The sequence below is a fragment of the Rhizobium sp. RHZ02 genome, from assembly GCF_014851575.1.
Classification (GTDB): Bacteria; Pseudomonadota; Alphaproteobacteria; order Rhizobiales; family Rhizobiaceae; genus Rhizobium; species Rhizobium altiplani.
Window position 1 is genome coordinate 114052 of record NZ_JACUZX010000004.1, and the last position, 56606, is coordinate 170657.

General features: G+C 61.4%; 54 protein-coding genes (2 of these 54 only partly in view). 42 read left to right on the plus strand and 12 right to left on the minus strand.

What is annotated here, in order from left to right; genetic code table 11:
• From IB244_RS08265 to IB244_RS08285, 5 genes are all read left to right on the plus strand, one after another.
• Positions 1–189 carry the end of a class I SAM-dependent methyltransferase gene (locus IB244_RS08265; protein WP_192303889.1) on the plus strand. 918 nt of this gene lie to the left of the window's left edge, so 189 of the gene's 1107 nt are visible here — the last part of the coding sequence; the start codon falls outside the window, past its left edge; it ends in the stop codon at positions 187–189.
• Positions 179–1039 carry a TrmH family RNA methyltransferase gene (locus IB244_RS08270; protein WP_026371839.1) on the plus strand — a complete coding sequence of 287 codons (861 nt, stop codon included), beginning with the start codon at positions 179–181 and terminating at the stop codon, positions 1037–1039. The genes IB244_RS08265 and IB244_RS08270 overlap by 11 nt, the downstream gene beginning before the upstream one ends.
• Positions 1036–1539 (plus strand): signal peptidase II, encoded by a 504-nt coding sequence (lspA, locus tag IB244_RS08275; protein ID WP_029867569.1) that lies wholly within the window; start codon positions 1036–1038, stop codon positions 1537–1539. The genes IB244_RS08270 and lspA overlap by 4 nt, the downstream gene beginning before the upstream one ends.
• A gap of 56 nt (positions 1540–1595) precedes the next feature.
• Positions 1596–3866, plus strand: a complete 2271-nt coding sequence (locus IB244_RS08280) for a hybrid sensor histidine kinase/response regulator (RefSeq protein ID WP_192303891.1) — start codon at positions 1596–1598, stop codon at positions 3864–3866.
• Between the two features lie 109 nt (positions 3867–3975).
• The gene (locus tag IB244_RS08285; protein WP_018857739.1) at positions 3976–4851 is read left to right on the plus strand and encodes a GNAT family N-acetyltransferase; all 876 of its coding nucleotides are present in this window, start codon (positions 3976–3978) and stop codon (positions 4849–4851) included.
• 54 nt (positions 4852–4905) lie between these two features.
• Here the strand turns inward: IB244_RS08285 and IB244_RS08290 are convergent, their stop codons facing one another.
• The gene (locus IB244_RS08290; RefSeq protein ID WP_169679223.1) at positions 4906–7191 is read right to left on the minus strand and encodes an NADP-dependent malic enzyme; all 2286 of its coding nucleotides are present in this window, start codon (positions 7189–7191) and stop codon (positions 4906–4908) included.
• 111 nt (positions 7192–7302) lie between these two features.
• On the opposite strand from IB244_RS08290, the gene mutS reads away from it, so the two are divergent.
• The 4 genes from mutS (at position 7303) to murJ (ending at position 14920) form a co-directional block, all read left to right on the plus strand.
• Positions 7303–10035 carry a DNA mismatch repair protein MutS gene (mutS, locus tag IB244_RS08295; protein ID WP_192303893.1) on the plus strand — a complete coding sequence of 911 codons (2733 nt, stop codon included), beginning with the start codon at positions 7303–7305 and terminating at the stop codon, positions 10033–10035.
• A gap of 3 nt (positions 10036–10038) precedes the next feature.
• A complete protein-coding gene (locus tag IB244_RS08300) occupies positions 10039–10314 on the plus strand; it encodes a hypothetical protein (protein WP_113470564.1) in 276 nt (91 codons plus the stop codon).
• Positions 10315–10419: 105 nt separating this feature from the next.
• On the plus strand, positions 10420–13329 hold the full coding sequence (locus IB244_RS08305; RefSeq protein WP_192303895.1) for a [protein-PII] uridylyltransferase: 2910 nt from the start codon (positions 10420–10422) through the stop codon (positions 13327–13329).
• A gap of 10 nt (positions 13330–13339) precedes the next feature.
• A complete protein-coding gene (gene murJ / locus IB244_RS08310) occupies positions 13340–14920 on the plus strand; it encodes a murein biosynthesis integral membrane protein MurJ (RefSeq protein ID WP_169679236.1) in 1581 nt (526 codons plus the stop codon).
• A gap of 3 nt (positions 14921–14923) precedes the next feature.
• Here the strand turns inward: murJ and IB244_RS08315 are convergent, their stop codons facing one another.
• Positions 14924–15349, minus strand: a complete 426-nt coding sequence (locus IB244_RS08315; protein WP_018855102.1) for a YcbK family protein — start codon at positions 15347–15349, stop codon at positions 14924–14926.
• Positions 15350–15750: 401 nt separating this feature from the next.
• On the opposite strand from IB244_RS08315, the gene IB244_RS08320 reads away from it, so the two are divergent.
• The 17 genes from IB244_RS08320 to trmB all read left to right on the plus strand — a co-directional run bounded on the left by IB244_RS08320 (position 15751) and on the right by trmB (position 30209).
• A complete protein-coding gene (locus tag IB244_RS08320) occupies positions 15751–16146 on the plus strand; it encodes a VOC family protein (RefSeq protein ID WP_018855103.1) in 396 nt (131 codons plus the stop codon).
• Between the two features lie 97 nt (positions 16147–16243).
• Positions 16244–17308 (plus strand): tryptophan--tRNA ligase, encoded by a 1065-nt coding sequence (gene trpS / locus IB244_RS08325; protein WP_018855104.1) that lies wholly within the window; start codon positions 16244–16246, stop codon positions 17306–17308.
• A 101-nt stretch (positions 17309–17409) separates the two neighbouring features.
• A complete protein-coding gene (locus IB244_RS08330; protein ID WP_192303897.1) occupies positions 17410–17835 on the plus strand; it encodes a cupin domain-containing protein in 426 nt (141 codons plus the stop codon).
• 80 nt (positions 17836–17915) lie between these two features.
• Positions 17916–18407, plus strand: coding sequence for a universal stress protein (locus IB244_RS08335; RefSeq protein ID WP_007789346.1), 492 nt, complete (start codon positions 17916–17918; stop codon positions 18405–18407).
• Positions 18408–18517: 110 nt separating this feature from the next.
• Positions 18518–19084, plus strand: coding sequence for a NifU family protein (locus IB244_RS08340; protein WP_018855107.1), 567 nt, complete (start codon positions 18518–18520; stop codon positions 19082–19084).
• 102 nt (positions 19085–19186) lie between these two features.
• A complete protein-coding gene (gene tsaB, locus IB244_RS08345) occupies positions 19187–19846 on the plus strand; it encodes a tRNA (adenosine(37)-N6)-threonylcarbamoyltransferase complex dimerization subunit type 1 TsaB (RefSeq protein WP_018855108.1) in 660 nt (219 codons plus the stop codon).
• Positions 19843–20343: a GNAT family N-acetyltransferase gene (locus tag IB244_RS08350; protein WP_018855109.1), complete on the plus strand. Its 501-nt coding sequence runs from the start codon at positions 19843–19845 to the stop codon at positions 20341–20343. Before tsaB ends, IB244_RS08350 begins: the two co-directional genes overlap by 4 nt.
• A gap of 37 nt (positions 20344–20380) precedes the next feature.
• Entirely contained in the window at positions 20381–20809 is a 429-nt protein-coding gene (locus IB244_RS08355) for a Fur family transcriptional regulator (protein ID WP_007789354.1), read from the plus strand.
• A 29-nt stretch (positions 20810–20838) separates the two neighbouring features.
• On the plus strand, positions 20839–21636 hold the full coding sequence (locus tag IB244_RS08360; protein ID WP_025658710.1) for a lysophospholipid acyltransferase family protein: 798 nt from the start codon (positions 20839–20841) through the stop codon (positions 21634–21636).
• Between the two features lie 48 nt (positions 21637–21684).
• Positions 21685–23094 carry a tRNA (N6-isopentenyl adenosine(37)-C2)-methylthiotransferase MiaB gene (miaB, locus tag IB244_RS08365; protein WP_192303899.1) on the plus strand — a complete coding sequence of 470 codons (1410 nt, stop codon included), beginning with the start codon at positions 21685–21687 and terminating at the stop codon, positions 23092–23094.
• 19 nt (positions 23095–23113) lie between these two features.
• Entirely contained in the window at positions 23114–24163 is a 1050-nt protein-coding gene (locus IB244_RS08370; protein WP_025658708.1) for a PhoH family protein, read from the plus strand.
• Positions 24163–24678, plus strand: a complete 516-nt coding sequence (gene ybeY, locus IB244_RS08375; protein WP_192303901.1) for an rRNA maturation RNase YbeY — start codon at positions 24163–24165, stop codon at positions 24676–24678. Before IB244_RS08370 ends, ybeY begins: the two co-directional genes overlap by 1 nt.
• Positions 24675–25826, plus strand: a complete 1152-nt coding sequence (locus IB244_RS08380; protein WP_026371511.1) for a hemolysin family protein — start codon at positions 24675–24677, stop codon at positions 25824–25826. The genes ybeY and IB244_RS08380 overlap by 4 nt, the downstream gene beginning before the upstream one ends.
• A 76-nt stretch (positions 25827–25902) precedes the next feature.
• Complete coding sequence (gene lnt, locus IB244_RS08385) at positions 25903–27504, plus strand: apolipoprotein N-acyltransferase (RefSeq protein WP_169679241.1); 1602 nt, start codon at positions 25903–25905, stop codon at positions 27502–27504.
• Positions 27505–27655: 151 nt separating this feature from the next.
• Positions 27656–28075, plus strand: a complete 420-nt coding sequence (locus IB244_RS08390; RefSeq protein ID WP_018855116.1) for a helix-turn-helix domain-containing protein — start codon at positions 27656–27658, stop codon at positions 28073–28075.
• A 182-nt stretch (positions 28076–28257) separates the two neighbouring features.
• Positions 28258–29511: a methionine adenosyltransferase gene (gene metK, locus IB244_RS08395; protein WP_018855117.1), complete on the plus strand. Its 1254-nt coding sequence runs from the start codon at positions 28258–28260 to the stop codon at positions 29509–29511.
• Positions 29508–30209 carry a tRNA (guanosine(46)-N7)-methyltransferase TrmB gene (trmB, locus tag IB244_RS08400; protein WP_192303903.1) on the plus strand — a complete coding sequence of 234 codons (702 nt, stop codon included), beginning with the start codon at positions 29508–29510 and terminating at the stop codon, positions 30207–30209. Before metK ends, trmB begins: the two co-directional genes overlap by 4 nt.
• Before the next feature lie 6 nt (positions 30210–30215).
• On the opposite strand, the gene IB244_RS08405 is transcribed toward trmB, so the two are convergent.
• Both IB244_RS08405 and IB244_RS08410 read right to left on the minus strand, forming a co-directional pair.
• Positions 30216–30473, minus strand: a complete 258-nt coding sequence (locus IB244_RS08405) for a DUF1150 family protein (RefSeq protein WP_007799651.1) — start codon at positions 30471–30473, stop codon at positions 30216–30218.
• Between the two features lie 49 nt (positions 30474–30522).
• The gene (locus IB244_RS08410) at positions 30523–30954 is read right to left on the minus strand and encodes an Hsp20 family protein (protein WP_192303905.1); all 432 of its coding nucleotides are present in this window, start codon (positions 30952–30954) and stop codon (positions 30523–30525) included.
• Between the two features lie 260 nt (positions 30955–31214).
• Between IB244_RS08410 and IB244_RS08415 the strand changes: the two genes are divergently transcribed.
• Positions 31215–32159: a nucleoside hydrolase gene (locus IB244_RS08415; RefSeq protein ID WP_169679244.1), complete on the plus strand. Its 945-nt coding sequence runs from the start codon at positions 31215–31217 to the stop codon at positions 32157–32159.
• A gap of 30 nt (positions 32160–32189) precedes the next feature.
• Here IB244_RS08415 and grpE read toward each other — a convergent pair whose 3' ends face one another.
• Positions 32190–32810: a nucleotide exchange factor GrpE gene (grpE, locus tag IB244_RS08420; protein ID WP_018855122.1), complete on the minus strand. Its 621-nt coding sequence runs from the start codon at positions 32808–32810 to the stop codon at positions 32190–32192.
• Positions 32811–33029: 219 nt separating this feature from the next.
• Between grpE and IB244_RS08425 the strand changes: the two genes are divergently transcribed.
• On the plus strand, positions 33030–33464 hold the full coding sequence (locus IB244_RS08425; protein WP_018855123.1) for a GFA family protein: 435 nt from the start codon (positions 33030–33032) through the stop codon (positions 33462–33464).
• A 5-nt stretch (positions 33465–33469) separates the two neighbouring features.
• Here the strand turns inward: IB244_RS08425 and hrcA are convergent, their stop codons facing one another.
• Positions 33470–34558, minus strand: a complete 1089-nt coding sequence (gene hrcA / locus IB244_RS08430; protein WP_018855124.1) for a heat-inducible transcriptional repressor HrcA — start codon at positions 34556–34558, stop codon at positions 33470–33472.
• 175 nt (positions 34559–34733) lie between these two features.
• Here hrcA and rph point away from each other — a divergent pair, with 175 nt between their 5' ends.
• Genes rph through hemW form a run of 4 tightly spaced genes read left to right on the plus strand, consistent with a single transcriptional unit; the run spans position 34734 to position 37728 of the window.
• Complete coding sequence (gene rph / locus IB244_RS08435) at positions 34734–35453, plus strand: ribonuclease PH (protein ID WP_062371335.1); 720 nt, start codon at positions 34734–34736, stop codon at positions 35451–35453.
• A complete protein-coding gene (locus IB244_RS08440; RefSeq protein WP_192303907.1) occupies positions 35450–35866 on the plus strand; it encodes a VOC family protein in 417 nt (138 codons plus the stop codon). The genes rph and IB244_RS08440 overlap by 4 nt, the downstream gene beginning before the upstream one ends.
• A 7-nt stretch (positions 35867–35873) precedes the next feature.
• On the plus strand, positions 35874–36518 hold the full coding sequence (gene rdgB / locus IB244_RS08445) for an RdgB/HAM1 family non-canonical purine NTP pyrophosphatase (RefSeq protein WP_025658695.1): 645 nt from the start codon (positions 35874–35876) through the stop codon (positions 36516–36518).
• A 34-nt stretch (positions 36519–36552) separates the two neighbouring features.
• Positions 36553–37728 (plus strand): radical SAM family heme chaperone HemW, encoded by a 1176-nt coding sequence (gene hemW, locus IB244_RS08450; protein ID WP_192304087.1) that lies wholly within the window; start codon positions 36553–36555, stop codon positions 37726–37728.
• Here hemW and IB244_RS08455 read toward each other — a convergent pair.
• Entirely contained in the window at positions 37725–38642 is a 918-nt protein-coding gene (locus IB244_RS08455; protein ID WP_192240310.1) for a DMT family transporter, read from the minus strand. The genes hemW and IB244_RS08455 overlap by 4 nt on opposite strands.
• Positions 38643–38856: 214 nt before the next feature.
• On the opposite strand from IB244_RS08455, the gene gcvA reads away from it, so the two are divergent.
• From gcvA to IB244_RS08475, 4 genes are all read left to right on the plus strand, one after another.
• A complete protein-coding gene (gcvA, locus tag IB244_RS08460) occupies positions 38857–39741 on the plus strand; it encodes a transcriptional regulator GcvA (protein ID WP_169679247.1) in 885 nt (294 codons plus the stop codon).
• Between the two features lie 136 nt (positions 39742–39877).
• On the plus strand, positions 39878–42055 hold the full coding sequence (locus IB244_RS08465; protein WP_192303909.1) for a TonB-dependent siderophore receptor: 2178 nt from the start codon (positions 39878–39880) through the stop codon (positions 42053–42055).
• Between the two features lie 4 nt (positions 42056–42059).
• On the plus strand, positions 42060–42809 hold the full coding sequence (gene fhuF / locus IB244_RS08470) for a siderophore-iron reductase FhuF (protein WP_113470555.1): 750 nt from the start codon (positions 42060–42062) through the stop codon (positions 42807–42809).
• On the plus strand, positions 42806–43933 hold the full coding sequence (locus IB244_RS08475; RefSeq protein ID WP_169679252.1) for an ABC transporter substrate-binding protein: 1128 nt from the start codon (positions 42806–42808) through the stop codon (positions 43931–43933). The genes fhuF and IB244_RS08475 overlap by 4 nt, the downstream gene beginning before the upstream one ends.
• Here the strand turns inward: IB244_RS08475 and IB244_RS08480 are convergent.
• From IB244_RS08480 to mutM, 5 genes are all read right to left on the minus strand, one after another.
• On the minus strand, positions 43930–45009 hold the full coding sequence (locus IB244_RS08480; RefSeq protein WP_192303911.1) for a saccharopine dehydrogenase family protein: 1080 nt from the start codon (positions 45007–45009) through the stop codon (positions 43930–43932). The two genes, IB244_RS08475 and IB244_RS08480, sit on opposite strands and share 4 nt — an antisense overlap.
• A gap of 121 nt (positions 45010–45130) precedes the next feature.
• On the minus strand, positions 45131–46678 hold the full coding sequence (dnaA, locus tag IB244_RS08485; RefSeq protein WP_026371516.1) for a chromosomal replication initiator protein DnaA: 1548 nt from the start codon (positions 46676–46678) through the stop codon (positions 45131–45133).
• An 836-nt stretch (positions 46679–47514) separates the two neighbouring features.
• On the minus strand, positions 47515–47793 hold the full coding sequence (rpsT, locus tag IB244_RS08490) for a 30S ribosomal protein S20 (RefSeq protein ID WP_016552476.1): 279 nt from the start codon (positions 47791–47793) through the stop codon (positions 47515–47517).
• 184 nt (positions 47794–47977) lie between these two features.
• Positions 47978–48751, minus strand: coding sequence for an enoyl-CoA hydratase (locus tag IB244_RS08495; protein WP_018855136.1), 774 nt, complete (start codon positions 48749–48751; stop codon positions 47978–47980).
• Between the two features lie 14 nt (positions 48752–48765).
• Positions 48766–49656, minus strand: coding sequence for a bifunctional DNA-formamidopyrimidine glycosylase/DNA-(apurinic or apyrimidinic site) lyase (gene mutM, locus IB244_RS08500; protein WP_169679258.1), 891 nt, complete (start codon positions 49654–49656; stop codon positions 48766–48768).
• A 151-nt stretch (positions 49657–49807) separates the two neighbouring features.
• On the opposite strand from mutM, the gene ubiE reads away from it, so the two are divergent.
• The 6 genes from ubiE to IB244_RS08530 all read left to right on the plus strand — a co-directional run.
• Positions 49808–50584: a bifunctional demethylmenaquinone methyltransferase/2-methoxy-6-polyprenyl-1,4-benzoquinol methylase UbiE gene (ubiE, locus tag IB244_RS08505; RefSeq protein WP_025658684.1), complete on the plus strand. Its 777-nt coding sequence runs from the start codon at positions 49808–49810 to the stop codon at positions 50582–50584.
• A gap of 56 nt (positions 50585–50640) precedes the next feature.
• Positions 50641–52215 carry a 2-polyprenylphenol 6-hydroxylase gene (gene ubiB, locus IB244_RS08510; RefSeq protein ID WP_018855139.1) on the plus strand — a complete coding sequence of 525 codons (1575 nt, stop codon included), beginning with the start codon at positions 50641–50643 and terminating at the stop codon, positions 52213–52215.
• 89 nt (positions 52216–52304) lie between these two features.
• The gene (locus tag IB244_RS08515) at positions 52305–53888 is read left to right on the plus strand and encodes an aromatic amino acid lyase (RefSeq protein ID WP_018855140.1); all 1584 of its coding nucleotides are present in this window, start codon (positions 52305–52307) and stop codon (positions 53886–53888) included.
• 30 nt (positions 53889–53918) lie between these two features.
• Positions 53919–55301 carry a dihydroorotase gene (locus tag IB244_RS08520; RefSeq protein WP_192303913.1) on the plus strand — a complete coding sequence of 461 codons (1383 nt, stop codon included), beginning with the start codon at positions 53919–53921 and terminating at the stop codon, positions 55299–55301.
• A complete protein-coding gene (locus tag IB244_RS08525) occupies positions 55298–56563 on the plus strand; it encodes a Zn-dependent hydrolase (protein ID WP_169679261.1) in 1266 nt (421 codons plus the stop codon). The genes IB244_RS08520 and IB244_RS08525 overlap by 4 nt, the downstream gene beginning before the upstream one ends.
• Positions 56563–56606 carry the start of a DUF917 domain-containing protein gene (locus tag IB244_RS08530; protein ID WP_113470552.1) on the plus strand. 1054 nt of this gene lie beyond the right edge of the window, so only the first 44 of its 1098 coding nucleotides appear in the window; its start codon is at positions 56563–56565; its stop codon lies off the right edge, out of view. Before IB244_RS08525 ends, IB244_RS08530 begins: the two co-directional genes overlap by 1 nt.

The window sequence follows — 56606 nt, forward strand, 5'->3', positions numbered from 1 at the left end:
TTGACGGCCTATTCGATCCGGGCCAGCTTCTATTCGATCCATGAACTGATGCGCGAGACCATGCGCGGGGCCGGCGGTGTCGTCGAATCCGGCGAGCTCGTCCTTCGCGAGGCCGGGCTGGACGGCAAGGCGCCGGGCCGCGCACTCTCCACCTCACTCTTCTCCCGTTGGTACCCAAATGAGCCATGAACACAGGGGCCACGGCCCGCATAAGGTCGGGCACGTGAAAGAGGTTACCTCGCTCGCCAATCCGATCATCAAGGACATTAAGGCGCTCAGCGACAAGAAGACCCGCGAGCAGAGCGGCACCTTCATGGCCGAAGGCTTGAAGCTGGTCATCGACGCGATCGAACTCGGCTGGACGATCCGCACGCTTGTCTATGCCAAAGCGGCCAAGGGCAAGCCGCTGGTCGAGCAGATGGCTGCAAAGACGGTCGCCTCCGGTGGGCTGGTGCTCGAGGTCAGCGAGAAGGTGATTTCCTCGATCACCCGTCGCGACAATCCGCAGATGGTGGTCGGCATCTTCGAAAGCCGCTGGAAGCCATTGCGCGAGATCCACCCAAGGCCGGGTGAAACCTGGATCGCCCTCGATCGCGTGCGCGATCCCGGCAACCTCGGCACGATCATCCGCACAGCCGACGCTGCCGGCGCCTCTGGCGTCATCCTTGTCGGCGAGACGACCGATCCCTTCTCGCTCGAAACGGTGCGCGCCACCATGGGCTCGGTGTTTGCCGTTCCCGTTGCACGCGCCACGGCGGAAGAATTCATTGCCTGGAAGAAGCACGCTGGAGCTTCCGTCGTTGCTACGCATCTGGCAGGGTCAGTTGACTACCGTACCATCGACTACAAGAAGAAGCCGGTGGTGATCCTGATGGGCAACGAGCAGTCCGGGCTGCCCGAGCATCTTGCCAAGGAAGCCGATGCGCTTGCCCGCATTCCGCAGCAGGGCCGTGCCGACTCGCTCAATCTTGCCGTCGCCAGCGCCGTCATGCTGTTCGAGGCGCGCCGCCACCTCCTCTCACTCGACGAGGCCAAATGACCGAACAGACGCTAGAACGACCGACGCTGCTTGCCCGGCCGCTGCCAATCCTGATCTTCATCGTCATCGCCGTTGCACTCGACCAGATCGTCAAGATCGTTGTCGACCACACCCTACCACTGCAGGAGCCGGTGCATCTTTTCCCGATGCTGGCGCTTTACCGAACCTACAATCTCGGCGTCGCCTTCTCGATGCTCTCGGGCATGGACGGCTGGTTCATCGTCGGCATGCGCCTCATCATCGTCGCTTTCGTCATCTGGCTCTGGCACCGCACCAACAAGCAGCGCACCTTCGCTCACCTCGGCTACGCGCTGATCATCGCCGGCGCGCTCGGGAACCTGATCGATCGCTTCCTCTACGGGCATGTGATCGACTACATCCTGTTTCACACCGAGACATGGTCGTTCGCCGTCTTCAACTTGGCCGACAGTTTTATCACGATCGGCGCGGGATGCGTGATTCTGGACGAGCTGATACAACCTAAAAACGCAGACCGTTAAAATCTTAGCGGTTTGCTGAAGGCATTTGGAACCGCCGCCATGCTATTCCGGCGGGCATGCAAGGTCTCGGTCAATTGCACGACAGACTTGCCGCCGCGTTCGGGCGGCATACCGCTCATCGCCACGGTGAGCGGGACTCGGATATTGTTGCCTATCAAGCCGAGTTCGTTTCACCGCAATTCCAACGCAGCCGCGTCGGCCGCAAGCTTCTATCCTGGTGGTTGGGCGGTCTCGGCCTTGTTGGCGGCTTTCTCCTTGTTGTCGTGGCGCAGGCGGGCGGCCCTCTGCTGCCATCGGTGGGGCTCGGCGTTGCCGCGCTGTCCTTCGTTGTCCTGCTCGCGATGCTCGCAACCACCAGACAACGCCCGTTGCGGAAACACCTCACCGGCGTTTCATCCGCATGGAGCCAGAGGGCGGCTCTCTTTGCGGAGATCCACGACGCGCTTGGCGACATTACCGTCACACGGAACATGGATCGGCGCATCGTTGGCGCCAACGAGGCATTTCGTCGGCTGACCGGCAGGCTCAATCCAGAGGGACTGACGTGTGAGGAGATTGGCATCGCCTTTCGACCGGGCTCGGTACCGCATCGCTTCGAGGTGGAGATCTCGACGCCGGAAGGCCAACGCATCTTTTTCTGGCGTGACGTCGTTACCCGCGACCCCGCCGACGGACGGCTCCTGCTGCAGAGCATCGCTCGCGATATCACCGACGAACGGCTGACCGCACAAGCCCGCGAGGAGGCCCGGCAGAAGGCCGAGTACAACAGCGCAGCCAAATCACGCCTGCTTGCCACGGTCAGCCATGAAATCCGCACTCCGCTGTCCGGCATCCTCGGCATGACGCATCTGCTGACCGAGACACGGCTGACGCAGGAACAGCAGAACTATCTGACGGGCATCCGCCAATCCGGCTATGCGCTGACGCAGCTGGTCGAGGACCTCCTAGACTTCTCGACCATCGAGGTCGGTCGTTTCCAATTGCGCCCCCGCGCAGAATCGCTGCGCAAACTCCTTGAAAGCGTCGTCGAAATGCTGGCCCACCGCGCCCATGAAAAGGGCATCGAGATTGGGACAACGGTATCCTCCGACCTTCCAGACATGATGAGCTTCGATCCGGCGCGCCTGCGTCAGGTCCTGTTCAACGTGATCGGCAACGCCGTGAAATTCACGCAGGCGGGCGGCGTTTTCGTCCAGGCATCGCTGCAGGCGAACAACGTGCTGATCAGTGTCACCGACACCGGCCCCGGCATGACCGAGGAAGAACAAAACCGCATCTTCGGCGAATTCGAGCAGGGCGGAACGCTGGTCGAGAAGAGCGCCGGGACAGGGCTTGGTCTCTCCATCTCCGCCCGCATCATGCGCGAATTTGGCGGCACACTTACGGTGACAAGCGAAAAGGGAGCCGGTAGCGAGTTCAGCATCCGCTTTCCGATCGCCATTCCGGAGGAACGCCGCAGTCGCCACAAGGCCGTGCTTGCAGGCAGCGTCGTGCTGCTGCTGGCACCGGCCGGTTCGGCGCGCAAAGCGATATCGGAGACGATCGCAACGCTTGGCGGCGATTGCCACCTGGTCACCGACGGTGCGAGCGCCCATGACATGTTGCTCGCCATGGCTGCGGGCGACCGCAGGCCAACCGACATCATCGTCGACCACCGGATGTCGACGGAGTTCGCCGAGCACCTTGCCGACCGTGCTGAAATCGCGGCACTGGGACTGCGCAAAATCTTCCTGGTCAACCCCGAGGAGCGCAACGCCCATCCGCTCGACCTATTCGACGCGTGGCTGATACGGCCGCTGCGCGAGCAATCGCTGATCGACGTGCTGCGTGGACGGATGCGCGGCATGGAGAAGCGCGATGCGTTGAACGATAACCAGCCCGGTTTCAGCGTTGCCATTCCGGAAGCGGGAATCCAGAGTGGGCTGCGTATCCTGCTGGCGGAAGACGACCCGATCAACGCGATGCTCATTCGCGCCATGCTCGAAAAAGCCGGTCATACCGTCGAGCACGTCGAGCACTTCGAGACGCTGCTCGACGCCGCGCTGTCGGAGGGAAGCGTGCGCCCTGACATTGTCATCAGCGACCTTTCCATGCCAGGAGGCGACGGCATCGACATGCTTGGCCGGCTACGCGGGCACGAACGCCGGCTCGATCTTCCGCCTGTTCCGATCCTCGTGCTCACCGCCGACAAGCGCGATGAATCCCGTAGACAAGTCTTGCTGAATGGTGCAAACCGCGTCATGGTAAAGCCGGTTGACCCGATAAGGTTGCTGACGGAAGTCCAAGCTGTTGCTGCGCTTTCGGCCCGCCGCGTGGAAGCGCGGTAGCCATCAAATAACCGGCACGCTTCTTGCGTATGGCGGCTATATGATGTCACTTTCCTGTCGCATATAAGTGTTTTATGGCGTGTCAAAAGCCGGCAACGGGAGAATCGCCATGTCAGCAGACGCCCTCAACTGTGACGCTGTCGCCGAGACCCCCCGGCCATCGACCACGCTTGCGCTAAAGGAAGGCGACGTTCTCGGCCGCATCGGCAATCTCGAAACTCGCCTTGCCCGAACGGCCAGCGAGATCGATGCCGCCCAGGCCGTCCGCTTCCGCGTCTTCGTCGAAGAAATGGGGGCACAGCTTTCGCCGGAGGCCATGCGCCGCAAGCGCGATTTCGATTCCTACGACACGTTCTGCGATCATTTGCTCGTGCTCGACCGCTCGATCGAGGGTGACAGCGAGGACCAGATCGTCGGCACCTATCGCCTGCTGCGACAGGAAGTCGCGATGGCGAACGGCGGCTTTTACTCGGCTTCGGAATTCGCCATCGACGAGCTGCTTGCTCGCCATCCGGACAAACGGTTCATGGAACTCGGCCGCTCCTGTGTGCTGCCCGACTACCGCACCAAGCGCACGGTCGAGCTTCTGTGGCAGGGCAACTGGGCCTATGCGCTGAAGCATGGCATGGGCGCCATGTTCGGTTGCGCCTCCTTCCCGGGCATCCACCCGGAAAGCCATGCGCTGGCACTGTCCTTCCTGCATCACAACGTCGCCGCGAAGGATGAGTGGGCCGTCGCCGCTCTTCCGCACCTTGCGCGCGACATGGATCTGATGCCGGCCGAAGCCGTCAACCCGAAGCGGGCGCTGATGGCACTGCCGCCGTTGATCAAGGGTTACCTGCGCCTCGGCGCCATGGTCGGTTCGACCGCCGTGGTCGACAAGGCCTTCAATACAACGGATGTCCTGATCGTGTTGCCGATCGCCAGCATTTCCGATCGCTACCTGAACTACTACGGCGCCGACGCCGGTCGTTTCGCGAGCTGACTTTCAAGCAGATGGAAGACGGAGCGGGAGGATGGCTGCCGCTCCGTTTTTATTTCACGATCCAGCCGTATAGGCGGCGATCGCCGCCATGTTGACGATGTCGGAATCCTTTGCGCCCATCGAAGTGATCTGAACGGCCTTGTCGAGGCCGACGAGGATCGGGCCGATGACAGTCGAACCGCCAAGCTCCTGCAGCATCTTCGTGGAGATCGAGGCTGAGTGAAAGGCCGGCATGACGAGCACGTTGGCCGGGCCGGACAGGCGGCAGAACGGATACTGCTCCATGACCTTGCGGTTCAGCGCCACGTCGGCCGCCATCTCGCCGTCATACTCGAAATCGAGGCGGCGCTTGTCGAGGATTTTCACCGCCTCGCGCACACGCTCGGAGCGTTCGCCCGACGGATGACCGAAGGTCGAATAGGCAAGCATGGCGACGCGCGGCTGATAGCCCATGCGGCGCGCAAAGCCTGCGGCCTCGACAGCGATATCGGCGAGCTCCTCGGCGTTCGGCATATCGTGAACCGCTGTATCGGCGACGAACACCGTCCGGCCGCGGCACAGCGCGATCGATACGCCGATGACCCGGTGGCCGGGTTTCATGTCGATGCAGCGGCGCACATCTTCCAGGGCCGTCGAATAGTTGCGGGTGATACCAGTAACCATCCCATCGGCGTCACCAAGCGCCACCATGCAAGCGGCGAAGTGGTTGCGATCCTGATGGATCAGACGCTGTGCGTCACGATGCAGGTAGCCTTTGCGCTGCAGGCGCGCATAGAGGTAGTCGATATAAGTTTCGACGCGGGTGGAGATACGTGCGTTGACGATTTCCAGCCCCGGCCGATTGAGGTCGATGCCGGCGCGCTCGGCGGTCTGGTGGATCAGGTCTTCGCGGCCGAGCAGGATCGCCGTGCCGAGCTCCTGGTTTGCGTAGGACATTGCCGCACGCATGACCTGCTCTTCTTCGGCCTCGGCAAAAACCACCCGCTTTGGACGGCGGCGAACGCGTTCGTAGAGGCTCGCCAGCGTCGAGGCGATGGGATCGCGGCGGCCGGAAAGTTCGCGGGCATAGGCCGTCATATCTGTAATCGGCTTGCGCGCTACGCCGCTGTCAATCGCTGCCTGTGCCACGGCAACCGGGATCGCCGAGATCAGGCGCGGATCGAACGGCACCGGAATGATGTATTGCGCACCAAAGCGCGGGCGGTTGCCCTGATAAGCGGCAACAACATCGTCAGGAACGTCCTCGCGGGCGAGATTTGCCAGCGCCTCAACAGCAGCGATCTTCATGGCGTCGTTGATGGTGGTCGCACGGACGTCCAGCGCGCCACGGAAGATATAGGGAAAACCGAGGACGTTGTTGACTTGGTTCGGATAATCGGAGCGACCCGTTGCCATGATGGCGTCGTCGCGGATGCGGGTAACCTCTTCGGGCGTAATTTCCGGATCGGGATTGGCCATCGCAAAGATGATCGGGCGATCAGCCATGGAGCGGATCATGCTCTCGGAGAACGCGCCCTTCTGCGAGAGGCCAAAAACCACGTCCGCGCCCTTCATCGCCTCCTCGAGCGTGCGCGCCTTGGTCTTGACCGCATGCGCCGACTTCCACTGGTTCATGCCCTCGGTGCGGCCCTGGTAGATAACGCCCTTGGTGTCGCAAAGGACGATATTCTCGGGCGCGAAGCCCATGGCCTTGATGAGCTCAACGCAGGCGATGGCTGCTGCACCCGCGCCATTGCAGACGAGTTTCGTCGTTTTCAGGTCGCGACCGGTCAATTCCAGCGCATTGATGAGACCAGCGGCAGCAATGATCGCCGTGCCGTGCTGGTCATCATGGAAAACCGGGATGTCCATCAGTTCGCGCAGACGCTGCTCGATGATGAAACAGTCGGGCGCCTTGATGTCTTCGAGATTGATGCCGCCGAACGAGGGACCGAGGAAGCGGACGCAGTTGATGAACTCATCGACGTTTTCGGTATCGACTTCGAGATCGATGGAGTCAACGTCGGCAAAGCGCTTGAATAGCACCGACTTGCCTTCCATAACAGGCTTGGAGGCCAGTGCACCGAGATTGCCGAGACCGAGAATTGCGGTACCATTCGAGATGACCGCGACCATGTTGCCGCGCGTCGTATAATCATAGGCGGTGGCCGGATCGGCGGCGATTGCCTTCACCGGAACGGCAACGCCAGGCGAATAGGCGAGCGACAGATCGCGCTGGGTCGCCATAGGCTTCGTGGCGTTGATCTCCAGCTTTCCGGGCCGCCCCATGGCGTGGAACTCAAGAGCCTCGTTGTCGGTCACTGATGTAACCGGCCGCTGCTTCTTCTCGGTGTCGGGCATTTTTCCTCCAACGTCTTGTGGGTGACGCCTTGCTCTTCCTCAATCGCGGTTGTCATCTATAGCGGCGGGCGGCTAGGGTTGGCACCTCTTTTTTGGAAAAAATGCATCTCCGTGAACGAACGAATAAACACTGGAATAGAAGCCTTTTCGGCTGCCGAGCTGGCCACGGAAGAAAGCCGCGCCTCGGCAACGCCGATGATGGAGCAATTCATCGAGATCAAGGCCAACAACCCTGACTCGTTGCTGTTCTATCGCATGGGCGATTTCTACGAGCTGTTCTTCGAGGATGCTCTGGAAGCCTCCCGTGCACTGGGCATCACGCTGACCAAGCGCGGCCAGCACATGGGGCGGGACATTCCTATGTGCGGCGTGCCTGTTCATGCGGCCGACGACTACCTGCAGAAGCTGATCGCCCTCGGTTTCCGGGTTGCCGTCTGCGAGCAGGTCGAGGACCCGGCCGAAGCCAAGAAGCGCGGATCCAAGTCCGTCGTGAAACGCGACGTTATCCGCCTGGTGACGCCGGGCACAATTACCGAGGAAAAGCTGCTTTCGCCGTCGGAATCGAACTATCTGATGGCACTTACCCGGATTCGCGGCAGCGCCGAGCCGGTATTGGCGCTGGCTTGGATCGACATCTCGACCGGAATTTTCCGCCTGGCCGAGACCGAAAGCTCGCGGCTGCTTGCCGATATCCTGCGGATCGACCCGCGTGAACTGATCGTGCCCGATACGATCTTTCACGATGCCGAGCTGAAACCTGTTTTCGACGTACTCGGCCGCACCGCCGTTCCGCAACCATCCGTGCTCTTCGACAGCGCCACCGCCGAGGGGCGGATCGCGCGCTATTTCAATGTCTCGACGCTTGATGGGTTCGGCACCTTTTCGCGCGCCGAGCTTGCCGCCGCCTCTGCAGCCGTCGCCTATGTCGAGAAGACACAGATCGCCGAACGGCCGCCGCTCGGCCGGCCGGAGCGCGAAAGCGGCGCGTCAACGCTGTTCATCGATCCCGCCACCCGTGCCAATCTCGAACTTGCCCGCACGCTTTCAGGCGATCGCAACGGCTCGTTGCTGAAGGCGATCGACCGTACCGTGACGGGCGGCGGGGCACGCTTGCTGGCCGAACGGCTGATGTCGCCGTTGACCGATCCCATCCGGATCAATGAGCGGCTGGATTCGATCGGTTTCCTGATGGAGGAGCCTTCGCTTTGCGGCGACCTGCGCCACCATCTCAAGCATGTTCCCGATATGCCGCGCGCGCTTTCGCGTCTTGCACTCGACCGTGGCGGGCCGCGTGACCTTGCCGCCATCCGTCAGGGCCTGAGTGCTGCGGGCGATGTCGCCCGGCTGCTGTCGGAAGCACTGCTGCCGGAAGAGCTGAAGCTCGCGCTTTCGCGCCTCGAGGCCCTCCCGGCCGGCCTCGCAACGCTGCTTTCCGAAACACTGGGCGACGAGCTGCCGCTGCTGAAGCGCGACGGCGGCTTCTTGCGGGACGGCGCCAACACCGAACTGGACGAGGTCAGGGCGCTGCGCGATCAATCGCGTCGGGTGATTGCCGGCCTGCAGCTGCAATATGCCGAGGAAACCGGCATCAAATCGCTGAAGATCAAGCACAACAATATCCTCGGCTACTTCATCGAAGTCACTGCCGGCAATGCCGGGCCGATGACCGATACGCCGGAGGCCAAGGGTCGCTTCATCCACCGCCAGACGATGGCGAACGCGATGCGCTTCACCACCACCGGGCTTGCCGATCTGGAAAGCCGGATCGCCAACGCCGCCGACAAGGCGCTTGCTATCGAACTGGCGGCATTCGACCACATGACCTCGGCCGTCGTCGCCGAAGCGGAAGCAATCAAGGCAGGCGCTCGCGCGCTCGCCGTTATCGACGTTGCCGCCGGCCTTGCGCTGCTTGCAGACGAGCAGGCCTATTGCCGGCCGCTGGTCGACGGCTCGAAGATGTTTGCGATCGAAGGCGGACGCCACCCTGTCGTCGAACAGGCGCTGCGGCGGCAATCATCTGGCCCGTTCGTTGCCAACAACTGCGATCTCTCTCCCGTCTCCGGCGGAAAGGATGGCGCGATCTGGCTGCTGACCGGCCCGAACATGGGCGGTAAGTCGACCTTCCTGCGTCAGAATGCACTGATCGCGATCCTCGCGCAGATGGGGTCCTTCGTGCCGGCGACGTCAGCCCATATCGGCATCGTCGATCGGCTGTTCTCGCGCGTCGGCGCTTCCGACGATCTTGCGCGCGGCCGATCGACCTTCATGGTCGAAATGGTCGAAACGGCGGCGATCCTCAATCAGGCGACCGACCGGTCCCTTGTCATTCTCGACGAGATCGGCCGTGGTACGGCTACCTTCGACGGCCTTTCCATCGCCTGGGCCGCCGTCGAACATCTGCACGAAGGGAACCGCTGCCGCGGCCTCTTCGCCACCCACTTCCACGAACTGACGGTGCTGTCGGAAAAGCTTGCACGGTTATCGAACGCGACAATGCGCGTGAAGGAATGGGACGGCGACGTGATTTTCCTGCACGAGGTCGGCCCGGGTGCTGCCGACCGCTCCTACGGCATCCAGGTTGCCCGGCTTGCCGGCCTGCCGGCCTCGGTGGTGGCGCGTGCCCGCGACGTGCTGACACGCCTCGAGGACGCCGACCGCAAGAACCCGGCGAGCCAGCTCATCGATGACCTGCCTCTGTTCCAGGTGGCGGTTCGGCGCGAGGATGCCAGCCGCGGCCCATCGAAGGTGGAAGAAGCGCTAAAGGCCATGAGCCTCGACGACATGACCCCGCGCGAGGCGATGGGCGCGCTCTACGACCTCAAGAAGAAGCTGAAGCAGGGCTAGCCGATGTTCATGGATCGGCTGTTCAACGAGACCCAGAGGCTTGCGGCGATCTTCAACGCGCTTGAAGCGCTGCGGCTTGCGGATGAGCACGGCACCCCGCGCGGCTGGGCTTCGCCCTTCGGCCTGCTGCAGATCATCCGCTGCTGCGCCCGGATTCTGGAACTTTCCTCGTGTGTTGCCAAAGCCGGCTACCGCGAGTGCGACCAAGAGACGCTGGAGGCGATCACCAGCGAAACGCGGCAGGTGCTCTATTCCGTACAGGCTCAGATCGCTGCCTGATCGCCCGATGCCGCCGCTTTCGCGCGCGGCAACACCTTTTCGCCAAAATTAAAGGTTCTGCAGTATGAAAGCCCGTGTCATCGGCGGGCAAAGAGGCTATAGCGCATGCAGACGAAACGAGAGGAGCAGCAGCACACGGCTGCGCCACGCGAACAGGAAGCCGCCCCGCGCATGGCGACGACGAACGACATCGATTTCTCCGATATCCTCGACACCGATCATCTCTCGAAGACGTGCGACGCGGTGGCCGAGGCCAACAAGACGCGGCCCGACGTCATGCGGTCCGATCTGCTGGCGATCCTCAAGAAGGCGAGCAGCGAAGGTAGACAGATAGCGCGCGAGTTGCTTTCTGCCGATGGCAGCGGCATCAATTGTGCCCGCCGTATTTCCTGGCTGCAGGACCAGATCGTCACGGTCCTCTACGAGTTCGTCTGCACCCACGTCTTTCCGAAGCAGAAGGACAAGTTCGCCGTCACCGCCGTTGGCGGCTATGGCCGCGACACGCTGGCGCCAGGCTCCGATATCGACCTTCTGTTCCTGTTCCAGCCGAAGCCGGCGGAGGAGACGCACAAAGCAGTCGAATTCATGCTCTACGTCCTCTGGGACATGGGCTTCAAGGTTGGCCATGCAACGCGCACCCTGGAAGAGTGCATTGCGCTGTCGAAGTCGGACATGACGATCCGCACGGCGATCCTCGAGATGCGCTACATCTGTGGCCTGCGATCGCTGGAAACGCAACTGGAGACGCGCTTCGACAAGGAAATCGTCACCGGCACCGGCCCCGAATTCATCGCCGCCAAGCTTGCCGAGCGTGACGAGCGCCACCGCAAGGCGGGCGACACGCGCTATCTCGTCGAGCCGAACGTCAAGGAAGGCAAGGGCGGCCTGCGCGACTTGCACACGCTCTTCTGGATTTCGAAATACTACTACCATGTTCGCGACACGGCGGAGCTGGTGCCACTCGGGGTTCTCTCCAAGCACGAGTATCGCGTTTTCGAGAAGGCCGACGACTTCCTCTGGGCGGTGCGCTGCCACATGCATTTCCTGACCGGAAAGGCCGAGGAACGGCTGTCCTTCGACATTCAACGCGAGATCGCCGAAGCGCTTGGATATCATTCGCGACCCGGCCTTTCGGCCGTCGAGCGCTTCATGAAGCACTACTTCCTCGTCGCCAAGGACGTCGGCGACCTGACGCGCATCCTCTGCGCGGCGCTCGAGGATCAGCAGGCGAAGTCGACGCCCGGCCTCACCGGTGTCATCAGCCGCTTTGCGCACCGCAGCCGCAAGATCGCCGGCAGCATGGAGTTCGTCGAGGACCGCGGTCGTATCGCGCTTGCAAGCCCGGATGTCTTCAAGCACGACCCGGTCAACATCATCCGCCTGTTCCATGTTGCCGACATCAACGGGCTGGAATTCCATCCCGATGCGCTGAAGCGGGTGACGCGCTCGCTCAACCTCATCGACAGCGATCTGCGCGAAAACGATGAGGCCAATCGCCTCTTCATGTCGATCCTGACTTCGAAGGGCGACCCCGCGCTCATTCTGCGGCGCATGAACGAGGCCGGTGTGCTCGGCCGCTTCATTCCCGAATTCGGCAAGATCGTCGCGATGATGCAGTTCAACATGTACCACCACTATACGGTGGACGAGCATCTGATCCGCACCGTCGACGTCCTGTCGGAAATCGACAAGGGCAAGGCCGACGACCTGCACCCGCTCGCAAACAAATTGATGCCCGGCATCGAGGACCGCGAGGCGCTCTACCTTGCCGTGCTGCTGCACGACGTTGCCAAGGGCCGCCAAGAAGACCATTCCATTGCCGGCGCCCGTGTCGCCCGCAAGCTGTGCGCCCGTTTCGGCCTGTCGCAGAAGCAGACAGAGTTGGTCGTCTGGCTGATCCAGGAGCATCTGGTCATGTCGATGGTCGCGCAGACGCGCGACCTTACGGACCGCAAGACGATCACCGACTTCGCCGATGTGGTGCAGTCGCTCGACCGGCTGAAGATGCTGCTGATCCTGACGATCTGCGACATCCGCGCCGTCGGTCCCGGTGTCTGGAACGGCTGGAAAGGCCAGTTGCTGCGCACGCTTTACTATGAAACGGAACTGCTGCTTGCCGGCGGCTTCTCGGAGGTTTCGCGCAAGGAGCGCGCCAATTTCGCAGCCGAAGCGCTCTACAACGCGCTCTCCGACTGGAGCCAGAAGGATCGCAAGATCTATAGCAAGCTGCACTACCAGCCCTATCTGCTCTCCGTTCCCCTGGAAGATCAGGTCCGGCACGCCGGCTTCATCCGGCAGGCGGACAAGGCCGGCCAAGCGCTGGCGACAATGGTGCGGACCGACAGTTTCCACGCGATCACCGAGATCACCGTATTGTCGCCTGACCATCCGCGCCTCCTGGCCGTCATCGCCGGTGCCTGTGCCGCTGCCGGTGCCAACATCGTCGACGCGCAAATCTTCACGACGTCGGATGGGCGCGCGCTGGACACGATCCATGTCAGCCGCGAGTTCAAGGACGATGCCGACGAGCTTCGCCGCGCCGGCACCATCGGGCGGATGATCGAGGACGTGCTTTCCGGCCGCAAGCGACTGCCCGAGGTCATCGCGACCCGCACCAAGAACCGCAAGAAGAGCAAGGCCTTCGTCATCCCGCCATCGGTCAACATCTCCAACAGTCTGTCGAACAAGTTCACGGTCATCGAAGTCGAATGCCTTGACCGACCCGGCCTGCTGTCGGAAATCACAGCGGTTCTATCGGATCTCTCGCTCGACATTCAGTCGGCCCGCATCACCACCTTCGGCGAGAAGGTCATCGACACCTTCTACGTGACCGATCTCGTCGGCCAGAAAATCTCGGGCGACAGCAAGCGCTCGAATATCACCGCGCGCCTCAAGGCCGTGATGGCCGAGGAACAGGACGAGCTGCGCGAGCGCATGCCCTCCGGCATCATCGCGCCGCCTGCTACGGCCAGCGCCGCGATGCAAACAGAAAAGAAGGCGGATTCGCCCGCATGAGCCCAAACGCATGAGCCTCGTTAGAAAATTCGCCACCGTCGGCGGCGCCACGCTCGGCAGCCGCATCTTCGGCTTCGCCCGTGAAACGCTGATGGCGGCCGCACTCGGCACCGGTCCGATGGCCGACGTCTTTTATGCCGCCTTCCGTTTTCCGAACCTCTTCCGGCGGCTCTTTGCGGAAGGCGCTTTCAATGCCGCCTTCGTGCCGCTCTTTGCCAAGGAAATCGAGGCGAACGGCACCGATGGTGCCAAGCGCTTTTCTGAAGAAGTGTTCGGCGTGCTGTTTTCGGTGCTGCTGCTCATCACCATCGTGATGGAGCTCTCCATGCCCCTGCTCGTGCGCTTCGTCATCGCGCCGGGCTTTACCAACGATCCGGACAAGTTCGACATTACCGTGCGCATGGCGGCGGTCATGTTCCCCTACCTCATGTGCATGTCGCTGACGGCGATGATGAGCGGCATGCTGAATTCGCTCCATCATTTCTTCGCCGCCGCGATTGCGCCCGTTTTCCTCAACGTCGTGATGATCGGCGCGCTGTTCTACGCGCTCTATATCGACGCGGAGCCCCTGCAGACCGCGTGGTATCTCTCCTGGGGCGTGCTCGTCGCCGGTATCCTGCAGCTCGCCGTCGTCTACTTCGGCGTGCTCCACGCCGGCATGAGCATCGGGTTGCGTTTCCCGCGCTTCACGCCCAACGTCAAACGACTGCTGATCCTCGCGATCCCCGCGGCGGTGACTGGCGGCATTACCCAGATCAACCAGATGATCGGCCAGGCGATTGCGTCCTCGCGCGAAGGCGCCATTGCAGCCCTCCAGTATGCCGACCGTATCTATCAGCTGCCGCTCGGCGTCGTCGGCGTCGCCGTCGGCGTGGTGCTGCTGCCGGAACTCGCCCGCGCCCTGAAGGGCGGCAATCTGCGCGAGGCCGCAAACCTGCAGAACCGGTCGATGGAATTCGTACTGTTCTTGACCATCCCCGCTGCCTTCGCGCTCTGGATTCTCTCCGACGAAATCATCCGTGTGCTCTATGAGCGCGGTGCCTTCCATCAGGAAAACACCTCCATCGTCGGCTCCATCCTCGCCATCTACGGCATTGGCCTGCCGGCTTTCGTGCTGATCAAGGCGCTGCAGCCGGGATTCTACGCGCGCGAGGACACCAGGACGCCGATGCGCTTTTCCGCCATCGCCGTTGGCGTCAATTGCGCCACGGCGCTGACGCTCTTCCCGTTCCTCGGCGCTCCCGGCATTGCAGTCGCGGAAGCGACGGCAGGCTGGATAAGCACCGTACTGCTCTTCACCACCCTGCTGCGTCGTCGCCATCTCACCTGGGAATGGGCCTTGGCGCGGCGCACGGCGCTGCTCGTCGTGTCGGCGGCCGTCATGGGCGGCGTGATCATGTACCTGCAGCACCGCTGGGAGCCGTGGCTTGCCTCAAGCGCGCACCTGACGACGAAGGTCGGCACGCTCGGCCTTCTGATCGTGATCGCCATGGCTGTCTACTTCGCGACCGCATTCCTGATCGGTGGCGCAAATCTCGGCATGATCCGGCGCAATCTCAATCGCAAGCCGGCTGCAAAGGTAGACGGTTGAGCCTCAGCAATAGGTCCATCGTCGTTTGGCGCCTACGTCCACATGGACGATGCCGTTGCAGTAACGGCCGATCCCGCCGATTCCTGGTGCCGATTCAGCGATCGCAATGATGGTGCGCTCCGAAACGCCGGGGATCCGGATATCGGCGGCTGCGCAGTAGCGATGCTGGGAATGAGATCGACCGTGCGCCCGGAACCCCGAGGTTACCATTGGACGGCGACCGGTCTTGGCGGCGATATAAGCAAGAACGCCGCGTAGCCGCGGCGGGAAGCAGTTCGCCTGGACGCTGACGGTCTGCAGCGAGTAGGCAAGCGTTTCCTTATGCTTGAGCGGCGGTATTGCAACTCTTCTGACGTTCTGGGCGTCGGCACTGTCGAAACACGACAGACTGAACAGGCCGGCGAGTGCGATGGAAAATGCCGAATGCATGGTTCCCTCCCCTCGAAATGCGCCGGCATCGCCGGCGCAGTTTTTGGCGAATGGAACGCTCACCCCAAAAATGGCCTTTTTGTGAAATTCTTTACCTACCGTTACGGAACCGTAACACAATTTACGGCCAATTGATGAATTAGCTCTACCTCAGAGGTGGTATAAATTTCCAAGCTGCGTAAATTTTCTTGACATATTCACAGCAAGTAATTCATCGCCAATCTCCCGTTCATAGCGTTTCTCGTGCAAATACCACCGCCAATCCCCGCCGGGTGCAATGTGTGTCAAAACGCTTGCTAGACCTCACGGTCGCGAAGGCGCTCCCGTCGGCGCGAGGAGCATGATCCTTGACCGAGCCCCCGCAACCGGCAACAACACGACACGACAAATCGGAGCCTGCAATGTCCCAATCGCTCTTCCTCGTAACGCTCGTCGTCGACGACTACGATCGCGCCAAGGACTTCTACTGCGGCGCGCTCGGCTTCGAATGCCTCCAGGATGACGTCCAGCCGGATGGCAAGCGCTGGGTCGTCGTCAGACCGAAGGGCAGCGACGGCGCAGCCTTTCTGGTCGCGCAGGCGGCCAACGATCGGCAGATGGCGGCAATGGGCAACCAGACGGGCGGGCGTGTCGGCTTCTTTCTCAAGACCGACGATTTCGCAGGCGACCATGAGTCGATGCTGGCCAAGGGCGTGCAGTTTCTCGAGGCGCCGCGGCACGAAAGCTACGGGACCGTCGCCGTGTTTGCGGATCCTTACGGCAACACCTTCGATCTGATCGAACACGCCGCAGGCTGAACCCCTTGATTGCGGGAGCGCGCGCGTGCATAAGCGCGCCCGTTAGCAACATGGGTTACAGACCCTGGGGCCCTCCACCAGCCTAATCGAGGACATAATGAACGAATTCAGGAAAGTCGTTTTTTCCGGCGTCCAACCGACCGGCAATCTCCATCTCGGCAACTATCTCGGCGCGATCCGCAAGTTCGTGGCACTGCAGGAAGGCAACGACTGCATCTACTGTGTCGTGGATATGCACGCGCTGACGGCGCAGCTCGTCCATGAGGATATGCCGAACCAGATCCGCTCGATCGCCGCCGCCTTCATCGCCTCCGGCATCGATCCGGAAAAGCACATTGTCTTCAACCAGTCGGCCGTGCCGCAGCATGCAGAACTCGCATGGATCTTCAATTGCGTAGCGCGCATCGGTTGGATGAACCGCATGACGCAGTTCAAGGACAAGGCCGGCAAGGACCGCGAGCAGGCCTCGCTCGGTCTCTACGCCTATCCGAGCCTGATGGCTGCCGACATCCTCGTCTATCGCGGGACGCATGTCCCCGTCGGCGACGACCAGAAGCAGCACCTTGAACTCGCCCGCGACATCGCCATGAAGTTCAACCTCGACTACGCGGAGCATATCCGCAAGACGGACTATGGCATCGACATCACCGTCGGCAACGAGCCGGTGCATGCCTATTTCCCGATGGTCGAGCCGCTGATCGATGGCCCGGCGCCGCGTGTCATGTCGCTTCGCGACGGTACCAAGAAGATGTCGAAGTCGGATCCATCAGATCTTTCGCGCATCAACCTGATGGACGACGAGGAGGCGATCTCGAAGAAGATCCGCAAGGCCAAGACCGATCCGGACGGCTTGCCCAGTGAAGTCGACGGTCTCAAGGGTCGCCCGGAAGCGGACAACCTTGTCGGCATCTACGCGGCGCTCGCTGACAGGTCGAAAGCTGACGTGCTTGCCGAATTCGGCGGGCAGCAGTTCTCGGTCTTCAAGCCGGCGCTCGTCGATCTCGCCGTCAATGTGCTCTCGCCGATCACCGCCGAGATGCGCCGCCTGATGTCGGACACCAGTCACATCGACGCGACCCTGCGCAACGGCAGTGAACGGGCTCGGGCCCGCGCCGAGGTGACGATGAAGCAAGTGCGCGACATCGTCGGCTTCTTGTACTGAGATAGGCCTCAAGAGCTTACCCGGGGCGACCTTTGCCGCCCCGGGCTTGTCGAAGCCAGACCTGCGGCGTAGTCTGTTGAAACGACCGTCAGGAGGCTTCGATGCGAGATCGCAACCTCATCCAGATCGGCACGATGGAGATCCGGTTTCTGATCGACGAGGATCAGAGTGCCGGCGGTCTCGTGATGTTCGAATTCACGGTCCCGCCCCAGGCACGCGTCCCCGCCCCCCATTACCACCGGGACGTCGACGAAGTGATCTACGGATTGTCCGGCACGATGTCGACGACGCTGGACGGGCGCAAACACGAGATCGCAGCAGGGGAAACCCTGTTCATTCCGCGCGGTTACGTCCACACCCACGAGAACCTGCATGGCGAAACCGCCAAGGCGTTGGTCACCATGACGCCCGGCCTGATCGGCAGGCGCTATTTCGAGGAGATGGCGTCGGCCATCAATGTTCAGGGCAAGCCTGACATCGAACACGTGAAGGCGATCATGCGTCTCTACGGACTGGTTCCGGCCTGACTACAGCACGCAGGCGATCCTACGAGGGCGACCAAACGAGGGCTTGCAAATCTTCAGGTTCAGGTGTCAGAGTCCGCCCCATGGTATCAAAACGACTCTCCCGGCTCGAAGGTCATCGCCGCAAATTCATGGCTGTCATTGACGATACGCCCGAATGCTCCCGCGCCGTCCACTACGCCGGTCGGCGCGCCAAGAACTCGAATGGCGGCCTTGTGCTGATGTACGTGATTCCGGAGGGCGACTTCCAGCAGTGGCTGGGTGTGGAGGAAATCATGCGCGCCGAGGCGCGCGAGGAAGCGGAAGCAGTAGTCGCCAAGGCGGCGCATGTGGTTCGCGAAACGATCGGCATCGACCCTGAGATCGTCATCCGCGAGGGAAGCGCCACGGAACAGATCAACGCCGTCATCGAAGAAGACCGTGATATCGCCATCCTGGTGCTGGCCGCAAGCTCGGCAAAGGAGGGACCGGGGCCGCTGGTGTCGTCGATCGCCGGGCGTGGCGCGACATTTCCGATCCCCGTCACTGTCCTGCCGGATACATTGACCGACGAGGAGCTGGATGCCCTCGCATAAAGCCATTTCTTGAGTGCCAGTCTCTTGAATAGAGTTGCCAATCGGCTTATTTTCTTTTTTGAAGAATTCTAAAGACGGCCTGGGCCACTGCCCGCCGCACGGAGAGCGACATGTTTATTCAGACCGAAGCCACACCGAATCCCGCCACGCAGAAGTTCCTGCCGGGTCGGGTCGTGATGGAAAACGGCACGGCCGAGTTTCGGAGCGCCGACGAGGCCCAGGCATCGCCGCTCGCGGCTCGTCTGTTCGAAATCCCGGGCGTGACCGGCGTCTACTTCGGTTATGACTTCATCTCCGTCTCCAAGGACAATGCCGAGTGGCAGCACCTGAAGCCGGCGATCCTTGGCTCGATTATGGAACACTTCATGTCGGGCAAGCCTGTCATGGGCGATGCATCGATTCTTTCCGAAGATCTCGATGCCGGCGGCGAATTCTTCGACGAAGCCGACGAGTCGATCGTGCTGACGATCAAGGAGCTGCTGGACACACGCGTGCGGCCGGCCGTTGCACAGGATGGTGGCGACATCACCTTCCGCGGCTTCAAGGACGGCAAGGTTTATCTCAACATGAAGGGCTCTTGCTCCGGCTGCCCGTCCTCGACGGCGACGCTGAAGCATGGCGTGCAGAACCTGCTTCGCCATTTCGTTCCGGAAGTCGAGGAAGTCGTCGCCGCCTGACGGCGACGCCCCTGTTCCGGCATTCGTCCTGGCGCAGCAATTGCAAGCGCGGCAGGGTGATTGTATGGACGCTGAGGAACGCTTTATTCGGAAATTGATGCCATGATCATACTGGCGCTCGACACCGCAGGTGTGGATTGCGCTGCCGCTCTCTATGACAGCGGCAGGAATACGATGCTGGGGGAGGCATCGGACATGATCGGCAAGGGGCATGCTGAGCATCTGATGGGGATCGTCGACCGCGCGATGGATAAGGCGGGCCTGGCGCTTTCGGCCGTCGATCGTATTGCCGTCACCATCGGTCCTGGCTCCTTCACGGGCATTCGCGTCGGCGTCGCCGCTGCCCGCGGCTTTGCGCTGTCGCTCGGCGTTCCGGCCGTCGGCATCACCACGCTTGCGGTGATGGCTGAAGCGCAGCGGCAAAAGACGCCCGGGCGCCCGGTGCTGACAGCCATGGATGCCAAGCGAAACGAGATCTACTTGCAGGCCTTCAATGCCGATGGCGAACCGCTCGACGAAGCGCGCGCCGTGACTGTCGAGGAAGCGCAGACGGTTGCTGCGGCATTCGATGGCGAAATAACCGGTTCGGCCACGCCCCTCCTGAAGCCGGACGCTACCGGCGACCATGCCAACCATTTCCCGATTTCTTTGGTGGCGCGCCTCGGTGCCGACGCCGATCCGTCTGCTGGAAAGCCTAAACCTCTTTATCTGCGCGGACCCGATGCCAAGCCGCAGGCCGGATTCGCAATTGCGCGAGTATGACGATGTTGGAATCCTATTTGACCTTGAAGCCGGAATTTGAAATCGTCGCGATGGATGCCGATGATTGCCGCGCGGTCGCCGCGCTGCACGGCGAGCGTTTCGCCCGCCCGTGGGGCGATGGCGAATTCTACAGCCTGCTCAGCCAGGATACCGTCTTCGGCTTCGTGGCCCGCCAAACCAATGCATTCCTCAAGAAGCCGTTGCCGGGCTTCGTGCTGGCGCGCCAAGTCGCCGGCGAAGCGGAAATCCTGACGATCGCCGTGCAGACAAAGGTCGCGCGCGCCGGCCTCGGCTGGCGGCTGATGCAGGCTGCCATGCGCGAAGCGAAACTGCGCGGTGGCGAGAGCATCTTTCTCGAGGTCGACGACGGCAATGCGGCCGCACTCGGGCTCTACGGCAAGCTCGGCTTCGAGAAGGTCGGCGAACGCCGGGGATACTACAAGGATGCCAAGGGCGCGGTTTCCACAGCGCTTGTCATGAAGCGCGTTCTTCGCTAGTTCCGTTGCTTGAACGTTGACTATCGGAAGGCAGCCCATGACTGACGTCGCCAAGACCCTCGAGGAGCTTTGCGCTGAACGCGGCATGCGCATGACCGAGCAGCGCCGTGTAATCGCACGCATACTCGAAGAATCCGCCGACCACCCCGACGTGGAAGAACTCTATCGCCGCTCGGTGAAGGTCGATGCGAAGATTTCGATCTCGACAGTCTACCGCACCGTGAAGCTGTTCGAAGACGCCGGCATTATCGAGCGTCATGACTTCCGAGACGGCCGCTCGCGCTATGAGACGGTGCCGGAAGAGCATCACGACCATCTCATCGACCTCAAATCGGGTGTCGTGATCGAGTTTCACTCGCCCGAGATCGAGGCATTGCAGGAGCGCATCGCCCGCGAGCACGGCTTCAAGCTGGTCGACCACCGGCTGGAACTTTACGGCATCCCGCTCAAGCCGGACGAGCGCTGAGACATGATCGCAGCCATGGAGTCTTCGTCTTGATCGCCTGGCTGCGCGTCGCCTTTGCGGGTATCGTCATTTTCGTCGCCAGTCTCCTGCTCATGCCCTGGCAGCTTTTGGCGCTCCGCTTCGACTGGAAGCTGCGGCGCTGGCTGCCCCGCGTCTGGCATCGCATCGTCTGTTTCTGTCTCGGCATCCGGATTCGCGTCCATGGGAAGATGGAAACGCACAGGCCGTTGATGCTGTGCGCCAATCATTCGTCGTGGATGGACATCATGGTGCTCTCCGCGGTTGCCGACGTTGCGTTCATCGCCAAGATCGAGGTGCGCGACTGGCCGATTTTCGGCACGCTGGCGAAGCTGCAGAAGAGCGTCTTCGTCGTGCGCGAGGAAAAGCGCAAGACCGGTCATCAGGCGAACGAGATAGCGACCCGAATGGCGGATGGCGAGATCGTCGTCCTGTTTCCGGAGGGCACGACGTCGGATGGAAACCGGCTTCTGGAGGTCAAATCGTCGCTGTTTGGCGCCGCCGCCATGGCGGTTCCCGCTTCGCCGACCGGAGCAGTCGTCGTCCAACCGGTCGCGGTGGCCTATACCGGCGTCCACGGTCTGCCGATGGGGCGCTATCATCGCCCGCTTGCCTCGTGGCCGGGCGATGTGGAGATGTTCCCGCATCTGAAAGACATGCTGCGATGCGGCGCCTTTGAGGTGGAAGTCTGTTTCGGCGAAGCCGTCGAATATCGTGCGAACAGCAACCGCAAGGAAGTCAGCACGACCATCGCTCGTCGCATCCGCACGATGCTTGGCGCAGCATTGCGCGGTCGCAAAGCGGCCTGAGGCAAGATTTCCTTTTCTCGCGCATGAAAAACCACTAAATAGCCGCCCATGACCCAGGACAGTGCCCTTCTTCATGCCCCGGAGACCGATCTCCGTGATGGCAGCAACAGCCGCAAGGTGTTCATCAAGACCTATGGCTGCCAGATGAACGTCTATGACTCGACACGCATGAGCGATGCCCTCGCGCGTGACGGATACGAGTCGACGGAAGTCTTGGAAGAGGCAGACCTTGTTCTGCTGAATACCTGTCATATCCGCGAAAAGGCTGCCGAAAAGGTCTACTCGGCGCTCGGCCGCCTGCGCGACATGAAGAAGGAGCGCAACAAGGAAGGCCGGGAGTTCATGATCGGCGTGACCGGTTGCGTGGCACAGGCGGAAGGCGAGGAAATCCTGCGCCGGGCGCCCGCCGTCGACGTCGTCATCGGTCCGCAGACCTATCACCGCCTGCCGGAAGCGCTGCGCAAGGCGAAGGAAGGGCAGCGGATCGTCGACACGGAATATGCCCTCGAAGACAAGTTCGAGCATCTGCCGATCGCCGAGAGCAAGAAAATCCGCTCTCGCGGCGTAACCTCCTTCCTGACGGTTCAGGAAGGATGCGACAAGTTCTGCACCTTCTGTGTCGTGCCCTATACGCGCGGTTCGGAAGTATCTCGGCCTGTCAGCCAGATCGTCGAGGAAGCACAGAAGCTCGTGGAAGGCGGCGTGCGCGAAATCACGCTGCTCGGCCAGAACGTCAACGCCTGGCATGGTGTCGGCCCGAATGATCAGGAATGGACGCTCGGAGACCTGCTCTACCGGCTGGCCGAGATCCCCGGACTTGCGCGTCTGCGCTACACCACCAGCCATCCTCGCGACATGGACGATCGCCTGATCGAGGCGCATCGGGACCTGCGCGCGCTGATGCCCTACCTGCATCTGCCGGTGCAGGCCGGCTCCGACCGCATCCTGAAGGCGATGAACCGGCGCCATACGGCCGCCGAATACCTGACCCTCGTCGAGCGCATCCGCGCCGCTCGCCCAGACATTGCCCTTTCCGGAGACTTCATCGTCGGTTTTCCGGGGGAGACAGACCAGGATTTTGAAGATACACTCCGTCTCGTGGAGGAGGTGCGCTATGCGCAGGCCTTCTCCTTCAAGTACTCGACACGGCCGGGCACGCCCGGTGCGGAACTGAAGGACCAGGTGCCGGAAGAGATCAAGGCAGAACGGCTAGAACGCCTGCAGGCGCTTCTTCTGAAGCAACAGCAGGAATTTGCCGAATCCTGTGTCGGGAAAACGATCGAACTGTTGCTCGAAAAGCCCGGTCGCATGCCAGGACAGCTTATCGGCCGTTCTCCGTGGCTTCAGTCCGTGAATGTTGATGCAAAAGCATTGCAAATCGGTGACATTATTAACGTGCGAATCACCGGAACCGGAACCAACAGCCTGTTTGCCGAGATAGCAGAGGCTGAGGTCTAAACCCTAGGAGCTCGACCGCTTGAACGGACAAGAATTGGTTTCTTCACCGCGCCACCCACGCATTGCGAGCGACGCCAATCACTTTATTCTGACGTTCGAGAACAATCGGTTCGCCAGTGAGTTGTTCGGTCAGTTCGACCAGAACCTCAAGCTGCTTGAAGAGCGTCTCCACATCGACGCTCGAGCGCGCGGCAATTCCGTCGTTATCTCGGGAGACATTGTCGCCACCAACCAGGCGCGGCGTACACTCGATTACCTCTATGAGAAACTCCAGAAAGGCGGCAGCGTGGAGCGATCCGACGTTGAAGGCGCGATCCGCATGGCGGTCGCCGCAGACGATCAACTGAGCCTGCCGACGATGGAGCGCAAAGCCAAGCTCACCATGGCGCAGATTTCGACCCGCAAGAAGACTATCGTCGCGCGAACGCCGACCCAGGACGCCTACGTGCGCGCTCTGGAACGGGCCGAACTGGTTTTCGGCGTCGGTCCGGCGGGTACCGGCAAGACCTATCTCGCCGTCGCTCATGCGGCCCAGCTCCTCGAACGGGGTCTTGTCGAGAAGATCATTCTTTCCCGCCCGGCGGTGGAAGCCGGCGAGCGGCTCGGCTTCCTGCCCGGCGACATGAAGGAAAAGGTCGATCCCTATCTCCGCCCGCTCTATGACGCGCTCTACGACATGATGCCCGCCGACAAGGTCGATCGGGCAATCACGGCCGGTGTTATCGAAATCGCTCCGCTCGCCTTCATGCGCGGCCGGACGCTCGCAAACGCCGCCGTCATTCTCGACGAAGCGCAGAACACGACCTCGATGCAGATGAAGATGTTCCTGACGCGTCTTGGCGAGAATTCCCGCATGATCGTCACCGGCGACCCGAGCCAAATCGACCTGCCGCGTGGTGTCAAATCCGGACTGGTGGAGGCCCTTCAACTACTGAATGGCGTCGAAGGCATTTCGATCGTCCGCTTCCGGGATACGGATGTCGTACGTCATCCGCTTGTCGGCCGCATCGTCAAGGCCTACGACTCGACCTATATCGCGGAAGCAGAGGAAGCCAGCCGGCAGGATTGATGGCCGAACTCGATATTCAGATCAGCATCGAAGAGGGCGACTGGCCCTCCGAGGATGCGCTGCATGCATTGGCGGATCGGGTGCTGGAAACAGCCGCCACCTATCTGCGTGAAACGGTCAAGCAGCCCTTTCCGAAGATGGTGCCCGAGGTTTCGCTTGTTTTCACGGATGATGCCTCGATCCAGGACATCAATGCCGAGTGGCGCGGCAAGGACAAGCCGACCAATGTGCTTTCCTTTCCGGCCTTCCCGGTCAAGCCAAGCAACGTGCCGGGACCGATGTTGGGCGACATCATTATCGCAAGAGAGACCGTTGAGCGGGAGGCAGTCGAGCTCGAAAAGAGCTTTGACGACCACCTGACCCACTTGATGGTGCATGGTTTCTTGCATCTCTTCGGCTACGATCATAATAATGACGCTGAAGCCGAGATAATGGAGGGGCTCGAGACTCGCATTTTGGCGGTACTCGGCCTATCTGACCCATACGAGGGTCAAGACCTTAAAATGGAACCATGAGCGACTTTACGACGAGACCGGCCGCGGAGGCCAAGGACGCCGACCAATCCTCCTCTTCTGACGAGGGTGGCAGTAGTAGTAGGCAGTCTGGACGACCCCAATCCTTCTGGACGCGCGCCGCGCGTATCTTGAGACCACAGCAGGGCTCGCGCCTTCGCGAGGACATCGCCGATGCGCTGCTGACCGACGCTGCCGACGGTGACGTCTTTTCGCCCGATGAACGGGCAATGCTGCACAACATCCTTCGCTTCCGGGAAGTGCGCGTTGCTGACGTGATGGTGCCGCGGGCCGATATCGAAGCCGTCGATCAGAACATCACGATCGGCGAACTGATGATCCTGTTCGAGGAATCTGGCCGTTCGCGCATGCCTGTTTATGCGGATACGCTCGATGATCCGCGCGGCATGGTGCATATCCGCGATCTCCTGTCCTACGTCGCCAAGCAGGCCCGCAACAAGCGCCGCGGCAGCACCAAGACAGTCAAGTCGACAGAGCCTCTGGTCGAGGTTTCACCCGAACACTTGCAGAAGCCTACACGCGCTGCGAAGCCGAATTTCGACCTCAGCCGCGTCGACCTACAGAAGACGCTGTCGGAGGCCGGGATCATCCGCAAGATCCTGTTCGTTCCGCCGTCGATGCTTGCGTCGGACCTCCTTCGCCGCATGCAGGTCAACCGCACGCAGATGGCGCTGGTCATCGACGAGTACGGCGGCACCGATGGATTGGCCTCGCACGAGGACATCGTCGAGATGGTCGTCGGTGACATCGACGACGAGCACGACGACGATGAAGTCATGTTCAAGCGCGTCTCCGAAGACGTCTTCGTCGCGGATGCCCGTGTCGAACTGGAGGAGATCGCCGAGGCGATCGGGCCGGACTTCGACATCACCGAACAGGTCGACGAAGTCGACACGCTGGGCGGCCTGATCTTCTCCGAGCTCGGGCGTATTCCGGTGCGTGGCGAGGTCGTGCAGGCTCTGCCCGGTTTCGAGTTCCATATCCTCGACGCCGATCCGCGCCGGATCAAGCGCGTGAGGATCACCCGCAAGCGTCAGGCCATCCGTCGCCGCGTCAAGATCGACGGCGACAGCACGCCCGGTTCGGATCACGGCGAGGAGAGGCAAACCGACGCCTCCACGTCGACCTGATGCCGCAACGCACGACAAACGGCGGCTTTTTTGAAAGACTGCGAGCGGGTTGATTCGCAGCTTGATGGGAGTGCGCATGGAGCGGCTTGCGGACAGGGTTATCCTTGCCTGGGGGTTCAAGAGGGTTGCGTTGGCGGTCCTTGCTGGCGCCGTCGGCGTTCTGGCCCTGCCTCCATTTGGCTTCTTTGCCGCAATGTTCGTGTCGTTCACGCTGCTCGTCTGGCTGATCGACGGCTCGGCTGCCGCTCCGGAAAGCGGGCTCATTGGGCGACTGTGGCCATCTTTTACCGTCGGTTGGCTCTTCGGCTTTGGCTATTTCGTCGCGGGTCTCTGGTGGCTTGGCCACGCCTTGATGATCGACGCGGAGGCCTTCGCTTGGGCGCTGCCGCTGGCGATCCTCGGCCTGCCTGCCGTGCTCGCCATCTTCTACGGCATTGCTGCGGCGCTGGCGCGAACCATGTGGTCCGATGGCATGGGGCGGATTGCGGCGCTTGCGGCGAGCTTCGGGTTGCTGGAGTGGCTGCGGAGCGTGCTTTTCACCGGCTTCCCCTGGAACGCTATCGGCTACGGCATGACGCCCGTGCCGCTCATGATGCAATCGGCGCACGTCATCGGCATCATGGGCATCACGTCGCTCTCGGTCTTCATCTTCGCCGCTCCCGCACTCCTCGGCACCCGGCAGGGCGCAAAGCTCGGGCTCTCGCTGGCAGCCCTGCTCTTCGCCGCACATATCGGCTATGGCGCCTATATCCTCTATGGCCCGCAACCCGCGCCTGCATCCGACTCCCCGAGCCCGGTCATTCGCCTGGTTCAGCCGATGATCGAGCAGACGGCGAAGATGGACAGCGACGCCGACCGCGCTGCTATCTTCGAGAAGCACCTGAAGCTTTCCGTCGAGCCTCCGAAGGACGGCGGGCGGAAACCGGACATCATTGTCTGGCCGGAAACGTCCATTCCCTTCATCCTGACCGACAATCAGGATGCGCTCAGCCGGATCGCGGACACGCTCGACGACAATCAGATCCTGATTGCCGGCGCTGTCAGGGTGGAGGACATGGGGCCTGGCAATCCGCCTCGCTACTACAATTCGATATACGTCATCGACGGCCGTGGGCAGATTGCCGGCGCGGCCGACAAGGTGCATCTCGTGCCGTTCGGCGAATACGTGCCGTTCGAGAATATCCTCGACGATTTCGGCATCCAGAATGTGGTCGAGATGCCAGGCGGCTTCTCACCCGCCGCCACGCGCCAGCTTCTGAATTTGCCCACGGGGATCAAGTTCTATCCCCTCGTCTGCTACGAGATCATTTTCCCCGACGAGATGACCGGCGACCTAGGCGCCGCCAATGCCATTCTCAATGTCACGAACGACGCGTGGTTCGGTGCAACACCCGGCCCCTACCAGCACTTTCAACAGGCTAGGTTGCGTGCCGTGGAGACCGGCTTGCCGCTGATTCGAAATGGCAATAGCGGAATTTCAGCCATCGTGAACTCCCGTGGCGAGGTCATTGCGGGTCTCGGCCTCAATGAAACTGGCTTTGTCGACGCAACCATCGAGCGTTTCGACGCCCAGCGCGATCCGGGTTACCCGCGCCAAACTTACTTCCGGTTGATCGAGATACTTCTGTTTGCAATTGCGCTGGTTTCGCGTTTTGGTTTAGTTTTCAAGCAGAATTGACCGAAAACCCCTAAAATTGCATAGTGGTTCGGATCGGCGTTCTTAGCGTATGTTTCAAGGTGGTTAATCAAGACTTTGCAACGTGGCGTTTTGGGATGGGTTTGGGCATGCCGGTTTGAACAAGGTTGAAAATTTTTGTTAGGGCAGGACCATGATTGAGAACAAGAAGCGGCCGAACCCCATCGACGTACACGTTGGTAGTCGCATTCGCCTTCGGCGAACGATGCTCGGAATGAGCCAGGAAAAGCTCGGAGAGAGCCTCGGCATCACCTTTCAGCAGATCCAGAAATACGAAAAAGGCACCAACCGTGTCGGTGCCAGCCGCCTCCAGAATATTTCCAGCATTTTGAACGTTCCGGTTTCCTTCTTCTTCGAGGACGCGCCGGGCGAACAATCCTCCGGCCTGTCCGGCATGGCGGAAGCCTCCAGCTCCAACTATGTGGTCGACTTTCTTTCGTCGTCCGAGGGGCTTCAACTCAACCGCGCCTTTGTAAAAATCACCGATCCCAAGGTTCGCCGCAAAGTCGTCGAGCTGGTGAAGGCACTCGCCGCCGAAGCCGACAGCGAATAACCGCCATTCAAAATTCGGAGCAGAGACAAAAGCGGTCGCAACGGCCGCTTTTGGCATTTTTGGGGCAAAATTTGCCACTTTGCAGCAGATATAAAGATATATTTATGTCCTTCTACGCTTGTTTTTCTGATGCGAACTGAGTACCTACTAGGCAGCTTTTGTTCTTTGAGGGGAATCCCGGAATGCGCGCGAATTACCTTTTCACCAGCGAGTCAGTTGCCGAAGGTCACCCGGACAAGGTGTGTGACCGGATCTCCGACGAGATCGTGGATCTGGTCTACCGCGAAGCCGCCAAGACCGGCGTCAACCCCTGGGGCGTGCGCATTGCCTGCGAGACCCTGGCAACCACCAACCGCGTCGTGATCGCCGGTGAAGTGCGCCTGCCGCCGAGCCTGATGAAGAAGGACAAGAACGGCAACGACGTCATCAACCCTTCGAAGTTCAAGGCCGCTGCCCGCCGCGCCATCAAGGACATCGGCTATGAGCAGGACGGGTTCCACTGGAAGACGGCGAAGATCGACGTGCTCCTGCACTCGCAGTCCGCCGACATCGCCCAGGGCGTCGATAGTGCCGCCGACCAGCAGGGTGACGAAGGTGCCGGCGACCAGGGCATCATGTTCGGCTACGCCTGCAAGGAAACGCCTGACCTCATGCCAGCGCCGATCTATTACTCCCATAAGATCCTGCAGCTGCTCGCGACTGCCCGCAAGAAGGGCGACGGCGAAGTTGCAAAGCTCGGCCCGGACGCCAAAAGCCAGGTGACGGTGCGCTACGTGAACGGCAAGCCTGCCGAAGTCACGTCGATCGTTCTCTCCACCCAGCATCTCGACGAAAGCTGGGATTCGAAGAAGGTTCGCGCGGTGGTCGAGCCCTATATCCGCGAAGCCCTCGGCGATCTGCCGATCGCCGACGATTGCAACTGGTACATCAATCCGACCGGCAAGTTCGTCATCGGCGGTCCTGACGGCGACGCCGGCCTCACCGGCCGCAAGATCATCGTCGACACCTACGGCGGTGCTGCTCCGCACGGTGGCGGTGCGTTCTCCGGCAAGGACACGACCAAGGTCGACCGCTCGGCCGCTTACGCTGCCCGTTACCTCGCGAAGAACGTCGTTGCCGCTGGTCTTTCCGACCGCTGCACGATCCAGCTGTCCTACGCTATCGGCGTCGCACAGCCGCTGTCGATCTATGTCGACCTGCACGGCACCGGCAAGGGCGTGACGGAAGACCAGATCGAAGCCGCGATCCGCAAGAACATGGACCTGTCGCCAACAGGCATCCGCCGTCACCTCGACCTCAACAAGCCGATCTATGCCAAGACTTCGGCCTACGGCCATTTCGGTCGCAAGGCTGGCCGCGACGGCTCGTTCTCCTGGGAACGCACCGACCTCGTCAAGGCGCTCAAGGACGCCGTCAAGGTCAAGGAAGCAGCATGACCGACATGGAGCGTCGCGGACGCGCGACCGAAGCCTTCTTCGGTCGCCGCAAGGGAAAGGCTCTGCGCGAACATCAGGCAGAGCGACTGAACACCCTGCTTCCGGCGTTCCTCATCGATCTTTCAGCGGCTCCGCCCGAGCCGCTGAAGACCCTCTTTCCGGTGCCGACCGAAAGGCTGCGCCTGGAAATCGGTTTCGGCGGCGGCGAGCATCTGATCCATCGCGCCGTGGAAATGCCCTCGACCGGCTTTATCGGGGTCGAGCCTTTCATCAATTCCATGCAGAAGCTGCTGACGAGCGTCGACAAGGCAGACGCCAGGAACGTTCGTGTCTACAACGATGATGCGACGCAATTGCTGGATTGGTTGCCGGACGCCTCGATCGACCAGATCGACCTGCTTTACCCGGATCCGTGGCCAAAGCGGAAGCACTGGAAGCGCCGCTTCGTGTCGAAGACGAACCTCGACCGATTCCACCGCGTGCTGAAGCCGGGCGGGCTGTTCTGCTTTGCGTCCGATATCGATACCTACGTCAACTGGACGCTGCTCAAATGCCGCGACCATGGCGGCTTCGAATGGCTAGCACAGAATGCGGCAGACTGGCTGACGCCCTACGAGGGCTGGCCGAGCACACGCTACGAGGCCAAGGCACGGCGTGAAGGCAGATCTTCCGCCTATCTCACATTCAAGCGCGTCTGAGCCTGCCTAGTGCAGGCTCACCGTTTTCAGCTCATCCTCAGCGGCCTTGAAGAAGGTGCTGGAGCGATTATCCGTCAAAAGGATCGGCGTGCCATCGGCGCCGAATAGCGCCCAGAGGTCAACGCTCGGATCGATGTCTGGCGCTTCCGGGAAGCACTTGGCAACTTCTTCGTTGCGCATCTTGCGGATATAGGCGACCTCGCCGTTGCCGATGCCGGCAAGTTCGGTTTTGGTCAGGTGCGAATTGGCTTCTTTCATCAACATTCCTGTACCTCCAAGAGAAGGGACCAACGGCTCAACATGCGCCGTTGTCCTACTGTGAGACCGAAATGTTAATTTTCTTCACCATGCGGCTCGGTTCGGGGCGGATGAGATCCACCGACAGCAACCCATTCTTGAGGCAAGCGCCCAAAACCTGCATGCCGTCGGCCAGAACAAAGGTCCGCTGGAACTGACGCGCGGCGATGCCGCGATAGAGATAATCGCGCTCTCCCTGCTCTGCCTGACGGCCGCGGATCGACAGCTGATTTTCCTCGACGCAGACATCGAGGTCGTCCTCAGCGAATCCCGCGACGGCAAGGGTTATGCGCAGCCTTTCCGGATCGCCGGAAGCGCGGTCAGGAGCAACGCGCTCGATATTGTAGGGGGGATAGCCATCACTCGCCTTGGAAAGGCGCTCCAGCGTCTTCTCCATGGCGTCAAAGCCCAAAAGCAGCGGGCTCGCGAAAGGCGTCATGCGGCTCATCTTTCAAGTCCTTGATTCAAGCGACCTTGCCGGACCTGAAATGCAGCATCCGACTGCCGACAATATGGGAATTGCCGAGCCCGGGCGCAAGGCGGACGTCCATGCTCGCTCCCGGGAAGCCAGCAAGGGTCCGACCTTGACAAAGCAGGCGCCGACTCGCATCAAATCCTGCCCGCGCCGGCTGTGCCGATTTGCGACGGGAATATAAACAAACGGTGCATGCCACGAAGACGCGCACCACGAGGATGGGAACGATCGGAATGGCAAACCCTAGAAAGATCATCATCGACACTGACCCCGGTCAGGACGACGCAGCCGCCATCATGCTGGCTTTTGGCAGCCCGGAAGAGCTCGATGTACTCGGCATCACCACGGTCGCCGGCAACGTGCCACTGTCCTACACCAGCCGCAATGCGCGCATCGTCTGCGAGCTCTGTGGTCGCACCGATACGAAGGTCTTTGCCGGCGCCGACAAGCCGATTGCGCGCAAGCTGGTGACCGCGGAGCACGTGCATGGCAAGACCGGCCTCGACGGTCCGGTTCTCGACGAGCCCACGATGCCGCTGCAGACGCAGCATTCGGTGGATTTCATCGTCGAGACGCTGCGCAGCGAGCCGGAAGGCGCAGTGACGCTCTGCACGCTGGGGCCGCTGACCAATATTGGCCTGGCCTTCCAGCAGGCGCCCGACATCATCCCGCGCGTCCATGAACTGGTCATGATGGGCGGCGGCTTCTTCGAGGGTGGCAACATTACGCCGGCCGCCGAATTCAACATCTTCGTGGATCCCGAGGCAGCCGACATCGTCTTCCGCTCCGGCGTTCCGATCGTGATGATGCCGCTCGACGTCACGCACAAGCTTCTGACAGGCAAGGACCGCGTCAAGCGCATGGCTGATCTCGGCACACGCCCGGCCATCGCCATGGTCGAGATGCTGGAATTCTTCGAACGCTTCGATGTCGAGAAATACGGCTCGGACGGCGGCCCGCTGCACGACCCGACGGTTATCGCCTATCTGCTGAAGCCGGAGCTTTTCAAGGGGCGGACCTGCAATGTCGAGATCGAGGTGAAGTCGGAACTGACTGCCGGCATGACCGTCGTCGACTGGTGGCACGTGACCCACCGCAAGCGCAATGCGCAGGTCATGCGCGATGTCGATGCGGACGGATTTTTCGATCTGCTGATCGAGCGTTTCGCCCGCATCTGATTTCGGATTGTTTGACGGGCGCCTGAGGGATCAGGCGTCCTTCTGGTCGAAAACCGAATTGGTTTCGGGTTCGACCAGCTTCGGTCCGCCCTTGGCGACGCCGACCATGGCCGGGCGCAGAACACGCTCGCCAATCGTGTAGCCAGCCTGAACGACCTGAACAACGGTGTTGTTCGGCACCTCAGGGTTCGGTACTTCGAACATGGCCTGGTGGAAATTCGGATCGAACTTCTGGCCAACCGGCTCCAGCTTTCGGACACCGTGGCGCTCGAGCGCCGCCAACATCGAGCGTTCCGTCATCTCGACACCCTCGATCAGCGTTGTCAGGCCGGCATCAGCGGCAGCCCTTGCTTCCTCCGGAATCGCATCGATGGCGCGGCGCAGGTTGTCCGAAACGGCCAACATGTCGCGGGCGAAGCCAGCAGCCGAATAGGTCTTGGCGTCCTTGATTTCCCGCTCGGTGCGGCGGCGCAGGTTATCCATCTCGGCAGCAAGCCGCAGATAGCGGTCGCGCAGCTCTGCGTTCTCGCCCTTCAGAAGTTCCAGCGGATCGGGCTGTGCGGTGGCTTCGTTCTCGACGTTTGCGGCGGCGTCCGCTGCGGCTTCGGCCGCGGCTGCGTCAGGTCCGTTCTTCGTCGTTTCGTCAGTCATGACGTTCTCCGGTGATTGGTGTCTTTTAGGATGTGCCCGATATCGAGCTTTGACGGGCAAAAATCAAGTCTGCGTGACTGAAAAGCGCGCGATGCGGGGCAACTCATGCCGGGTTGAGCGAGAGGGCCAGCTTGACTTGCTCGCGCTAAAGTTCTTTTATTTTAGAGCTACCTAAACCTTTCTTGCTTCGGCCTAATCCTGGGTCAGGGAGCTGCTACCATGAGCGATCAGAAAAGCTATTCCGGGCGCTGCTTCTGCGGCGCCGTGGAGATTGTTGCTACCGGCGAACCGGTGGCGATGGGATACTGCCACTGTGCCTCCTGCCGGCATTGGTCCGCAGGGCCGGTCAATGCCTTCACGCTCTGGCAGCCCCAGGCTGTCCGGGTCACTAAAGGCGGAGAGCATGTCGAGGGCTATCAGAAGTCCGATACCAGCGTGCGGAAGTTCTGCGAGCTGTGCGGTGGGCATCTCTACACCGAGCACCCGACCTGGGGCGTCACCGACGTCTACGCGGCACTTCTGCCGGATCTCGACTACACCCCGGCGCTGCACGTGAACTATCAGGAGAGCGTGCTGCGCATTCGTGACGGCCTGCCCAAATATAAAGACATGCCCGCGGAGATGGGCGGCTCGGGCGACACGTTGCCTGAGTAGCCGCGCTACTTCGCGCCGCGTGACAATCGCGTCATAAGCTGAGCGGTATAATCGACCATCGGGACGATGCGCGAGTAGTTGAGACGCGTCGGCCCGATCACTCCCACGGCACCGACAATGCGGTCGTCATCGTCACGATAAGGCGCAACGATCAACGACGAGCCGGAGAGCGAGAAGAGCTTGTTCTCAGAGCCGATGAAAATGCGCACACCTGGCCCGCTTTCGGCCAGATTGAGGAGTTCCAGCAAGCTGTCTTTTTTCTCGAGGTCGTCGAACAGCATGCGCAGGCGGTCGAGATCGTCGGCACCGGCGAGACCGGCGAGCAAATTGGCGCGGCCGCGAATGATGAGCTGAGCCGGTTTGCCTTCGTCCGCGCTGCCGGACCACACAGCGATGCCGCGCTCGACGAGATCCTGCGACAGCGTGTCGAGTTCGCGGCGGACATCGTCCTTCAGTCGGCTCAGCTGATTGCGCAGTTCCGGCAGCGTCTGGCCGGTCATATGCGCGTTGAGGAAGTTTGCGGCCTCGGTCAATTGCGATGATGTGACGCCTGCCGGAAGCTCGATGATGCGGTTTTCCACCTGGTCGTGATCGCCAACGAGCACCGCAAGCGCCTTGGTCGGCTCGAGGCGAATGAACTCGACATGCTTGAGCACAGGATCGCTTTTCGAGGTGATGACAAGTCCGGCGCCGCGCGAAATGCCCGAGAGCATTCGGCTCGCCTCGTTCATCATCAATTCCATCGGATTGTCGCGGCTTTCGGCGCGCACCTGCCGATCGATGTTGGCACGATCCTCGGCCGAGAGATCGCCCACCTGCATGAAGGCGTCGACGAAGAAGCGCAGGCCGATCTGCGTCGGCAGACGCCCGGAACTGACATGCGGTGAATAGATGAGGCCGAGTTCTTCCAGATCGCTCATCACATTGCGTACGGACGCCGGCGACAGCGACATCGGCAGGATTCGCGAAAGGTTGCGGGAACCGAGCGGTTCGCCCGTTTCCAGATAGCCCTCCACGATGCGGCGAAAGATTTCCTTGGAGCGTTCATCCAGCGCAGCCACTGCCTCTGAAACCGACGTCGATCTGAACTCCATGAAACCTTGCGTACCCGTGCTGACGATGATCCGACAAAATATAGCCAATCTCTCCGCAGCGGCAAAAGGGAAATTGCAAATGGACGCTGCCAATCGTAGAAGCTCTCAACACCATAGCACGCATGATCTACCCGAAGCCTGCTCACGCCTTCGGCACGATGATTAGGAGAATAGTATGCGGCCCTCAGGCAGAAAAACCGACCAGATGCGCAAGGTCTCTTTCGAGCGCAATTTCTCCAAGCACGCGGAAGGCTCCTGTCTGGTGAAGTTCGGCGATACGCATGTGTTGTGCACGGCGAGCGTCGAGGAAAAGCCGCCGGCATGGCTGCGCAACACCGGCAAGGGCTGGGTTACGGCCGAATACGGCATGCTGCCGCGCGCCACCGGCGATCGCATGAAGCGCGAAGCTGCGGCCGGCAAGCAGGGCGGTCGCACCCAGGAGATCCAGCGCCTGATCGGCCGCTCGCTGCGCGCCGTCGTCGACCTCAAGGAGCTCGGCGAGCGCCAGATCACCCTCGATTGCGACGTCATCCAGGCGGACGGCGGAACGCGCACCGCCTCGATCACGGGCGCCTGGATTGCGCTCTACGACTGCCTGAAATGGATGGAGAGCCGCAACATGCTCAAGGTCGAGCGCGTGCTCAAGGACCATGTCGCGGCCATTTCCTGTGGCATCTTCGCAAACCAGTCGGTCCTTGACCTCGACTATCTCGAAGACTCCTCGGCCGAGACCGACGCGAACTTCGTGATGACCGGCACTGGCGGTATCGTCGAAATTCAGGGCACCGCCGAAGGCACGCCCTTTACCGACGAGGAGTTCGCTTCGCTGATGACGCTCGCCAAGGGGGGCATTGCCGAACTCGTGGCGATGCAAAAGCAGGCGATCGCCGGATGAACGACGTGCTGGAAGGCATGCTGGAGACGGCGCTCTATGCTGAGGATCTCGACAAGGTCGAAGCCTTCTATGAAGGCGTTCTCGGTCTTTCGAAGATCTCGCGGAGCGGCAACCGGCATGTCTTCTTTCGCTGCGGCCCCGGCGTGCTGCTGATTTTCAATCCGAAAGAAACGATCAAGCCGCCCTCAACGACCGCGCTGCAGGTGCCGCCTCATGGCACAAGCGGTGCGGGACACGCCTGTTTCCGCGTCTCGGGCGAAAATCTCGATGCGATTGCCACCCGGTTGATGTCCGAGGGTGTCGCCATCGAATCCGAAGTCACCTGGCCGCAGGGCGGCCGATCGATCTATTTCCGCGATCCAGCGGGCAACAGCCTTGAATGCGCTGAAGCCCGTATCTGGGGCCTCGAATAGGACAATCATGCGCAAGCTCGAAACCAAGACCATTGTCGTTGCCAGCCACAATGCCGGCAAGATCCGGGAAATCCAGGACCTGATCGGCCCCTTCGGCTTCACCGCGAAGTCGGCGGCTGAATTGAACTTCGTGGAGCCTGACGAAACCGGCACCACCTTCGAGGAAAACGCAAAGATCAAGGCGCTCGCTTCTGCGGAAGCCGCTGGACTTCCGGCGCTGTCGGATGATTCCGGCCTCGCCATCGATGCGCTCGGCGGCGATCCTGGCGTCTATACCGCCAACTGGGCCGAGAAGCCCGACGGGACCCGCGACTTCGCGATGGCGATGGAGAAAGTCGAGGCGGCGCTGGACAAGGCCGGCGCTTCAAAGCCGGAACAGCGTACCGCCCGCTTCGTAAGCGTGCTCTGCCTTGCCTGGCCGGACGGCCATACGGAGCTCTTCCGCGGTGAAGTCGAGGGCGCTGTCGTCTGGCCGCCGCGCGGCAGCCAAGGCTTCGGCTACGATCCGGTCTTTCAACCCGAGGGCTATGACACTACCTTTGGAGAGATGAGCGGGGAAGAAAAACACGGCTGGAAGCCGGGCGACGCAGAGGCCCTGTCGCACCGCGCCCGCGCCTTCAAGATTTTCGTCGAAACCTGCCTGGAAGCCTAAGGGCAACGTGGACACTTTGGAACAGCCTGACCTGATGCGCTATGCCGCTCTTCTGCCCGATACCGGCGAACCCGGCTTCGGCGTCTACGTGCATTGGCCGTTCTGCGCTGCCAAGTGCCCCTATTGCGATTTCAACAGCCATGTCCGCCACCAGCCGGTCGATCAGGAGCGCTTCACTGCGGCCTTCCTGAAGGAACTGGCAACGGTGCGCCAATTGAGCGGGCCGAAGACGGTGACGAGCGTCTTCCTCGGCGGCGGCACGCCCTCTCTGATGAACCCTTCGACGGTTTCGGCCATTCTCAATGGTATTGCCAAGCATTGGCATATGCCAGACGGTATCGAGATCACCATGGAGGCGAACCCCTCCAGCGTCGAGGCGGAGCGTTTCCGGGGCTATCGCGCCGCCGGGGTCAACCGCGTCTCGCTTGGCGTCCAAGCCTTGAATGACCGCGACCTGAAGTTTCTCGGACGGCTGCACGACGTTGCCGACGCGCTGAAGGCGATCAAGCTGGCACGCGACATCTTTCCGCGCATGTCCTTCGACCTGATCTATGCTCGCCCGAACCAGACTGTCGAGGAATGGGAGCGCGAGCTGAAGGAGGCGATCTCCTACGCGGTCGATCACCTCTCGCTCTACCAGCTGACGATCGAGGAAGGCACGCCCTTCTACGGCCTTCACAAGGCGGGCAAGCTTGTCGTTCCGGACGGCGATCAATCGGCATTGCTCTACGAAGCGACGCAGGAGATCACGGCTCGCGAAGGAATGCCGGCCTACGAGGTGTCCAACCACGCGCGCCCCGGCGCGGAGAGCCGCCACAACCTCACCTATTGGCGTTACGGCGACTATGCCGGTATCGGCCCCGGCGCCCACGGGCGGCTGACGCGCGGCGCGATGAAGATCGCGACGGCGACCGAGCGGAAGCCGGAAAGTTGGCTCGATCTCGTCGAGCGCGACGGCCACGGCATCCTCGATCAGGAACAACTCGGCTACGAGGAGCAGGCGGACGAACTGCTGTTGATGGGACTACGCCTGAAGGAAGGTGTCGATCTCGCCCGCTGGCAACAGCTTTCAGGCCGCGATCTCGACCCAAAGCGTGAAGAATTCCTGCTGGAACACGGCTTCGTCGAGCGGATCGGCAATTCCCGGCTTCGCTGCACGCCGTCGGGTATGCTGATCCTCGATTCCGTCGTAGCCGACCTCGCCTGCTAGGCCGGCCGCTTTCGTCCCAGGGAAAACAACCGCCCGTCGATCGCCGCAAGGCCGATCGCAATCATCGCCATGCCGATCAGATGCTTGGCTTGCAGTTGCTCGCCGAGAATAGCTGCGCCGAGCAGGATGGCGCTGACCGGGATCAGGAAGGTCACGAGCATGAGGTTTGTCGCCCCTGCCGTTGCCAGGATGCGGAAGAACAACACATAGGCGATCGCCGTCGACAGCAAGGCCAGGCCCAGCAAGGCCATCCAGGTCTCGAGTGACGGGGCGGCCAAAGTCCAAGGTTGATCCACGACGAGCGCGATCGGCAGCATCAGGATGGTCGAAGCGGTAACCTGTCCGGCGGCGGGAATGAGCGGCGCCATGCCCATCTGGCGGAAGCGTCGGCCGAAAATCCCGGCGAAGGAGTAGGAGAGCGCAGCACCGAGCACGGCAAGCTGCGCCAGCACGTTCGAGCCGAGATCACGCAACACGTCGAAGCCAATCATGTAGGCAACACCAGCAAAGCCAACGAGGACGCCGAGCAGGCGGTTGCCGGTCATCTTTTCGTCCGCTGTCAGGAAATGCGCGACGACGACACCGAAGAGCGGCGTCGTGGCATTCAGGATCGAGGCAAGGCCGCTTGCGATGTGCGTCTGGCCCCAGACGATGAGGCAGAAGGGGATCATGTTGTTCAGGATGCCCATGCCGAAGAACGCAGCCCAGGACCTAGCGTCGCGCGGCATCGCATGGCCGGTGGCTCGGACGATAAGGTTCAGCGCAAGTGCGGCAACCAGGACCCGGCCCGCGACGATCGTGAACGGCGGCAGGGTCTTCACCAGAATACCGTTGAAGAGGAAGGAGCCGCCCCATAACAGGGACAACACCAGCAGCATTCCCCACTCGGCAAGGCCCATTTGTTTCTGCTGCATTATCTTCTCCCTAGTCAGCCTGACCGGAATACATCCAGCCGCTGGCTGCCACCACCCGATTGTTGCGCGTCTCGAACGCGGCCATTCTCGATTAATTCTCGCTCATCGCGCAGCTTGAATCAGCTTTTTCGACAGCTTTCATGCTGATATTATTGCGATGCCTGGCAGGAGACAAACGAGTCTTTCTCGATCCATGATATAGCTGAGCTAAACCATGAGCGACTATCTTCCCTCTCTTTCAGCACTTAGGGCCTTCGAAGCCGCCGCGCGACACCTCAGCATGACGCTTGCGGCAAAAGAGCTCAACGTCACGCCGGGCGCCGTCAGCCTGCAGATCCGTGACCTGGAAGCATCGCTTGGCGTCAAGCTCTTCGAGCGCAAGACGCGCGCGCTGGCCTTGACGGTTGAGGGCGCGGATTATTTTTCGACGCTTAGGGCAGCATTCCGTCTGGTCCGGGAGGCGACGGCGGCAATCACGGCGCGGGGACGCGGCGCCGTCCTCAACGTCACCTGCACGGCGGGATTTGCGACCTACTGGCTCGTGCCGCGTCTCGGGCGCTTCGAGGCGATGCACCCTGAAATCGACGTTCGCATCAGCGCATCGCACCGCGTGCTCGACTTTCAGCGTGACGGCATCGACCTCGCAATCCGCCACGGGCTCGGCGGGTATGACGGCCTGATCAGCGAGCGGCTCGTCGATGACGAACTCGTGCCGGTCTGCACGCCAAAGCTTGCCGCTGAACTGGGGAGCAATCCGTCGCCCGGCGCCCTCGCTGGTTTCCAACTGATCCATGACGTCTATCGCCATGACTGGCAGCTCTGGCTGGAAGCGGCCGGCGCAACGGGGGTCGATCCGTCGCGCGGGCCGATCTTCATGCATGGCAACGGAGCCTATGACGCGATGAAGGCCGGGCTCGGCTTTGCCTTGATGCGACGCTCGTTTCTGGAGCGGGACCTGAAGGAAGGTGCGGTGATCACGCCTTTCCCGCTTGGGATCGCAAGCCGCCTTGCCTTCCACCTCGTCTATCCGGGCCCCGCGCTCGAGCGACCGGCAGCGGCGGCCTTTCGCCGCTGGCTGCTGACCGAGGCACAGGCCTGACCTGACTGTGGCTGATTTGTCATGCTGATTAAAAAGTGGAGCATTTTAATCATAAAATAGGGTTTTCTTCGGGCTTTTTCTTGACTATTACACTCCAGATAAAATTCTGCAATGAGCCTTCCGGTGTGATAAGCCAATGAATAATCTTCAATTTTCTTCTCGATTCCTTTCCACATCAGCTTTGACGGGCGTGGTGCTCGCCCATCTTCTCGCGCCGGCTGCGGCACAGGATGCCGCGGGGCAGCAAGACGGAGCGACGGTTCTTGAAGATATCATCGTCAATGGCGGCAGCGGCGGCGTGATCCAGGCTGACGGCTATGTCGGCAAGAGCAGCGCGACAGGCACGAAGACCGACACGCCGTTCATCGAGATTCCTCAGTCGATTTCGTCCGTAACCGAGCAGCAGTTGAGGGACCGCAATCCGCAGAGCCTGCTCGATACGGTCGCCTACACACCGGGCACTCGTGTCGGTGCTTACGGCTTCGATCCGCGCTTCGATTCATTCTCGGTACGCGGCTTCGACGTGACCTATACGGGGATCTTCCGCGATAACCTTCGTCAGCCCGGCGCAGGTTCGTCACTCTTCAAGACCGAGCCTTACGGCCTCGAAGGTGTCTCAATCCTGCGTGGACCATCCTCAGCGCTGTATGGAGCAACGGGCGCCGGCGGTCTCTACAACCTCATCACCAAGCGGCCGACGGAAGACGCTTTTCACGAAGTTCAGCTGCAGTATGGTACCGACCAACGCTATCAGACCCAGTTCGACCTCTCAGGTCCCGTTAACAATGAGGACCCCTTCTATTATCGCCTGACTGGCCTCTACCGCGATGCCAACACGGAACAGGTCAGCGTTCCCGACGACCGCGTCTATATCGCGCCAGCCTTCATGTGGAAGCCGGACGAGGATACCAAGCTTACCATTCTCGGCGAGTATTCCCGAACCAAGACCGGTGGGACGGCGGCCTACTACAATGATCCGGCCGGCAACGTAACCGACATTTTCGCAGGCAATCCGGCCTTCAACGATTCAGTCCAGAACCAGGCGCGCATCGGCTATGAATTCGAGCACCGGCTGAACGACGTCTTCGTGTTCCGCCAGAACGCCCGTGCATCGACGCTCAACATCGACGCCGACTGGGCCTTTGCCTACGCCCCCAACGCGGTCGATCCAAGTCTCCTCGACCGCAGCGCCGGCACGTTCGACGAGCGGCTGACGGCCTTCGTCATCGACAATCAATTGGAAGCCAAGTTCGAAACGGGGGCGGTCGACCATACGGTGCTTGCGGGCCTGGACCTGACCAAGCTGCGCTGGCGTTCGCTCGATGGTCGGGGCGTGTCGCCGCCGCTCGACACCAACAATCCGACCGCGGGAGCGCCCGTTGCACCGATCGACTTCGACACGCGCACCATCCAGGATCAATGGCAGGTCGGCACCTACCTGCAGGACCAAATCCGCTATGACGCATGGATACTCACCGTCGGAGGGCGTTACGACTGGGTTTCGACCGACACCGACAATACCGACCTCAGCACGAACGCTCTGACCAGCCTCTCGCAAAAGGACAAGGCATTCTCCGGCCGTGTCGGCTTGGGCTACGAGACCGATTTCGGCATTGTACCTTATGCCAGCTACTCCACCGCCTTCGCACCCAATGCCGGTATCAACCAGGAGACGGACCAGCCCTTCAAGCCGACGGAAAGCGAGCAGGAAGAGATCGGCGTCAAGTACCTGCTCCCGAACAGCAACACGCTGCTGACGGCTGCGCTGTTCAATATCGACCAGAAGAACAGCCTCTACTACGAGGTCGTGAACCTGCCGACAGGACCGGCGAACATTCAGGTGCAGCGCGGCAAGATTCGCTCCCGTGGCTTGGAACTCGAAGCGACCACGAGCCTCGACAACGGCCTGTCGCTGGTCGCGTCTTATACCTACACCGATACCGAGATCCTGGAAGGAACGACCGGGACCGTTGGCAATTCCGTCTCGTCGGTTCCGAGGCACATGGCTTCGCTCTGGGCGAATTACACATTCCAGGAGAGCAGCCCGGTCTACGGCCTCGGCATCGGCTTCGGCACCCGTTATCTCGGCAAGAGTTACACCAGCGACGCCAACACGGCGCAGAACGGCTCACGCGTCCTCTTCGACGCCGCCATCAGCTATGATTTCGCGGCGCTGGACAAGAAATACGACGGCCTGAGCCTGCAGGTGAACGCCACCAACCTCTTCGACCGCCGGGAGGCCGTCTGCTCGGCGGGCTTCTGCTATCGCGACCAGGGCCGCGCCGTGATCGGCAGCCTGCGCTACACATGGTGAGCTGATGGCGAGCGCACAGCACCATGTCGCCGATCGAGGCCAGAGCGCCTCGATTCTCTCGCCGGCTTTCGCCGGCGAGCATGCGTGGTGCAGCGAGAAGATGGTACTCTCAACCGAGCTATCGGACGGGGTACCGCTGCCGCGCTTCTTCGGTGACGGCGGGTTCAGGCAGGCGATTGATCGTTATGCCGAGGCATGTGGAGACAGCGACAGGCGCGCCGTCGTCTCGATGTGGTCGTTATATTACTTCTCCACTCTTTCCATCCCCTACGTGCTGGCGCGCCGCCTCGCCGCGCAGGCGCTGCCGATCGCCTTCGATGAGATGACCATCGCATTGCAGGAGAACGGGCTGCCACGCGCGTTCGGCGTTCCACACCGGGGCGGGCATGCCGCGGTCGAGGAGGACGACGGGTTCGGGGCGATAGGTCCATTGTTGGAGCAACATCTTCCCGAGGCGGTCGCGAAACTCAACGCTTGCGGTATTTCGGCCAAGCTGTGCTGGAACAATGCCGCTGTCTATCTCGACTATGCGCTGCGATTGACCCGGCCAGCTGAAGGCCCCGATCTCACGGTGTTCGTGCGCGGCTGCCTGCCGGATGGCGGCGTCAATCCTCTTTGCGGCAGCGTCCGATATGTCGAGGAGGATGGTGAGCGCGTCGCCCGGCGGAAGATATGCTGCTTGCGCTACATGCTGCCCGACGTGCCGAGCTGCGGCAAGCCTTGCGCTCTTCCGAGCCAAAGGAACGTACAATGACCCTTTCCACGATCACGAGACGTGGCTTTCTCGCCGCCGCGTCCACGACGCTCTGCGCGCCGGCTCTCTTGAAGGCCGAGACGCGCTGGCCGCTGACCGTGACCGACGCGGTCGGTCGAACGGTGACGATTTCAAGGAAGCCGAAGTCGATCATCCTCGGAACGGGATTCAATCTTTTCGCGCTGTCGCTGATCCATCCGGATCCGGTCAGCCTGCTTGCTGGCTGGGCGACCGACATGAAGACGGACAATCCGTTCATCTACGACGCCTTTCGCAGCAAGTTTCCGGCCCTCGACAAGGTCCCGCTGGTCAGCAATGGGCAGGCGGATGGCATGAACTTTGAGGCCGCACTCTCCTTGGAGGCGGACCTTGCAATCATGGGCAGGTGGCAGGCCGATGGCGAACAAGGCGAACGTGCCATCGACTATCTCCAATCGATCGGCGTGCCTGTCATCGTCGTCGATTTCAATCTCGATCCACTGAAGAACACCCCGCGAGACATTCGCCTCCTCGGCCGCGTTCTGGAATGCGATCGGCAAGCGGAAGATTATGCGCAGTTCTTCGAAAAGCGGGTGCAGCGCATCAAGGCAGAGTCGGCAGGGAGAGGCGAGGATGCGCCGCTGGTGCTGATGGACGCCTTCCCGAGCGCAACACGGGGCAGCTGGGCGATCGGCCGGACCGGCCTCGGCGAGTTGATCACGCTTGCCGGCGGACGCAACATCGCGGACAAGAACCTACCGCCGCAGGGCGGGCCGGTGACGGCGGAATACATCATCGCGGCGGAGCCGGACGTCTATATCGCCACAGGCTCGCCGGGTGGCGTCTACACCGTCTTCTCGATTGGCCCTGGCGCCGATCCCGCAGAAGCCCGTCGGTCGCTCCAGGAAACCGTTAAGGCACCCGCCCTTGCCCCACTGAAGGCTGTGCGCGAGGGAAATGTGCATGGCATGTGGAACTTCTTCAACGCCGTGCCGCTGAATGTGCTGGCGGCGGAAGCCGTGGCATCCTGGGTAAGGCCTGACCTGTTCGGCGATCTCGATCCGGCGGGCGGCCTCGCCGAAATCAACGAGCGTTTCGCTGCGGTCCCGTTCGAGGGGGCATACTGGACTAGCTTGGCGGGTTAACGTCCAGGCGCACCGGTCTTGAAAAGACTGCCGGTCGGCGTGTTGAGGAACATCTCCAGCGGAATGTATTCCTGATGCAGGAAGCCGGTGGACGGCAGCAGGTCCTCGCGCACCATTTCGATCACGGCAACCACCGAGGCCGATGTCGTCCAGGCAATCGCCGTGCGGCGAGCGCCTGCTATCTCGATCGGATAGTAGGCGCGCACAAACTCCTTGCGGCGCAGGTTGCCGTTCTCCGTGCCCTCCGCTGCCACGTGGACATACACAACATCGTCCTCGACCGGCGGCTTGGCGTTGGTGAGGATTTCACCGGCAAGCTTGCGCCTGTCGCGCATCAGGAGTTCGTGAAAGAAGAAGTTCATCAGATCCATGTGTCCGGGATAGCGCATCGTCTTGTAGTCGAGGTTCTCGACCTTGCCGAGCATGGTGTCACACATGGTGCCGAGGCCGCCTGATGTCGTGAAGGCCTCCAGTTTCACACCCTCGACGTAGATCGTCTCGTGCCATTCCATCGGCGAGACGAGCTTGCGAATGCCCCCCTCGATCACTTCGCAGTCGTTCAAATACTCATTGACCACGCCTTCGGGCGACCAGTTGAAGGCGTAGCCGAGGAGACCGGTCGGATGCTGCGGCAGGGCGCCGACGCGCATGCGAATGGAACGGCATTTGTCGAATCCATCCGCAAGGCTCGATCCGACAATACCGACGAAGCCGGGGGCGAGGCCACATTGCGGCGCCATCAGCCCGCGCGCGGTCTTGGATAGTTCGATGATGAAATTTGTGGTCGGCACGTCTTCCGTGAGGTCGAAATAATGGATCCCCGCAAGATGGGCAGCGCGCGCCAGGCCGATGTTGAGGTGATAGGGCAGGCAGGAAAGCACGGCCTCGACACTCGACAGCAGTTCGCCGATGGTGGTGGGGTCGGAAACGTCCCCACTCCTGCACTGGAACGGAAGGCTCTCTGTCGGCGCCTGAATATCGATGCCGAGAACCTCGAAGCCCCCCTCGTGCAGGAGCGTCGCTGCCAACCGCCCGACCTTGCCCAGCCCGAGAACGGCAATCCTGTCGAAACTCATCAACTCCCTCCCCTTTTGTGCACGCGGCACACGCTCCTCACAGCCAGCGTACAGAAGATTGTGCGCAAAAGAAAACGGCCGGAGCAATGCCCCGGCCGTCAAAGCACAGAAGGTTTCCCGACTATTCGTTGATCAGGCGCTTCAGCAACTCGATCTCATGCGAGAGCTTCGTATCCTCAGCAATCAACTCCTCGATCTTGCGAACGGCATGCAACACGGTCGTATGATCGCGACCGCCGAAGCGACGGCCGATTTCCGGGAAGGACCGCGGCGTCAGCGTCTTCGACAGATACATGGCGATCTGGCGCGGCTTGACGATGACACGGGTGCGGCGGTTCGAGACCAGCTCCTGGCGCGACACGTTGTAGTGCCGTGCGACGATGCGCTGGATATCCTCGATGCGGACGCGACGCGGCTCACCCGAACCAACAAGGTGGGCAAGAAGCTCGTCCACGCGCTCTACCGTCAGGTTCGGCTCGAAGGAGCGACGGAAGAGCAGCTGGTTGAAGGCGCCTTCCAGTTCGCGGCCGCTCGCAGTGATGTTGCGGGCAACATGGTTGAGCAGTTCCGCCGGGATTTCCAGTGACGGATCCTCGACGCGAGCTACGGCGAGGCGACGCTTCAGGATTTCGAGGCGCATTTCGTAGTCCGGCGCATCGAGCTCGATGGCAACGCCGCCCTGCAAACGCGAGCGGACGCGTGGATCGAGCGATTCCAACTCCCAGGGAGCGCGGTCGGCAGCGACCACGACCTGCTTGGCGCTGTCGAGCAGCATGTTCAGCAGGTGGCAGAACTCGTGCTGGATCATCTTCCCCTGCAGGAACTGCATGTCGTCGATGATCAGAAGGTCGATGTTGCGCAGCGAGTCTTTGAGCGTCAGAGCATCATTGTCGCGGATCGCGGTTGCGAAACGCCACATGAAATACTCTGCCGTCAGATAGACGACGCGCAGTGCGCGCGGGTTCTGAACCGCGGCATTGGCGATCGCCTGCAGAAGATGCGACTTGCCGAGGCCGACGCTGGAATGGACGAACAGCGGATTGAAACGGACAGCGCCCTGTCCGGCTTCCGCAATCGTCTTGGCGGCGGCAAGTGCCACGCGGTTCGAGCTGCCTTCGACGAAGGTGTCGAAGGTGAAGCGGGAATCCAGAGGCGAGCCGAAGAGCGGCTGGCCGGAGGTGGCCGGACGGGCTGCGGCAGCGGACGAAACCGCCTGCTGCGCAATCTGGCCGGCATGCTGCGCCACAGGGCGGCGCGTCTGCGCAGCGGCAACAGGCTCCGGGGAAACCGGCTCTTCAGCCGGCTTACCAACGCCACGCGTTGCCGTGCGAACAAGAATTTCGACTTTCAGGATTTCAGAGTCTTCGGCCCGGAACAGGCTGGTGATCAGCTCAAGATACCGATTGTTGATCCAGGACTTCAGGAAAGTTGTCGGCACCGTCAGGCGCACGACGCTCTTTGAAACCGAATGCAATTTCAGCCGTGCAAACCAGCTTGCATAAACATCCGGACCGACCTGCGCCTTCAGACGGGCGCTGACACGCTCGAAAAGTACACCATGCTTCATGTCTCCCTTTTCCCCTGCCGCCTCGGCGCAAATAGAGCCAAACGCCTGCGGTTCATTGTCCCCACTCTCCAGGACATCCGCCGTCATTGTATTCATCTGCATCATGCCGCCTTCCATTCGTCGGCCGACTTTGTTTCGTCGCCCGATTATTTCCCCGCTATGGCTAGAAAGTGGCACCCTCATGAGCCACTCGCCTGCCGGTTCACTCAAATACTGCCCCACTCGCAAGATGCTCCCGGGAAAGTGCGCGCCGCATCATGCGGTTCGACTGCGTTCCCTCGGACTGGATGCCGTTCCTCGTAACACCGGCGTCCAATCGTCCTGCCACGACTTCTCTTCCCAATTCGGCTTCACGCAACGCGTGCAACCAACACACAAAACATCACCGTTCCGCGACAGCCACATCGCGGTCAAAAATGCCTAACTGCGTGAAAAACCGAAGACTTTGACTCTCCGTAACAAGTGGCACAGGATCATCGCCCTGCCGACGTGGCAGTTTCAGACCAAGCCTTTACAGGTGATGTCTGGACCCCTTGTTGATCGGCATTTAGGCAGGATCGAATGCGGGAATCAACGATGAATTTTACGCAAAATTAAGAGCGGGCCGTTGACTCCGGCTGCAGTTTTTGAGCGTCACATCGATGTCAAAAAAGAATCGCTTTTGAATCAAGGGGATTCCGATTCTGGGCATTTTTGACACGCATAAAAAGAAAAAAATAAAAAAGCTTCTTGACTCTGCTCAGACCGCAGATTGTAGGGCCTGAGTCGAGCACACCTGAAGTATCCTACAACAAGTATTTGTTTTCATTGCATTTTTCATGTCACACGCCCGACATGAAATCGTCGCCGAATTAACCATACGGAAGCTAGTCGGCGGAATCGAAAAAGCCCGACAAAGTTGCCGGGCTAATCATAATGCTGCGTTTATTAACGAAAGATTATGCGGTCGCAGAAACCGACAGAGCCTTCACACGAGCTGCCAGGCGCGAAACCTTACGGGAAGCCGTGTTGGCGTGCACAACGCCCTTGCTTGCGGCGCGAGCCAGTTCCGGCTGCGCGGCCAGGAAAGCTTCCTTAGCCTTGGCAGCATCACCAGATGCGATTGCCTCTTCGACCTTGCGAACGAAAGTACGAACGCGCGAGCGACGAGCCTTATTGACGTCGGTACGGCGGGCGATCTTGCGGGTCGCTTTTTTCGCCGAAGTTGTATTGGCCATGGATGCCTCTCTAAGAATTCGAACAAACTCCGTATCACCGCGGGCCTTGCGGCCACTTCATACAGCAATGCGGGAGCATAATCGGAAAACCGGAGTGGCTTCCCGAACCGTGGGCGGGCATATAACCCTAAAGCCGACCCACGTCAACGCGCATTTTCAAGGAAACGCCGCCTTTCTCCAAGGCTCAGCGGTTCTTAAAGGCAGGCTTACGCTTTTCGATGAAGGCCGTCATCCCCTCTTTCTGGTCTTCGGTGGAAAACAGGCTATGGAAAAGCCGGCGCTCGAAGCGCAGACCTTCGTCCAGGGTCGTCTCCAAGGCGCGGTTGACCGCTTCCTTGGCCATCAGAACGGAAGGACGCGACAGCGAGGCAATCCTGGCGGCCGCCTCCAGCGCCTCGTCCAACAGGCGCTCGGGCGCCACCACACGTGAAACGAGTCCTGCGCGCTCCGCTTCGGCGGCATCCATCATCCGGCCGGTGAGGATCAGATCCATGGCCTTATATCTGCCGACGGCGCGCGTCAGCCGCTGAGAGCCGCCCATGCCGGGGATGACGCCGAGGGTGATCTCGGGTTGGCCGAACTTGGCAGTCTCCGAAGCGATGATGATGTCACACATCATCGCGAGTTCGCAGCCACCGCCAAGCGCAAAGCCGCTGACGGCAGCGATGACAGGCTTGCGCACCTTGGCAACGTCGTCCCAGCCGCTCATCAGATCGCGGCTATAGACATCGACATAGCCGAGAGGCTGCATTTCCTTGATGTCGGCACCGGCGGCGAATGCGCGCTCGGAGCCAGTCAAAACGATCGCACCAATAGCGTCGTCGGCCTGGAAGGCTTCATGAACCTGTAGAAGCTCCTTCAGCACTGTCGAATTCAGCGCGTTCAGCGCCTGCGGGCGATTCAATGTGATGAGCCCTACCGCCCCGCGAGTTTCGACGATCAGCGTTTCGTAGGCCATGGACAATCCTCCCGTTATTTTTGGCAGTCAGGGCAGTAGAAGGTCGAGCGCCCCGCCTGAACGATGCGCGCGACCGTACCGCCGCAACCGGGCGTGCGGCAAGGTAGACTTTCGCGATCATAGACCGAGAAAGAGTGCTGGAAATACCCGAGAGACCCATCCGTCTGGATATGATCCCGCAGGGACGAGCCCCCCGCCTTGATGGCGTCGGCGATGACGCCGCGGATCGACGCAACGAGGAGGTCCATCTGCTTGCTCGGCTTACCGGTCTTGGTGACGACAGTCGCCGCTGCCCGGGTGGGGCGCAAATGCGCGCGCCACAGCGCCTCGCAGACATAGATATTGCCGAGCCCGGCAATATTCTTTTGATCGAGCAGCGCGCTCTTCAGCGGCTGCGCCTTGCCCATGAATCGTTCCGCCAGATAGGCAGCGCTGAGTTCGTTGCCGGTCGGCTCCGGCCCGAGGCCGAAGAGGAAGGGATTGAGATCAAGCTCGGAGCGCTGCGCCATATCCATGAAGCCGAAGCGGCGCGGGTCATTATAGATGACGCGGCTGATGCCATTCGGTCCTTCCAGGTGGAAGATCGCGTGGTCGTGCTTTTCATCCTTCGAACGGGCATGATGAAACTCGCCGGGAGCATCGGATAGCGGTCCTGCCTCGATGCGGAAGGAACCTGACATGCCGAGATGCGAGATGATCGTCGTGCCGTCATCGAGATCGATCAGCAGATATTTGGCGCGGCGACCGAGCGCGACGATTTCGCGACCGGTTGCCCGCGCCTCCAAACCGTCCGGAAAGGGAAACCGCAGGTCCTTGCGGCGCAGTTCCAGGCGGGCGATCCGCGCGCCTTCCATGGTGGGGGCAAGCCCGCGTCTGACGGTTTCGACTTCTGGCAATTCCGGCATCTTAACCCATCTATATCTAACATGTTTCAACCACGGGCGTTGTGCGCTATAGCGCCAAGGTGCCGCAGCTTTGACCGTGGCCCACAGATAGCGCTGCGCGGGTCCGTTCGCTATGGTCGCCGCGCCGATTTCAGATAGATGGAGTATTTCGATGTCAGAAAGCCGTACCTCCGCCGAAGGCGGCATGGAAACATCCTACGGCTTCCGCGAAGTGGCGGATGGTGAAAAACAGGGCCTCGTCAACGAGGTCTTCCATAAGGTCGCCAAGCGCTACGACATCATGAACGACGTCATGTCGGTCGGCATGCACCGCGTCTGGAAGGATGCGATGATCTCAGCCCTCAATCCGCGCAAGGAACCCGGCTACAAGGTTCTCGACGTTGCCGGCGGCACCGGCGATATCGCGTTTCGCATCGTCGAGGCCTCGAACCGGCAGGCCCATGCAACCGTGCTCGACATCAACGGCTCGATGCTCGCCGTCGGAGCCGAACGCGCCGCCAAGAAGAAGCTCTCCGACAACCTGACTTTCGTCGAGGCCAACGCCGAGGACTTGCCGTTCGAAGCAAACAGCTTCGACGCCTATACGATTGCCTTCGGCATCCGCAACGTGCCGCGCATCGACGTGGCGCTCAGCGAAGCCCATCGCGTGCTGAAGCGCGGCGGCCGGCTGCTCGTGCTCGAATTCTCCGAAGTGGACATGCCACTGCTCGACCGCGTCTATGACAGCTGGTCGTTCAACGCCATTCCGAAGTTCGGCAAGGCGATCACCGGCGAGGCCGAGCCCTATCAGTATCTCGTCGAATCCATCCGTAAGTTCCCCAACCAGGAGAACTTCGCCGAGATGATCCGCAATGCCGGCTTCTCGCGCGTGAGCTTCACGAATTATACCGGCGGCATCGCAGCCCTTCATTCCGGCTGGAAGCTCTGACGCATGGTTGAGGGCACATCGTTCACCCGCTGGCTTTCGCAGGCAGGCAATCCGGCATGAGCACTCTGGGGGCATATTTCCGGCTCTCTCGCGTCGGCTGGATTCTGGTGCGCGAAGGTGTAATTTCGGCCCTGCCGTCGGAAGATCTTCCGCCGTCCGTCGGCATCGCCAAGTCGTTTGTCGGCTTGTTCGCGCGCAATCGTTCGAAATCGAAGAAGCGCAGCGACCGGCTGGCGCAGGCGGTGGAGCGGCTCGGCCCCTCCTACGTGAAGATCGGCCAGTTCCTGGCGACGCGTCCGGATGTCGTCGGCGTCGAGTTTGCCGACGATCTGTCGCAGCTTCAGGACCGCATGGCATTCTTTCCGCTCGCAGCGGCCAAGGCGAGCATCGCCGGGTCTCTCGGCCGCCCGATCGAGGAGCTTTATGCGAGCTTCGATGAGCCGATTGCAGCGGCTTCGATTGCCCAGGTGCACCCCGCCGAGGTCGATACGCCTGCCGGACGCAAGAAGGTTGCGGTCAAGGTCGTCCGCCCCGGCGTGCGCCAGCGGTTCACGCATGATATCGAGGCGATGTACCTCGTCGCTCACATGCAGGAGCGCTTCATGCCTTCTAGCCGGCGCCTGAGGCCGGTGGAGGTCACGAAGACACTGGAGCAGACCACCAAGGTCGAAATGGACTTGCGGCTGGAGGCCGCGGCCCTTTCCGAGATTGCTGAAAACACCGAGAAGGACCCGGGCTTCCGTGTGCCGAAGGTGGATTGGGAGCGCACCGGCCGCGACGTGATCACAATGGAGTGGATCGACGGCGTGAAGATGTCGGATGTCGAGGGCCTGCGCGCCGCCGGCCACGATCTCAACCTGCTCGCGGACACGTTGATCCAGTCGTTCCTCCGCCACACGCTGCGCGACGGCTTCTTCCACGCCGACATGCATCCCGGTAACCTCTTTGTCGACGAACACGGCGATATCGTCGCCGTTGACATGGGGATCGTCGGACGCCTGGGGAAAAAAGAACGCCGCTTCCTCGCCGAAATTCTCTTCGGCTTCATCACCCGCGACTATATCCGGGTCGCGGAGGTCCACTTCGAAGCCGGCTACGTGCCGGGCCACCACAATGTCGAGAGCTTCGCGCAGGCGATCCGCGCGATCGGCGAGCCGATTCATGGCCAGCCTGCCGAGACGATCTCGATGGGCAAGCTGCTGACGCTGCTATTCGAGGTGACTGAACTCTTCGACATGGCGACGCGGCCGGAACTGGTCATGCTGCAGAAGACCATGGTCGTTGTCGAAGGCGTGTCGCGCATGCTCAATCCACGCTTCAACATGTGGAAGGCGTCCGAACCCGTCGTCGGCGATTGGATCCGCAACAATCTCGGTCCGAAGCGCATCGTCACCGATCTCAAGGACGGGCTGAAGGCGGCTGTGAAGCTTGCCGAAGCGGCGCCGGAGATTGCCGCCAAGACCGAGAAGTTTCACCATCAGCTGCTACAGATGAGCGAGAATGGATTGCGGTTCGACGCGGAAACGGCCGAGGCGATCGGCAAATCCGAGGCGCGCCACAATCGCTCTGGTCGGGCCGCCCTCTGGATTATCGCTCTTGCTCTTCTCTATATAGCCTGGGTGATCACCTGATCCATCGCAATGCATGCTGTGTTCGATATTTGGGATATCCCATTCAGTAGCGCCGTCGCATACTCTCACTTTTCAAGGAGATATGGCAGATGAAGCATGAACGCCCCCGAATCGAACTTTCCGGGCAACCGCTCAGCTTTGCTGAGATGGTGAGGGTCGGATCGGGCAAGGTGGCGCTGTCAGCTTCCGCGACCGGAATGGCCCGCATCGAGATTGCCCGCGGGATCGTTGAGGACGCGATCAAGGCCGGGATGCCCGTCTACGGGGCGACCACCGGCGTCGGCGCCATGAAGGATGTCGAGTGGTCTCCGGAGGACCTAGACGCTTTCAATCTCGGGCTGGTACGTGCGCATCACTTCGGCACCGGGACACCGTTTTCGAGCTCCGTGGTGCGCAACGCCATGGCCATTCGCATCAACACCGCATTGACGGGACAGGTCGGCTGCACGCGTGAACTCGTCGATGCCTATATGCGCATGCTGGAGGCCGACATCATCCCGGTCGTCCGCCGCACCGGCTCCATTGGTTGCGCCGACATCGGTCTCATGGGCCAGATCGGCGCCGTGCTGACCGGCGTCGGGGAAGCGATTTACCGTGGCAAGCGCATGCAGGCGGCCGATGCCTTCGCCGCGGCCGGCATGAAGCCCTTCACCATGGCTCCGCGCGACAGCCTGGCGTCGCTCAGCGTCAACGCGGTGAGCTTTGCCGCGGCGGCGGACGCGACCCGCAGCGCCGCGGCCTCCATACGCGTGCTGCTGGCCTCGGGGATGATGGCGTCAGGCGCGCTCGGCGCCTCCCGCGACCCGTGGCTTTCCGTCCGCCATGTCGGCACCTCCCGGGAGGCCCTGATCGGCTCCTGGCTCTGCAATGCGTCGGACGCCTGGCAATGGCCAGTCAAGACCCACGTCCAGGACCCGTTGAGCTTGCGCATGATCGCGCAGGTCTTCGGGGCGGTGATCGAGAACCTGCTGACGACGGGCCACAAGATTTTGGCCGCCACCGGACGCTCCGACGACAACCCCGTCGTCGTCGAGGGGCGGGTGATGACCTCGGGCGGGTCGCTACCGCTCGACGTGACGATCCTTCTCGAATCGGCTGCTCTCTGCATGGCGCACGCGGCCCGCAATGCCTTCAACCGCTGCGTCCTGCTCGGCAACGGCCAGCGCCGCGACCTGCCGGTCAATCTCGTGCCGCCCGGCCGTATCGCCACCGGTTTCGGCCCGATTATCAAGCTGGCCGGCGAAATCTTCTCCCGCGTGCTGTCGATGTCGAACCCGGTTTCCGCGCAGTCGCTGGTGGTCGCAGCCGGGCTTGAGGACGAGGCCGCGTTCCTGCCGCTGGTGATCGAGCGTTTCGAGCGTCAGATGCGGGCACTGATGCGCCTCGCCGCTCTCGAGGCGCTGCTTTCCGCACAGGCCGTGGACATCCTCGGCGACAAGCCGAAAGGTGTCGGCGGAATGCTCTATGACGTCGTTCGCAAGCATGCGGACTTTTATACGGTCGACCGGCCACTTTCTGCCGAGGTGGAAGCGATCGAGGAAGAATTCGGCTCCGACGCCTTCATGTCCAAGCTGATCGAAGAGGTGCCTATCGCATCCTTCGACGATTTCTTTGCGCTCGGCTCGCTGGCGCGCATCGAGCAGCGCCTGACCCAGGAACCGGTCGCCATCTGATCCTTCAATATTCGCCACGGAGCAAGCGGCATGGCTGATTTCGATCTCGTTCTGCAAGGCACGGTCGTTTTGCCGGAGCGCATTCTGGAAGCCGGCTACGTTGCCGTCCGCGATGGCAAGATTGCGGAAATCGGCCTCGGCGTACCGCCTGCCGCCCGCGAACGCCATCTCCTCGGCAAGGCATTGATCCTGCCCGGAGCAATCGACGCCCAAGTTCACTCTCTGTCGCAGAAGAACCAGGAGGATTTCATCTGGTCGACGCGCTCGGCTGCTGCCGGCGGCGTGACGACGATCGTCGACATGCCCTATGATGAAGGCAATCTTGTCTGTTCGGCGGAAGCGGTAAAGAAGAAGATCGCCCATGCCGGCCCGCAGGCGCGGGTTGATTTTGCGCTCTACGGCACCGTGGATCCCGAGGAAGGCGCCAAGCGGGTCGCCGAAATGGTGGATGCCGGCGTTGCCGCCTTCAAGTTCTCGACGTTTGGCACGGATCCGAAACGTTTTCCGCGCATTCCCCCTGCCCTGTTGGACGAATGCTTTGCCGCAATTGCGCCGACCGGGCTGACCGCCGGCGTCCACAACGAGGATGACGAGGCCGTCCGCACCTACATGGAGCGCGTGAAAGCAAGCGGGATCACCGATTGGCGGGCGCATGGGCTGTCGCGGCCGCCGATCACCGAACTGCTGGCAATGCACACCATCTTTGAAACCGGCGCCAATACGGGATGCCCCTCGCATGTGGTCCATTGCTCGCTCGGACGCGGCTATGACATCGCGCGCGCCTATCGCCGTGACGGTTTCGAGGCGACGGTGGAATGCTGCATTCACTATCTGACGCTGGACGAGGAAAACGACGTCAAACGCCTCGGCGGCAAGGCGAAGATCAATCCGCCGATCCGGCCGCGTGCCGAGGTCGAGGCGCTGTGGCGCAGGGTTGCCGAGGGCAATGTCTGGCTGGTTTCGACGGATCACGTCAGCTGGTCCGAAAATCGCAAGACCAATCCTGACATGTTGGCGAACGCGTCCGGTGTGCCCGGGCTCGAGGTGATGGTGCCGCTCTTCATCAAGGGTGCCGCCGAGCGCGGTATCCCGCTGACCTGGGCGGCCAAGCTGATGGCAGAGAACCCGGCAAAGCATTTCCGCCTCGACCACGTGAAGGGAGCGCTCACGCCAGGCAAGGACGCCGATATCGTCGTGCTTGAGCCGCGCGAAACGGTCTATGACGCAGCTGCGAGCGGCAACAACGTGGTCGGCTGGAGCCCTTATAACGGCATCCGCCTTCCCTGGACGGTCGCCGCGACCTATCTGCGCGGGGAGAAGATCACCGATGGCGCGACGGTGCTGGCTGAACCGGGGACCGGGCGATTTGTCCATCCGCTGCCGAGGCAGGTGATCGCGGGAGCCGCAGAATGACCAGAAACCTGCCGGTCAACGCAGGTCGTATCGCCGAGGATATCGACGCCCTAGCGGGAATCACTGAACCCGGCCATCCCTGGACCCGCCGTGCCTTCTCGCCGCTCTTTCTCGAGGGGCGCGCCTATATCGAAGCGCGGATGCGGGCGGCTGGCCTTGAGACCCGGATCGATGCCGCCGGCAATCTGATCGGCAAGCGGCGGGGCGCCATCGACGGGCGCGGCACGATCATGCTCGGTTCGCATTCAGACACCGTGCCGGATGGCGGGCGTTTCGACGGCATTGCCGGCGTGGTGGCGGCGATTGAGGTCGCGCGTGCGCTCAGCGATCGGGGCATCGAGCTCGATCACGACCTGGAGATCGTCGACTTCCTTGCGGAGGAGGTCAGCATCTTCGGCGTTTCCTGTATCGGCAGCCGGGGCATGACCGGGCAACTGCCGGAAGCCTGGCTTTCGCGCGCGACGGAAGGACGCGACCTCGCCGAGGCCATTGCCGAGGTCGGCGGGCGCCCGGGCGTGCTGCAGCAGCAAAACAGGCCCGATATTTCGGGCTTTCTCGAACTGCATATCGAGCAGGGTCCGGTCCTTGAGAACGACGAGAAGAACGATATCGGCATCGTCACGGCGATCGCCGGGATCACCCGCATTGAGATCATCGTCGAAGGCCGCGCCGACCATGCCGGCACGACGCCGATGGATAGCCGCTCGGATGCGCTGGTCGCCGCCGCACAACTCGTCCTCGATATCCGCAATGCCGCAGCCGCCCGGGCGAAGACGCCGGGGCATTTTGCGGCGACGGTCGGCGAGTTCCGGATCGAGCCGAATGCCGCCAACGTCGTTCCCTCGAAGGTCGTCCTGCTGATCGATGGGCGCGCCGAGATTCGCAACGACATGGAGGCCTTCTGCGAGTGGCTGGACGAACATGTCATAAAGTTAGCCATCGCTTACGGAGCGTCCATCAAAAGCCCGATGCGCGTCTCCGACAACTATCCGACGCCGAGCGATGCCGGGCTATTGAAGACGCTCGAAAGGGCTTGCGAAACCGCCGGCGCCAGGCACCGGCGAATGGCATCGGGCGCCGGTCACGACATGGCCTGGATTGCCAAGGTGGCGCCCGCCGCGATGATCTTCGTACCCTGCAAGGAGGGGCGCAGCCACTCCGCTGACGAGTGGGCCGAGAACGACGACATCGCGCTTGGGGCGGCCGTGCTTTTCGAAGCCGTCATGGACATGGACAAGAGCTTGAAGCAGGAGAATGCCTGATGGGACGCATACTCGTTGAGAAGGACGTCGAAGCAGCGGTCAA

What these genes read in the sequence shown, in the direction of transcription:
- lspA (WP_029867569.1), top strand. Translation starts at nt 1,036, where the DNA reads ATGACCGAACAGACGCTAGAACGACCGACGCTGCTTGCCCGGCCGCTG.
- IB244_RS08390 (WP_018855116.1), top strand. Translation starts at nt 27,656, where the DNA reads ATGATTGAGAACAAGAAGCGGCCGAACCCCATCGACGTACACGTTGGT.
- hemW (WP_192304087.1), top strand. Translation starts at nt 36,553, where the DNA reads ATGCGCTATGCCGCTCTTCTGCCCGATACCGGCGAACCCGGCTTCGGC.
- ubiE (WP_025658684.1), top strand. Translation starts at nt 49,808, where the DNA reads ATGTCAGAAAGCCGTACCTCCGCCGAAGGCGGCATGGAAACATCCTAC.
- IB244_RS08330 (WP_192303897.1), top strand. Translation starts at nt 17,410, where the DNA reads ATGCGAGATCGCAACCTCATCCAGATCGGCACGATGGAGATCCGGTTT.
- IB244_RS08350 (WP_018855109.1), top strand. Translation starts at nt 19,843, where the DNA reads ATGACGATGTTGGAATCCTATTTGACCTTGAAGCCGGAATTTGAAATC.
- IB244_RS08525 (WP_169679261.1), top strand. Translation starts at nt 55,298, where the DNA reads ATGACCAGAAACCTGCCGGTCAACGCAGGTCGTATCGCCGAGGATATC.
- murJ (WP_169679236.1), top strand. Translation starts at nt 13,340, where the DNA reads ATGAGCCTCGTTAGAAAATTCGCCACCGTCGGCGGCGCCACGCTCGGC.
- IB244_RS08270 (WP_026371839.1), top strand. Translation starts at nt 179, where the DNA reads ATGAGCCATGAACACAGGGGCCACGGCCCGCATAAGGTCGGGCACGTG.
- IB244_RS08405 (WP_007799651.1), bottom strand. Translation starts at nt 30,473, where the DNA reads ATGTTGATGAAAGAAGCCAATTCGCACCTGACCAAAACCGAACTTGCC.
- IB244_RS08315 (WP_018855102.1), bottom strand. Translation starts at nt 15,349, where the DNA reads ATGCATTCGGCATTTTCCATCGCACTCGCCGGCCTGTTCAGTCTGTCG.
- IB244_RS08305 (WP_192303895.1), top strand. Translation starts at nt 10,420, where the DNA reads ATGCAGACGAAACGAGAGGAGCAGCAGCACACGGCTGCGCCACGCGAA.
- IB244_RS08380 (WP_026371511.1), top strand. Translation starts at nt 24,675, where the DNA reads ATGAGCGACTTTACGACGAGACCGGCCGCGGAGGCCAAGGACGCCGAC.
- IB244_RS08300 (WP_113470564.1), top strand. Translation starts at nt 10,039, where the DNA reads ATGTTCATGGATCGGCTGTTCAACGAGACCCAGAGGCTTGCGGCGATC.
- IB244_RS08340 (WP_018855107.1), top strand. Translation starts at nt 18,518, where the DNA reads ATGTTTATTCAGACCGAAGCCACACCGAATCCCGCCACGCAGAAGTTC.
- fhuF (WP_113470555.1), top strand. Translation starts at nt 42,060, where the DNA reads ATGGCGAGCGCACAGCACCATGTCGCCGATCGAGGCCAGAGCGCCTCG.
- IB244_RS08290 (WP_169679223.1), bottom strand. Translation starts at nt 7,191, where the DNA reads ATGCCCGACACCGAGAAGAAGCAGCGGCCGGTTACATCAGTGACCGAC.
- IB244_RS08515 (WP_018855140.1), top strand. Translation starts at nt 52,305, where the DNA reads ATGAAGCATGAACGCCCCCGAATCGAACTTTCCGGGCAACCGCTCAGC.
- hrcA (WP_018855124.1), bottom strand. Translation starts at nt 34,558, where the DNA reads ATGGAGTTCAGATCGACGTCGGTTTCAGAGGCAGTGGCTGCGCTGGAT.
- trmB (WP_192303903.1), top strand. Translation starts at nt 29,508, where the DNA reads ATGACCGACATGGAGCGTCGCGGACGCGCGACCGAAGCCTTCTTCGGT.
- trpS (WP_018855104.1), top strand. Translation starts at nt 16,244, where the DNA reads ATGAACGAATTCAGGAAAGTCGTTTTTTCCGGCGTCCAACCGACCGGC.
- IB244_RS08415 (WP_169679244.1), top strand. Translation starts at nt 31,215, where the DNA reads ATGGCAAACCCTAGAAAGATCATCATCGACACTGACCCCGGTCAGGAC.
- IB244_RS08355 (WP_007789354.1), top strand. Translation starts at nt 20,381, where the DNA reads ATGACTGACGTCGCCAAGACCCTCGAGGAGCTTTGCGCTGAACGCGGC.
- grpE (WP_018855122.1), bottom strand. Translation starts at nt 32,810, where the DNA reads ATGACTGACGAAACGACGAAGAACGGACCTGACGCAGCCGCGGCCGAA.
- rph (WP_062371335.1), top strand. Translation starts at nt 34,734, where the DNA reads ATGCGGCCCTCAGGCAGAAAAACCGACCAGATGCGCAAGGTCTCTTTC.
- IB244_RS08440 (WP_192303907.1), top strand. Translation starts at nt 35,450, where the DNA reads ATGAACGACGTGCTGGAAGGCATGCTGGAGACGGCGCTCTATGCTGAG.
- IB244_RS08465 (WP_192303909.1), top strand. Translation starts at nt 39,878, where the DNA reads ATGAATAATCTTCAATTTTCTTCTCGATTCCTTTCCACATCAGCTTTG.
- rdgB (WP_025658695.1), top strand. Translation starts at nt 35,874, where the DNA reads ATGCGCAAGCTCGAAACCAAGACCATTGTCGTTGCCAGCCACAATGCC.
- ybeY (WP_192303901.1), top strand. Translation starts at nt 24,163, where the DNA reads ATGGCCGAACTCGATATTCAGATCAGCATCGAAGAGGGCGACTGGCCC.
- IB244_RS08455 (WP_192240310.1), bottom strand. Translation starts at nt 38,642, where the DNA reads ATGCAGCAGAAACAAATGGGCCTTGCCGAGTGGGGAATGCTGCTGGTG.
- tsaB (WP_018855108.1), top strand. Translation starts at nt 19,187, where the DNA reads ATGATCATACTGGCGCTCGACACCGCAGGTGTGGATTGCGCTGCCGCT.
- IB244_RS08475 (WP_169679252.1), top strand. Translation starts at nt 42,806, where the DNA reads ATGACCCTTTCCACGATCACGAGACGTGGCTTTCTCGCCGCCGCGTCC.
- IB244_RS08520 (WP_192303913.1), top strand. Translation starts at nt 53,919, where the DNA reads ATGGCTGATTTCGATCTCGTTCTGCAAGGCACGGTCGTTTTGCCGGAG.
- IB244_RS08320 (WP_018855103.1), top strand. Translation starts at nt 15,751, where the DNA reads ATGTCCCAATCGCTCTTCCTCGTAACGCTCGTCGTCGACGACTACGAT.
- IB244_RS08480 (WP_192303911.1), bottom strand. Translation starts at nt 45,009, where the DNA reads ATGAGTTTCGACAGGATTGCCGTTCTCGGGCTGGGCAAGGTCGGGCGG.
- lnt (WP_169679241.1), top strand. Translation starts at nt 25,903, where the DNA reads ATGGAGCGGCTTGCGGACAGGGTTATCCTTGCCTGGGGGTTCAAGAGG.
- ubiB (WP_018855139.1), top strand. Translation starts at nt 50,641, where the DNA reads ATGAGCACTCTGGGGGCATATTTCCGGCTCTCTCGCGTCGGCTGGATT.
- IB244_RS08410 (WP_192303905.1), bottom strand. Translation starts at nt 30,954, where the DNA reads ATGAGCCGCATGACGCCTTTCGCGAGCCCGCTGCTTTTGGGCTTTGAC.
- gcvA (WP_169679247.1), top strand. Translation starts at nt 38,857, where the DNA reads ATGAGCGACTATCTTCCCTCTCTTTCAGCACTTAGGGCCTTCGAAGCC.
- IB244_RS08495 (WP_018855136.1), bottom strand. Translation starts at nt 48,751, where the DNA reads ATGGCCTACGAAACGCTGATCGTCGAAACTCGCGGGGCGGTAGGGCTC.
- IB244_RS08335 (WP_007789346.1), top strand. Translation starts at nt 17,916, where the DNA reads ATGGTATCAAAACGACTCTCCCGGCTCGAAGGTCATCGCCGCAAATTC.
- dnaA (WP_026371516.1), bottom strand. Translation starts at nt 46,678, where the DNA reads ATGCAGATGAATACAATGACGGCGGATGTCCTGGAGAGTGGGGACAAT.
- IB244_RS08280 (WP_192303891.1), top strand. Translation starts at nt 1,596, where the DNA reads ATGCAAGGTCTCGGTCAATTGCACGACAGACTTGCCGCCGCGTTCGGG.
- IB244_RS08285 (WP_018857739.1), top strand. Translation starts at nt 3,976, where the DNA reads ATGTCAGCAGACGCCCTCAACTGTGACGCTGTCGCCGAGACCCCCCGG.
- miaB (WP_192303899.1), top strand. Translation starts at nt 21,685, where the DNA reads ATGACCCAGGACAGTGCCCTTCTTCATGCCCCGGAGACCGATCTCCGT.
- mutM (WP_169679258.1), bottom strand. Translation starts at nt 49,656, where the DNA reads ATGCCGGAATTGCCAGAAGTCGAAACCGTCAGACGCGGGCTTGCCCCC.
- metK (WP_018855117.1), top strand. Translation starts at nt 28,258, where the DNA reads ATGCGCGCGAATTACCTTTTCACCAGCGAGTCAGTTGCCGAAGGTCAC.
- rpsT (WP_016552476.1), bottom strand. Translation starts at nt 47,793, where the DNA reads ATGGCCAATACAACTTCGGCGAAAAAAGCGACCCGCAAGATCGCCCGC.
- IB244_RS08425 (WP_018855123.1), top strand. Translation starts at nt 33,030, where the DNA reads ATGAGCGATCAGAAAAGCTATTCCGGGCGCTGCTTCTGCGGCGCCGTG.